Genomic DNA, 57,671 nt, shown 5'->3' on the forward strand with positions numbered 1-57,671 from the left:
TCATGATACGACTGATGGGCTTGCAGAAGCACGCAGCTATATTGCTGATAACAATCTTCCTATTCAGTTGATTAACGGCATCGAGATCTCAACCGTTTGGCAAAACAAAGATATCCATATTGTTGGGTTAAACGTCGATCCTGAATCACCAGAATTGAAAGCGTTAATTGAACAACAGAAGCAACACCGTGTCGGACGTGCAGAGATGATTGCTCAGCGCCTTGAGAAAGCGACCCGAGAAGGGGTTCTCGATGAGGTTAAGTTGATTGCTGGTGATGCGCCGATTACTCGCGCTCACTTTGCTAAGTGGCTAGTTGATAACGGTTATGCGAAAACCATGCAGCAGGTATTTAAAAAGTTTCTAACTCGCAATAACCCAGGCTACGTGCCGCCAACTTGGTGCTCTATGAGCGATGCTGTCACGGCAATTCATGCAGCCGGCGGACAGGCTGTATTAGCACACCCTGCGCGATATGGCCTTACAGCAAAGTGGGTTAAGCGTTTGTTAGCCGCATTTGTTGAAGCAAAAGGTGACGCTATGGAAGTGGCTCAACCTCAACAAGCACAACAAGAAAGACGCACACTTGCGGATTATGCTATACAATACAAACTATTAGCCTCCCAAGGCAGCGACTTCCATTATCCATCCCCGTGGATGGAACTTGGACGTAATCTCTGGCTACCTTCTGGGGTCGAAGAAGTATGGAAAGATTGGGAGTTTCAAACGGTTCCACCATCTGATACCGATGACAGTATTTAGGTGAACCAGCTCCTTCTGATGATAGAGTCGAGAGATTCGATAACGAGGATCAACAATGAGCCAGTTTTTTTATGTACATCCAGATAACCCACAAGCACGCTTAATTACCCAGGCGGTTGCGATTATTCGCAATGGCGGTGTGGTGGTTTATCCAACAGATTCCGGCTATGCGCTGGGCTGTCAGCTTGAAAATAAACAAGCACTTGAACGTATCTGTAAGATCCGTCGAATCGATGACAAACACAATTTCACGTTGTTATGCCGTGATCTTTCTGAATTGTCTCTGTACGCACGAGTAGATAACGTCGCATTCCGCCTGCTTAAGGCGCATACGCCCGGTGCTTACACGTTTATTTTTAAAGCAACCAAAGAAGTGCCAAAGCGTCTGATGAACGCCAAGCGTAAAACGATTGGGATTCGTGTCCCAGACAACAAGATTGCACTCGACTTGTTGGAAGCGATGGGCGAGCCATTGATGTCGACGTCACTGATTCTTCCGGGGAACGAGACAACTGAATCGGACCCTGAAGAAATTCGTGACAGCCTAGAGCATGCGGTTGATGTCATTTTGAATGGCGGTTACTTAGGTGAGCAACCAACCACAGTTATTGACTTCAGCGACGATGACGCCGTTGTTTTACGTCGTGGTGCCGGCGATCCAGCACCGTTTGAATAATAGCGTTACTGATTAACAGTCTGTAACGAAACAGCAAACTTGCTTGAGTAAATAACAAGTGCTTTTTGGCAGGTTATTTGCGATAATACGCGACCGCGATTTGGTCGCGAAAAAATTCATTCGACGTCTGTGAAGACGACAATTAGGTAGAAAAGAGTAAATGAGCGAAAAATTACAGAAGGTTTTAGCGCGAGCTGGTCACGGTTCTCGTCGTGAACTAGAAGGTTTAATCAAATCTGGTCGTGTAAGTGTTAACGGTCAAGTTGCGAAACTGGGCGAGCGTCTTGAAGACGAGAACTCAGTGATTCGTATCGATGGTCACACTATTACTGGTAAAGCTTCTGAAGAAGTAGTTTGTCGTGTGCTGGCTTACTACAAGCCAGAAGGTGAGCTGTGTACTCGTCACGATCCTGAAGGTCGCCGTACTGTTTTCGATCGTCTACCTAAGATCCGTGGTTCTCGTTGGATTTCAGTTGGTCGTCTTGATGCAAACACATCGGGTCTTTTGCTTTTCACTACTGATGGTGAACTTGCAAACCGCCTAATGCACCCAAGCCGTCAGGTTGAACGTGAATACCTAGTACGTGTATTTGGTGAAGTGAACGAGCAGAAGGTTAAGAACCTTGTGCGCGGCGTTGAACTAGAAGATGGCATGGCTCGTTTCGAAGATGTGGTTTACGCTGGTGGTGAAGGTATGAACCATACTTTCTACGTAGCGATTAACGAAGGTCGTAACCGCGAGGTTCGTCGTCTTTGGGAATCACAAGAAACGACAGTAAGCCGTCTAAAACGTGTACGTTACGGTGATATCTACCTTGATAAGAAACTGCCTCGCGGCGGTTGGAAAGAGCTAGACCTTGAAGAAGTTAACTACCTACGTCAGTTGGTTGAGCTAAATCCAGAGAAAGAAACATTGTTGGATCTTGATCCTTCAAATACTTCTCGTAAGCGTGAGCGTTCTCGTAGCCAAAAAATTCGTCGTGCTGTTAAGCGTCACGAAGAGCGTGCAAATGCACCAAAAGGCCGTAGTAACCAGACTAAGCGTAAGAAGCCTGCAACTCGCGGTACTACAACTCCAGAATCAGGTCGTAGCACTCCAACAGCAAGCAAAGGCAAGCCTCAGACTAACAAGAGCAAGCCTAAATTGAACAATGGACGTCCGGCTAAACCAGCTAAGCCAAGAACACGTCAGTAATTACGCAAGTAGTTACTTCAGTTTTTAAGCTTAAAGCTTTATTAGTTGAAAATACTGAATACTAAAAAACCTGCTCATTGAGCAGGTTTTTTTACGTCTAGAAGAAATAAAAGATGCGGGATGCGAGTAATCGAGTAGAGAAAAGCGCAGAAGTAATCGACAGCAATTGTGCTTTGCGCCTTGCGCTTTTCTTGCGTGAAGCTACAAATCTCTTCGTATCTCGTTCTATTTACTTGTGATTCGAGAAGTTATCGCCTTTCGCCAATCGGTCGTAGAGCACAACATTCACAGAGGCCGCTAGATTCATGCAGCCGTTAGTTGGAACGTAAATCGTGTCACGACAGAAATCGGTGATCTCTTTCTTTAGCGTGCCGTCTTCTGGACCAAAAATGTAAAACGCGCGTGGTGGGTGCTTGTAATCAGGCAGAGGCTTAGCACCTTCAATCAGATCAACAGCAACAGGCACGCAGCCTACTGGAATAATATCTTTTAGCTCTTCAACACCAATTAAAGGCAACGCTAGGTGCTTTTCTTTGGTATCTGTGTGGAATTTTCGCGCATGGTCGTAACGTGTGCCGGTGTAAAACACAGAGTTGGCGCCGTAGCAGCCAGCCGCTCGCATAACTGAGCCTACGTTTTCAGGTGTCTTTGGGTTAACTAGGCCAATGCAGGCGTAGCCTTTTGATTGTGTGTCTGTTTTTGCTTTGGTCATAATCAGTGAATCTAAAGTTGATGATGAAAGTGAGTAATCACGATGGGAGATAGCGTGATAAAAATAGCCGAGCAATCGGCTCGGCTAACTTTTAACTCGCTTACATGAATACTTGTTTACTCATGCAGATGAGCGTCGACAGTGGTATTAGTCGCGTTTCCACAGCATGTGACAGAACTTATGTTCTGGGTCTCGGCTGATTAGCATGCGAGCAAATACATCGTCTAGAACGTCATCAGCTTCATTCACAAGACCAATGCGCACTTCAGCGTAGATTTCTTTGTCGACTTCAAAGCCAACATGTTCAACCCAATCATCGCCAGTTTCAACAAGTTCTGCAGCGCCACGATCTTCAAACTGCGCTGTGAATAGAATCACGTCTGCAGGTTCAAGATTGTCAGGTGCCATCTCTAGAAAGATGTCATATGCAGTATCAATTGCATCGTCGTAAGACATAAGGTCGTTAGCTTCGGTCATAATAAGTATCTTAGCTTGCGCGGTTCATGTATTTACGTTCAGCGGTGTTCACTACAACTTTGTCGCCAGTCGCGATGTATTCAGGAACTTGAACAGTAAGGCCGGTAGATAAACGAGCTGGTTTAGTACGAGCTGAAGCAGACGCGCCTTTGATTGAAGGGTCAGTTTCTTCGATTACTAGTTCAACTGAAGAAGGAAGCTCAAGAGTAGCTGCGTTACCATCGATAAGAATAGCGTACATACCTTGCGTTTCTTCATTGATGAACAGCAGTTCGTCTTCGATCATTTCACCGTTGAAGATGAATTGTGTGTAATCTTCGTTATCCATGAAGATGTACTCGTTGCCATCAACGTAAGAGAACATCACTGCACGCTTAGTCACGTCGATAGTTTCAACGATTTCGTCAGCCTTGTGACGAACTTCTGTTTTAACGCCAGTTGCTACATCGTGACCTCGGAAGCGGTAAATCTTTTGACCACCACGGCCACCTGGTGTTGTTACTTCGATATCTTTTACGAGTATTGTTTTACCATCAACATTGATCGCAAAACCTTTTTTAATCTCACTTGCTCTAGGCATTTTGTGTTTGTCCTTATTGGGTCTATCCGGTGATTATATCTCGTAGACGCTATAAATAGGAATAGCTTGAATCATAAAGTCACCTAAGCGATCATAGAGAGACAGTTAAATCATTATTTTATTTACCGAAACGACCTATGCAGCTACCTGTTATTGACCCAACACAGCCTTTTCAACCTGAATTCCAACCTGTGGTTAACGATCTGATTACCTTTCTAAAAGGTGGGTTAGGTTCTAATCTACACAGTGTCTATATTTATGGCAGTGTAGCGCGTAAGCAAGCCGTCGTCGGTCGGTCGAACCTTGATGTTGTTGTGGTTACTCATCGTCCTTTCCCAGACCAACGAACCACGTTGTTAAACACCATTAAGTGGCGTTTTCAAAAGAGCTTCCCTCAGGTCACACAAGTGGCGATCAAAACCACCTTGGTGAGCGAGATCGTTGATTTCGACAACATATTCACATGGGGCTTTATGCTGAAACATTTAGCTGTGTGCGTGCATGGTGAAGACTTATCGGATTGTTATGGTGATTTTGAAACAAGTTGGGAAATCGCTAAGCACTGGAATATGGATGCGGAAAACTGGTTAGCGGTGTATCGCAATAAGATCGCCCGAGCAACAACGCCAGAACAACAAGTGGCCGCGCAAGTGGTCATTGCTAAAAAGCTACTGCGAGCGAGTTATTCTTTGGTGATGTATCGTGACAAATATTGGTTCGATGACCCAATAGAGTGTGGTCAACAGTTCTTGAAGTATCACCCAGATAAAGACGTCGAAATCCACAGGTTAGGCATTTTACTTTCTGGTAAACCGATTCCTAAACGTTCGGTAATAGGGATTCTTGATGGTTTTGGGGAATGGCTGGTTAAGCAATATCAAAAAACTGAGTTTCGTATCGGATAGAGATTAGTAACCTCCCAATGAATACTAAAAAGCAGAGTGGGCTGAGTAACACAGCACTTCTCTGCTTTTTTGCTTCAATGACCACTTTGGAAGAGGATTCAATCTAGAACAGACCTAGCTGCTGCCCGCTAACTCTTTCAAAATCCAGTCCTATAAACGGCAAAATTGCTTCTGCAACCGGTTTGATTTGTTTGTCGATATAGTGCTGATAATCGATGCCACTTTTTAAATACTCTTTGGGCTCAGGACCACTCATAGTAATCAAATACTCAATACGTCCTTTGTTTTGGTATTGAAGAGGGCGACCAAGCTGAGCATTGATCTCGTCTGCTAATCTTGCTGCGCGAACCTGTGGTGGAATGTTCTTTTGGTATTCGTGTAATTTGCGGCGTAAGCGCTTTTGGTACACCAGTAAATCATCGTGTTTACCAGCAGAGGTTTCATCGACAAATTGTCTGATATAGTCCGTTGGGTCTTGATCGTTAAATACCATTTCATACAAAGTTTGTTGGAATTGCTGCGCGAGAGGTGTCCAATCGGTTCGCGCACTTTCAAGCCCTTTGAAGATGATCTTCTCTTGGTCGCCTTGATTGATCAAGCCTGCATAACGTTTCTTCGACCCTGTCTCAGAGCCTCTAATGGTCGGCATAAGAAACTTGCGATAGTGAGTCTCGTATTCTAATTCGAGTATAGAAGTCAGGTTGTAGGTTTCTTTTAAGTGATTCGTCCACCAATCGTTGATGTAAGCCGCTAATTCATGGCCAATCTCGTCGGCTTGCTGTTGGTCATAACTGCCATTCAGAGACACGAAGGTTGAATCGGTGTCACCGTAGATAACTTGATAGCCTTTGTCTTCAATCAGAACTTTGGTTTGTTTCATGATTTCATGACCACGCATGGTAATGGATGACGCCAGGCGAGTATCGAAGAAGCGACAACCTGAAGACCCCAACACTCCATAAAATGAATTCATGATGATCTTAATTGCTTGAGAAAATGCTTTTTCGTTGTTCTTCTTAGCCACATCACGTGCTGCCCATAGGTTCTCAATCATTTCTGGCAGAAAGTGTTTAGAACGGTGGAACTGACCACCTCTAAAACCTTCGACCGCTTGGTTTTCTCCTGGGCCTAGTTCCAGCTTTAACCCTTCAATCAGCCCCATAGGGTCAATCAAGAAAGAGCGGATGATTGATGGATACAGGCTTTTAAAGTCGAGAACTAAAACTGAGTCGTACAGGTTGGGAATCGAATCCATCACATAACCGCCGGGACTCGCAATCCAGTTCTCCGGCTCTAAGTTAGGCGCGACATACCCCGCTCTGTGTATCTGAGGCATGTACAAATTGGTAAATGCTGCCACTGAGCCACCAACACGATCCAGCTCTACACCGGTTAATCGAGAACGCTCAATCGCGAAGTCGAGTAGGTGAGTGTGTTCAAAGATGCGGTTTACGAGCACACAGTCTTGAAGGTTGTACTTGGCGAGTGAAGGTTTATCGAATTTAAACATCCGATTGATCTCATCCATGCGATCGTGAACGTTATGGATGTCTTTGCCTTCACCAAGTAGCTCTTGGGATACAGATTCAAGAGACCAAGAGCGAAAGTGATAGGTTGCCGTTTTTAGCATATCGATGCCATCTAGGACAACGCGCCCGGGAATGGTAATAAAGCCTTGCTGGTTTTGTGCAGAACTGCGAAAGAAGCTTGGTTGGTTGTCTCTACCAATAGTGAGTTTTACCTCATTCCATTCCGCTCGTTTGTGCAGAAGCCTAAAATCGAAGTCGATGACATTCCAACCAATGATGATGTCAGGATCAAACTCCGAGAACCAAGCTATCATCGCTTCAAGCAGCACTTTTTCGTTGACAACCCATTGGATGTTGGTGTCTGCTTCTTGTGGTTCGCCGACCATGATGACTCGGCTGTCCATCGGGCTGTCTAAGCCAATGGAATAAAGCACGCCTTTTTCTGAGCATTCAATATCAAGTGACACTACTGACAAGTTAGGTAAGTAATCGCCTGATCTACACTTTGCATTAGAAACTCTACGATGTTTGTTCTTTTGGATGGCAGCCCCAGTAAACTCGATACTTCCTTTGATAAAGCGTTCCATCAAATATCGGTCAGCCAATCGAACATCACTTTCAAAAGTCTGGATTTCGTCGTTGTGAAAGGCTTGCGCTAAACCGAAGCTACTTCTCGATAAAGAGGTATAACACGCGGCCAGAGGCGTTTGCTCAAAAGTGGCCAATTCTAGTAGTTTAAATTGGCAGTCAATAGCTTCTTTAGTCGCAATCGCCTGACATGCTTGCACGTCAGATTGAGCGACAAAGAACACAGGTTTTTCATTTTGAATCGTCAGCAAAGTAGGGCCTTGGGGAGTACTTAGCCATAAATCGATTTGAGTACGCCCTGAAAAGTCTCTTGCTTGTCTTGTGAGTACGAATCCTTGCTGAATATCCAATGTAGTAACCTATTGAAATGGGGAGTCGAATACTACCATTTAGCTATCCTTTACGCACAATAGACGGCAGAAATAGTCACTAAATTCTAGTTAATCGTTGTAAATAACGGGACTCTATAAGCAAATAACCGAAATTGTCGCGAATGGTGATTTAATGTTATTGAAAATATCTTTGTCTTGTGTAATTTTATTGGGTGTTGTCTTAACTAGTTGATTTTAACCAAAAGCTTATTGTTTTAGTTGGCTTATTTATAAATAAGTACTTGCTAAAGTTCGTGTTTCAGCACATATTCAACAGAGCTTTTTTTTACTAATTAAGTTAAGATGTACTTGATGCTGCGATCCACTGTTCCTTTGTTTAATTGTTTCAAACAGATGAAACGACACAGTGGTTGCAGAGCCAATTAATAGTGTGGAGATACAAGTTTGATAAATGTTTTCCTTGTAGATGATCACGAGCTGGTTCGCACAGGGATACGACGTATTATTGAAGACGTCCGTGGAATGAACGTAGCAGGGGAAGCTGAAAGCGGTGAAGATGCTGCAAAATGGTGTCGTACTAACAATACTGACGTTATTTTGATGGATATGAATATGCCTGGTATTGGTGGCTTAGAGGCAACCAAGAAGATCTTGCGTTTCAACCCTGATATTAAAATCATCGTTTTAACTGTTCATACGGAAAATCCGTTTCCAACTAAAGTGATGCAAGCTGGAGCTGCAGGTTACCTTACTAAAGGTGCAGGTCCGGATGAAATGGTAAATGCTATTCGAATGGTCAACAGTGGCCAACGATACATTTCACCAGAAATTGCGCAGCAGATGGCTTTGAGCCAATTCTCGCCTGCGTCTGAAAATCCATTCGCAGACTTATCTGAACGTGAACTTCAAATCATGATGATGATTACCAAAGGTCAGAAAGTGACGGATATTTCGGAACAACTCAATCTAAGTCCTAAAACAGTTAACAGCTACCGCTACCGTTTGTTCAGCAAACTGGATATCAGTGGTGATGTAGAGTTGACGCATTTAGCGATTAGACATGGAATGTTAGACACTGAGACCCTTTAACACTGAGATCGTATAGTGACCAACTTGTTTGACTCAGTCTCATTCCTTAAGACAGTAACAGAGCAGCCTGGCGTTTATCGAATGTATAACGCCGAGGCTGTCGTTATTTACGTCGGTAAAGCTAAGAACCTCAAAAAACGCCTTTCCAGCTATTTCCGTAAAAAAGTAGACAGTGAAAAAACACGTGCTCTAGTCAGTAATATCGACAAAATCGATGTCACTGTGACTCATACGGAAACAGAAGCTCTTATTCTTGAGCACAACTACATCAAGCAGTATTTACCGAAATACAACGTACTTCTGCGTGATGATAAGTCGTACCCTTATATTTTTATTAGTGGCCATAAGCATCCTCGTTTGTCGATGCATCGCGGTGCTAAGAAGAAAAAAGGTGAATACTTTGGTCCTTATCCTGATTCTGGCGCTGTGCGTGAGACGTTACACTTAATACAAAAAATTTTTCCTGCTCGCCAGTGTGAAGATACGGTTTATGCCAACAGAACGCGCCCGTGTTTGATGTATCAAATTGGCCGCTGTGCTGCGCCATGTGTCAGTTCAATTATCTCTGATGAAGAATACAGCGAGCTTATCGACTACGTTCGTCTATTCCTTCAGGGGAAAGACAAGCTCGTCCTTGAAACGCTTATCGACAAAATGGACAAGGCTAGCCAAGAGCTTCGCTTTGAGCAAGCGGCCGCTTTCCGCGACCAAATCCAAGCGATTAGACGGGTGCAAGAGCAACAGTACGTATCTGATGATTCAATGGAAGATATGGACGTTTTGGGCTTTGCTCAAGAGAATGGCGTGGCTTGTATTCATATCTTGATGATCCGTCAAGGTAAGGTATTAGGCAGTAGAAGCCATTTTCCTAAAATTCCCAACAATACGGTGCGAGAAGAAGTTTTTTCGAGCTTTTTAAGTCAATATTATCTCGCACATAACGAAGCGAGAACCATACCAACTCGCCTCATTCTCAACGCCGATTTGATGGAAGATGTCACACCGATTCAAGAAGCTTTGTGTGAAGTTGCGGGTCGGAAGATCCACTTCAATACCAATCCTTTAGGGACTCGAGGTCGTTACCTTAAATTGTCGAATACCAATGCTTTAACGGCAATTACCACCAAGATTAATCATAAGATGACCATCAACCAACGCTTCAAAGAGCTTCAAGAAGTGTTGTCGATGGATGCTATCAAGCGCATGGAATGTTTTGATATCAGTCATACTATGGGTGAAAGTACGATAGCTTCTTGTGTAGTGTTCAATCAGGAAGGCCCCGTTAAACCGGAATACCGCCGCTACAATATTACTGGTATTACTGGAGGCGATGACTACGCCGCGATGGCTCAGGCACTTGAAAAGCGCTATTCAAAGCAACTTGATGTCGACAAGATCCCAGATATCATCTTCATTGATGGTGGTAAGGGCCAACTGAATCGTGCTCATGAGATTATTTCTCAATATTGGGACGATTGGCCGTTTCGACCAAGAATGATGGGTATAGCGAAAGGGGTAACACGTAAACCTGGTTTGGAAACCTTAGTGACCCTTGAAGGTGAAGAGTTCAATTTACCAAGTGATGCGCCAGCACTACACCTTATCCAACATATTCGTGATGAAAGCCATAATCATGCGATTGCAGGGCATAGAGCGAAACGTGGTAAAACGCGAAGAACGAGTGCTTTGGAAGGAATTGAAGGTGTGGGGCCTAAACGTCGTCAAGCTTTGCTGAAATATATGGGTGGCTTACAAGAACTTAAGCGTGCAACTGTCGAAGAAATAGCCAAAGTACCGGGCATTAGTCATTCTTTGGCAGAAAACATTTATCAAGCATTGAAACAATAGTAAAAATCCCGCACCATTAAAGCGCAATTAATAAGAGCCCAATAATATGCGTTTGAATATACCTAACATTTTGTCCTTACTGAGACTATTTTTGATCCCAGTATTCGTTGTCGTTTTTTACCTACCTTATCAATGGGCTCCTTTTGCTGCAGCGATGGTTTTTTGGGTAGCGGGTTTTACAGATTGGCTAGATGGCATGCTAGCTCGTAAACTTGGACAAACTTCTCGTTTCGGCGCATTCATTGATCCTGTAGCCGACAAAGTACTGGTTGCTACGGCTCTTATCTTGATTACTGAGCATTTCCACTCGATTTGGATAACTATTCCAGCAGTGACTATGATAGCTCGTGAAATTATCATTTCGGCACTTCGTGAATGGATGGCTGAAATCGGTAAACGCGCAAGTGTTGCGGTATCTTGGGTTGGAAAAGTAAAAACCGTTTCTCAAATGTTCGCCCTTTGGGTGCTTATCTGGCGCTATGATGATTGGATGGTATGGGTGGGTTACATTGCACTTTATGTGGCAACTGTTCTTACTTACTGGTCAATGGCACAATACTTGATGGCTGCCAAAGACGATTTGTTGGATGAAAAACACCATTGATGAAGAAGCGAGCTGAGGCTCGCTTTTTTGATCTTTAACCTAAGTTTAAGTGATCAATAGTGGATATCTAATGTGATATAGATCTCCTTTGAAGAGCCTGTTCACAGCGTGCTTTGCACATAAAGTCAGCTATTTAGGCTGTTTCGTATGAAATCTATTCAAACGAATTAAAAATACAAAAATAATATTGACTCAATCGTCTGAATCCGTAGAATGCATCCCGTACCCAAGAGGATGGCAATAAGCGATTCGGTTGGAGTTACTAAGGCGCCTTGGCAGAGTGGCTATGCAGCGGATTGCAAATCCGTGGACCTCGGTTCGACTCCGGGAGGCGCCTCCATTCTCTCTTTCTTACTAGAAAGAACATGAATGAAAATGCGATACTAGCTCAGTTGGTAGAGCGCAACCTTGCCAAGGTTGAGGTCATCGGTTCGAACCCGATGTATCGCTCCAAAATTTGTAATGTTGATTGGCGTCAGCATTAAGATGGTGTTTTACTTTTCAGTAATCGGCATCGCAATAAAGAATTGCGTGCCCTGGTGGTGGAATTGGTAGACACAAGGGATTTAAAATCCCTCGGCGTTCGCGCTGTGCCGGTTCAAGTCCGGCCCGGGGCACCATCTATTAAAGTCTACGTCTTAACGGATGTAGCAAATGCGATACTAGCTCAGTTGGTAGAGCGCAACCTTGCCAAGGTTGAGGTCATCGGTTCGAACCCGATGTATCGCTCCAAATTAAAAAGCCCGAACAGAAATGTTCGGGCTTTTTGGTTTCTGGCGTTTAGCTTTACGTTTAAGAACTCTTGTTGTTCGAACTCAAAATTCATACCTATTTCTAACTCTACCTCAAAATTTCGCAATCAAGTTTGTTTAGACAAGTTAGTTTTAAAAAGCGAGATTCTCTATGAACTCGTTCCTCGCTCTAGGGAGTGACGCCCAGACCTCAAAGCCTCTCTAGCAGCTTTAAAGTCACCGTACTAGCATTTGTATATTCTCGTCATCCTCCTCGGGCATGAGGAACCAATGAATCGGGAATCTCTTTCTTAAACGATAGTGTTGACGATATTTACATCAATTCCTCAATCACCGTTGTTATTTATCAAGCTATTATTAAAAACTATTGATCGTTCATTTCACTTTATGTTACTTTCCCGCGCAATCTCGGAATGACCGATGTTCAAAAAGAGCAGCGATCGCTTCTGGGGGATACGCGTAATGACCATTCTTGCTGATTGGGACATTACGTAGGGTAGGTATTGGCTAGTCCTTTAGCTGATAGACGGGATACTTATGGCGCAATTCGTCATGTTAATGGGAAACCCAACATTGAACTCATTTAAAACTACATTGCTAATCAGCTCTGCATTTCCAAAGGGACCAGCTCCTCATAGCTGCCCGATCCTGCAAAAATGCCCAATTCTTCAAAACAGTAGTATTACTGAACCTTGAGCTCGCGCTAACCAATTTTTGCTGTCCTAAGACGGCCTAATTTCGCATTTGTCATTTGACTTATGCGAGCGTACAGCTATATCTCATTTCTAGACAATACGCGTGTTTCACTATGAATTCTCTCTAAATCAATAGAGGGACAGAGTGTAATTGCGTCTGATGGAGGTGAGTATGAACACATTCAAGGGGACTTTTATGACTACAGCCTTTGAAGTCGATATCAACAGTATCGCAAACTCATTTTCAACTATGGTTCCTATCTTAGAAGGAACGCACGATCTAACACCCGACGCTATTTTGCTTGAGCAAGAACAGCATGAATCGGATGTTCGCTCTTACCCAAGACGCTTGCCAATTGCAATTAAAAGAGCATGTGGCGTTTTAGTTGAAGATACTCGTGGCCAACTATTTCTCGATTGCTTAGCCGGTGCAGGTACACTTTCTTTGGGTTACAACCACCCTGAAATTAACCAAGCACTTAAAGACCAACTTGACTCAGGTTTGCCATACCAGACTCTTGATATCACGACTCAAGCGAAAGAGACGTTTATCAAGCGAGTTAAAGCTTTTCTTCCTCAAGACTTTTCAGATAACTCGGTTCTTCAATTCTGTGGTCCATCAGGCGCTGATGCTGTAGAAGCGGCTATCAAGCTAGCGAAGCAAACCACAGGTCGTAACACCATGTTTGCTTTCCGTGGTGCTTACCATGGCATGACAAACGGCACCATGGGCATGATGGGCAACCTCGGCACTAAAGAGCGTCGTAGCGGCTTGATGTCTGATGTGCACTTTATGCCTTTCCCATACAACCTGCGCTGTCCGTTTGGTATTGGTGGTGAAGCAGGTGCTAACGCGAGCATTCGTTACATCGAACGTATGTTGAATGATGATGAATCCGGCATCATGAAACCAGCTGCGATGATCGTTGAGCCTGTACAAGGTGAGGGTGGTGTGATCCCTGCTCCAGCATCTTGGTTACAAGGTCTACGTCGTATCTGTGATGAACACGGCATCTTACTGATCTTTGATGAAATTCAGTGTGGTGTGGGTAAAACGGGTCATCGCTTTGCGTTTGAAGAGTCAGGTATTAATCCTGATATCTTATGTTTGTCTAAAGCGATTGGCGGCGGACTGCCGATGTCGTTGCTTGTATTCGATAAGAGTATCGATACTTGGAAAGCTGGTGAACACACCGGCACATTCCGTGGAAATCAGTTAGCAATGGTGTCTGGCGCTAAGGCGTTGGAAATCATCGAGCGAGATGGTTTAGTCGAGCACGCAAACATCGCAGGCCAATACTTACGTCATGGGCTTGAGAAGATTCAATCGCGTGTGAACTGTATTGCTGAAGTTCGTGGTAAAGGCCTGATGCTTGGCGCTGAGATCAAGCAACCAAACGGCGAACTCAACAAATTTGGCGAGCCGCAATCAGACGGCCAATTAACCCTAGCTATTCAACGAGCAGCATTAGAGCGCGGCTTGATGGTTGAAAAGGGTGGTCGTGATGGTTCGGTAATTCGTTTCCTTCCACCTATGATTATCTCTTTTGAGCAGATCGACTTTGCATTGCGCGTCATGGAAGAAGCGATCATCGCAGCGGGTGGTGGTTTACGACAAGACCAAACACAAAGCGAAGAATCAAATCAGGAATGGAACAAGCATTTCATCCAGACGGGTTTAGGCGGTAGCGACGAATTTGCTAGCGTGATGAACCAAACTACTCAAGCGATGAAAGCCGTTTTTGAACAGGTTGAAAGCCCTTATTCGGGTTTAGATCCAAAAGTGCTAGAAGCCGCCATCAATGCTGTCGATCTCGATAACAACCAATACGCTTTGGTTGATGTTGTAGATAGCACTGCAGACCTTGTCGCTGCAAACTCTATCTTTGTGCAACACCCAGACTGTATTGCACACCTTCACACTCCACCTCTTATGGCTTCGGTAGCCGCTGAATCGATTATCGCGGCGTTGAATCAATCGATGGATTCATGGGACCAAGCATCGGCTGCGACTTATGTTGAGCAGCGCGTCGTGGATTGGATGTGTGACAAATACCAACTTGGTGCACAAGCTGACGGTGTTTTCACCAGCGGCGGTACGCAAAGTAACTTAATGGGCTTGTTGCTAGCAAGAGACTGGGTTGCCGATAAGCACAATGGTCATTCTATCCAAAAGCTTGGCTTGCCAGAATACGCGAGCAAACTGCGTATCCTATGTTCAAAGAAATCTCACTTCACGGTTCAAAAATCCGCATCATTAATGGGATTAGGTGAAGCTGCAGTGTGTTGTGTCGATACTAATGCAAACGGCACCATCAAAGCTGACTTGCTAGATGCAGAAGTCAAAGCACTGAAAACACAAGGTCTGATTCCTTTTGCTGTGGTTGGTACGGCGGGTACAACCGACCATGGTGCTATCGATGACCTAGAAGCGATTTCAGACATCGCAAGCCAACAAGATCTTTGGTTCCATGTCGACAGTGCTTACGGTGGCGCGCTTATCTTAAGTAGCCATAAAGCTCGCCTGAAAGGCATCGAAAAAGCGGATTCTGTCAGCGTTGATTTCCACAAGTTGTTCTTCCAAACAATCAGCTGTGGTGCAGTGCTGCTGAAAGACAAAGCGAACTTTAAGTACCTACTGCATCACGCAGATTACTTGAATCGTGAACACGATGAGCTGCCAAATCTAGTCGATAAGTCTATTGCGACGACGAAACGCTTCGATGCATTGAAAGTCTTCATGACGATGCAAAGCGTTGGGCCAAAGCAGTTGGGTGATATGTACGATCATCTTTTAGAGCAGACGCTTCAAGTTGCCGATCTGATTCAGAAGCATGACGATTTTGAACTGCTTGCTGAGCCGTCACTGTCTACTGTGCTGTTCCGTTCGGTGCCTAGCAATGGGCAATCAGTAAACAGCGCTATTGATTTAGATAAACTGAATCAAACGCTAAGACTGGAAGCACTGACTCGTGGCGTTGCAGTACTTGGCGAAACGGTCGTTGATGGTAAAAGCGCGTTGAAATTCACTATCTTGAATCCGTGCTTAACGACATCAGATTTCAAATCTCTAATTAACAAAATTCAAACTTTAGCTATTGAGCTAGCAGAACAACAAGGGTAATTAATACTATGGCTATTCTACAAATTGGTGCAGGCGGCGTTGGTTGGGTTGTTGCACATAAAGCAGCACAAAATAACGAAGTACTGGGTGATATCACAATCGCTTCGCGCACAATCGCGAAATGTGAAAAAATCATCGAATCGATCAAAGGTAAGAACAACCTTAAGGATTCAACTAAGAAACTAGAAGCACGTTCAGTAGACGCTGACGATGTTGATGCGCTTGTTGCTTTGATTAAAGAAGTTAAGCCGGATCTAGTGATCAACGCAGGTCCTCCTTGGGTAAACATGGCGATCATGGAAGCGTGTTACCAATCGAAAGTCTCTTACCTAGATACATCGGTAGCCGTTGACCTATGTTCTGAAGGCCAACAAGTACCACAAGCTTACGATTGGCAATGGGGTTATCGTGAGAAGTTCGCAGAAGCAGGTATCACAGGTATTCTTGGTGCTGGTTTCGATCCGGGCGTGGTATCAATCTTTGCTGCGTACGCGGTTAAGCACTTGTTCGATGAAATTGATTCAATCGACGTAATGGACGTAAATGCTGGCGACCACGGTAAGAAGTTTGCGACAAACTTTGACCCAGAAACCAACATGCTTGAGATCCAAGGCGATTCTTTCTACTGGGAAAATGAAGAGTGGAAACAAGTCCCTTGTCACTCTCGTATGCTTGAATTTGAATTCCCTAACTGTGGTTCTCATAAAGTGTACTCAATGGCGCATGATGAAGTTCGTTCAATGAAAGAGTTCATCCCAGCTAAGCGTATCGAATTCTGGATGGGCTTTGGTGATGCATACTTGAACTACTTCAACTGTATGCGTGATATCGGTCTTCTTAGCCCAGATCCGCTAACACTGCACGATGGCACTGTGGTTCAGCCTCTGCATGTTCTTAAAGCACTACTACCAGACCCAACATCTTTGGCTCCGGGTTACACAGGCTTAACGTGTATCGGTACTTGGGTTCAAGGTAAGAAAGACGGTAAAGAGCGCAGCGTATTCATTTACAATAACGCAGACCACGAAGTGGCTTACGAAGACGTAGAGCACCAAGCGATCTCTTACACAACCGGTGTGCCAGCGATTACGGCTGCACTTCAGTTCTTCCGTGGCGAATGGGCTGATAAAGGCGTGTTCAACATGGAACAGCTAAACCCAGACCCGTTCCTAGCAACCATGCCGGAAATCGGCCTAGATTGGCACGTTCAAGAGCTAGAGCCTACAGCCGGTCTACCTCTGATCCATACTTTGAAGTAATTCTGGCTCTTTGCCCTCGTTGCGTTGTCCATCGTGCTCATTTACATTCGTAAACTCCGCGCGATGTCCTAGCGACAAGGGCAAAGTTCTGCGAATTCGATTCAAAGTCTTCGGAATGACAAGAACGTATAATTACAAGCCGATGCATTAGCGTCGGCTTTGTTCGATTATCATGTGCCTTCGTGAACTCGAGGGCCGCAAGGTATTAACATGCAAAACAACGAACTAAAAACGCCTTATTTCATGATCAACGAAGACAAGTTGATTGCGAATTTAGAGATAGCTAAGCAGCTGAAAGAGATTTCAGGTGTGAAGTTGGTATTGGCACTGAAGTGTTTCTCGACATGGGGTGTGTTTGACATCATCAAACCTTACCTCGATGGCACGACAAGCTCTGGCCCATACGAAGTGAAACTTGGTCACGAAACCTTTGGTGGTGAGACGCATGCTTACAGTGTGGGTTACAGCGAAGATGACGTGAGAGAAGTTGCGGATATTTGCGACAAGATGATTTTCAACTCACAAAGCCAATTCGAAGCTTACCGCCATATTGTTGAAGGTAAAGCGTCGCTGGGTTTACGTCTAAATCCGGGCGTAAGTTACGCAGGACAAGACTTAGCAAATCCGGCGCGTCAATTCTCTCGTTTAGGTGTTCAGGCTGATCACATTAAGCCTGAGATCTTCGACGAGATTAATGGCGCGATGTTCCACATGAACTGCGAGAACAAAGACGTCGATGCATTTATCGGCCTGCTTGATTCAATCTCAGAGCAGTTTGGCGATCACCTAGATAAGTTGGATTGGGTGAGCATGGGCGGAGGTGTGTTCTTCACATGGCCGGGTTATGACATCGAGAAGTTGGGCCTTGCACTAAAAGCCTTTTCTGAAAAGCACGGCGTGCAGATGTACCTTGAACCGGGTGAAGCGATCATTACTAAAACGACGGATCTGGTCGTGACAGTAGTTGATATCGTAGAGAACGTGAAGAAAACGGCAATTGTCGACTCGGCAACCGAAGCGCATCGCCTTGATACGCTTATCTACAATGAACCGGCATCGGTATTGGAAGCTTCAGAAAATGGTAGCCATGACTATGTAATTGGTTCGTGTTCATGTCTTGCGGGCGATCAGTTCTGTGAAGCAAGCTTTGATGAGCCACTTAAGATTGGTCAAAAGCTGCACCTGCTAGACAGCGCGGGTTACACCATGGTGAAACTGAACTGGTTCAATGGCCTAAAAATGCCGTCAATCTACTGCGAGCGTAGCGGTGGCGAAGTTCAAAAGTTGAATGAGTTTGGCTATGAAGACTTTAAACGTTCATTGTCACAATGGTCGGTTAAGTAACCAAACATTGCATTAGAACGATAAAAAGAGCGGCCGATGAGCTGCTCTTTTTTGTTTTTAGATAAATGTTACCAGTGAAAAGATAGAAGTTAAGCGCTATCTGTTAGCTCTCAATCATCACTCGAGTATCTTCACTGAGTGTTTCGAGTTCATTCACTACGTCATCAATCAAAACTTCTATTGGTAGCTTAACGGCGATCTTGGAAGTGAACAAACTTGAGCTAACACCACCGCCGCCAGCGATGAAGACTCGGTGGCAATCCATATCGAGAATGCTGATCCCTTGTCTATCCAATACATGTGTTACTTCGTTGACGATACCTGCTCGGTCGTTCGAGTCGAGTCGTAGGTGATGTATTGTATCTTGTGCGTTATGAGTATGGTCTGAATCAACAAACTGCACGATCAAGTCAGTATTGGCGCTGAAAGCTTCTTTGACAATTGATTCGTTGATGGCTGGAAGTTGAACCTTGAGTACGCCTGCGACTTGGTCTTCAATAAAGTTCACTTTACTGATGAGCCATTTCCCGTCGTTTTCGTGAGTAACCGCAGCAAGTTGTTTGATTGTTGCTGGTGATGCCTTTCCAATAAAGTTTACGATAAATGTACTGTTCATATCAGCCCCCAAAGTCTCAATTAATCGTTACTAATTAAATGTTTGATATCATGCGATAAAGTTCTTTAATTTCAGTGTAGAAGTTTACATCGAACAATGTTTGACCTACGTCAATTTTTGAAACTAAGCTGTGATACAAAAAAAGAGAATGAAGAGTAGGGCACAAAAAAAGCGGCTAGAGAGCCGCTTTTTGAAAGAGTTGTCGCTGTTATTTGTGATTCAGAAGCTTAGCAAGCAACGAGTAAACGGCTTAGCAAGTCACGTGGAGGCTGGTTTAGAACGTGACTTTAAAGTTCATACCAACAAATTGAGAATCGTATGGTGCGCCTGCGTCGTAGGCAAATCGCGCTGCGTCTTGGTTATCCCACCAAGGGTTAGTATTCAGGTTCACTTCTGCGTCACCGCCCCATGCATCACTTACCCAGTAATGGATATGGCCAACAGGGTTTAGGAAGAATAGAGACACATCCCCCATGGTTTGAGAGCCCATCACTTCGCCACCTGAAGCAACGATGTCTTGTTCTGCTTCTAGCATCATTTCACCGACAACGGCACCGAAGAATGGCGTGATGAAGAGATCTTGCCAGGAAGGTACTTCCGCGAATGCTTCTACGCCGTATTCCCAGAAAAATGTCGACATGGTCCAAGAGTATAGGAAAGACTCAAATTCATCGTAACCCGCGTGGCGAGCCGCGGTGTAGTAAACCCCACCGAAATACGGGTGCATCACGTAATTTAAGAAGTGCTCATCACGGTCCCATACTGGGCCATCAGAAACGTTATCTTTCCACTTTTTACCTAGCGAACTGATATCACGTTGGTCATCATCCCACTTAGTGATACTTTCAGGGAGAAGAGTCATTAGACCTACTGTCGCGACACTTAAGCCAAGAATAGTGTAGGTTTGACCCATTAGGTAATCCCAATCTTTCTCCTGGCTCACCAACAAATGTTTTGGTTGTTGGATTGAGAAGTCGTACTCGTCACTTGGTTCGCTCAGTGCGTAATTGGTACTAGGCTTGTAGGTGTACAAGTTGTCATTAAAACAGTAATCTTGAGCACATTCATCCGAGTAAGAAAGGTTGATTGGCTGGTCGAAGTCGTATTGGCTTGCAACCGAGTTAACTGACATTAGCATTGAAAATGCAGCAGTAACCTTTGCTAGTAACGGTGATTTGGCCACAAGGGTCTCCATGAGAAAGTTTGGAATTGATCAGGGTCACAATTATCTATTAAATGCCTGATTTAGGGAACTAATAATTTATCGCTTTTCCTAAGAAAACCTTAGGTTTAACATGATTAATATTAGTGAAAAGGCGAATTGTTCCAAATTCAACCATAGACCAGTTTGTAAATAATGCAGTGTCTTTTTATGACAACAAGGGATAGAAATATGACGAAAATCGCAATGTTAAGCACAGGTGAAGAAGTTCTTCATGGAGACATTGTAGATACAAACGCAGCTTGGATGTCTGCTGAGTTTTATCAGCATGGTTTTGCTCTTGCTAAGCGCTCAACCGTGGGTGATCAAATGAATGCTCTTGTTGAAGAACTGCTGATGCTGAGCTTTAACTATGATGTGGTTATCGTTAATGGTGGCCTAGGGCCGACAACCGATGACATGAGTGCTGCAGCGGCAGCTACTGCTTCCGAGCAGAAACTCGTCATGTTCCCTGAATGGCTTGCTCGTATGGAAGAGATGTTCTCTGGACGTGGTATGCCAATGCCTGACAGTAACCTTAAACAAGCCTTGTTGCCAGCAAGCTCCGAGATTGTCGATAACCCAGTTGGTACTGCGTGTGGTTTCAAACTTAAAATCAACGATGCGACTTTCTATTTCACGCCGGGTGTCCCGAGTGAATTCAAACGCATGGTGACGTTTGAGATTCTTCCTGATTTATCGCGTACATACCCTCAAGTGGTTGCTTCTGAATGCAGCAGGCTGTTTACGTTTGGTTTATCTGAGTCCGGTATCTCTGATGTGTTAGACCAACTGAAGCTTCCTGAAGGCTATGAGCTAGGTTACCGCTCTTACCTGCCATTTATTGAGGTGAAGCTGTTTGGGCCAAAATCTGGTTTAGAAACTCGTGTTAAGTTAATGCAGATGGTTTACAAACTATTAGAAAGTAACGTAGTCAGTGTTGACGAGCCGATGATTGACCATATTGGCCACATCATGGCGGAAAAAAAGAAGACGCTATCTGTGTCTGAAGTGTCGACCAAAGGCGCACTGTCAGCGTGGCTGCAATTGAATGAGCAGGTTGAAGATTGCTTTGGACATTCGTGGGTGATGGCTGAGCCAAAAGAGAGCGAACTTGAAAAGAGCGATCCGTTAGCCGCAACCTTTGCTCTGGCTGGAGCAACAAGAGAGAAATGCGGAACTGAATTGGCTTTGGTGACTGGTAAGCTGGAAGGCAATACATTCAGCGTTGCATTGTCGACTGAAGCAGGCGAATGGGGTCAGGTGCTTGAATTTTATCGCCAGTACTCGCGTGAAGATCAACGCAACGTGATTAAGACCGTTGCCGCCGATATGTTGAGAAGGCATCTAGATAACAAACCGATGTTCGGCACATACTCTTCAGTTAAGCGATTGAAAGACATGTTTATTCCGGCGACTATTATTAAGTAAGCATTTAGGCGAACTCACGGAGCCTGTACTGGAAATGCTAGGAAAAACGAAATAAAAAGGCCCAACATCTAAATAGGTGTTGGGCCTTTAGTTTATCTAGCCTTCTAGATAACCAAACCAGCAGCGATGTTTACACGTAACTCATGTCTGTAAGAACTCGATTACAAACCGCTTGTCATGTGTAGGCTGTAGAACAAACCACGGCCGATTAACTCAGAAGCTAAGAACAGTACCAATGCTAGGCTTAGGTTTACTGGATTCACTTTTGCTTTGTTCAGCATAGGTAGAATCCAAATCAGTAAGCTTGCCATCAGTAATGCAACTTGAAGAATCACATAGCTGCCTAAACCGTCAACCAACTCAGATGCTTTTGCTGCTGAAGTTTGGATGTCACCGATTAGGTTCAGTTTGCCTACTGTCACAAGTAAGCTTATCGCAACAGTAATTACAGCCAACATGGTGATGTTACGGTCAACCGTAAAGTGGCTGTCGTTTGCGAACACAAGAACGAACTGAGATAGCAACAAACCACCCACAACCATCGTCATGATGAAGCTCAGTGGTGTATAGATGTTGTCCCACGTGGGTACGGTGTTGATCATGTATACGTTGATCATCGCATACATGAAGATAACACCCAGTACCATCGCGCCAACCATCAGTGCTTTCTGGATAGCTACGCCACCTTTCTTAACCACAGACAATAGCCATTGCAGGCCACCGACAGCGAAGAATGCCGCACCGAAGAACACTTCGTTAGACAACCAAGCCGAACCGAGCTGATTAAAAGCGTTAAACGCGCGCAGTGGAGAGCCAAGGTGCGTTGTCGAGAACATGAAGCCAAGACCCATTAGTGCCCATAGAATGAACATTGGAACCTTGTAGCTGTTCAGCTTCTCTTCGTCATGACCCAGTACCAGTGCACGTGCGCCAATCAATAAGTAACCACCCACTGCTGTTTGAGCCAGCACCGTAAAGAAGATTAAAGACCACTCATGAAAAATCATCTTAAACCTCCTTCGGGTTTGCTAGGTGACCACTGGTATCGCCAGTAGGCTTCGCGTTTTTGTTCAGTTTAATCACGATGTTTGGCAGCGTTTCATTTGAAGATGGCAGTGGTGCTACATCTGCACCAGAACCGTACTTCTCGCGAAGTGTGTTGATTTCACCAAACTCCAATGCACGAAGTGGGCAAGACTCAACACAGATAGGTTGCTTGCCTTCAGAAACACGTTGGTAACAACCATCGCATTTGGTCATGTGACCTTTCTTCGCATTGTATTGCGGTGCGCCGTAAGGGCATGCATTACTGCAGTGCTGACAACCAATACAAACACTCTCATCAACCACAACCAAACCGTCTTCATCACGCTTGTGCATCGCGCCCGAAGGGCATACTTTCACACACGCAGGGTTAGTACAGTGGTTACAAGCGATAGATAGGTAGTAAGAAAAGACATCTTTCTGAACCCAGGTATCGCCATCTTGAGTGAAGCCACCACCTGCGTATTCGTACACGCGACGGTAGTTCGTTTTGATGTCTAGATCGTTATAATCTTTACAAGCAAGCTGACAGGTTTTACAACCCGTGCATTTACTTGAATCAATGTAAAAGCCGTATTGTTTCATTCCAACCTACCTTATGCTTTCTTTAGCGCTTTGATTTGAACTAGGTTTGTATGCTGAGGGTTACCCTTAGCAAGTGGGCTCGGGCGCTGAGTAGTCAGCACGTTGATAGAGCCTGCATGGTCGATCTTCTGACCATCCGGTGCGTACCATGCACCTTCGCCTAGTGCGACAACTCGAGGAAGAATCCTTGGTGTCACTTTCGCTGGAATGTGTACTTCGCCACGGTCGTTGAAAATACTCACCATGTCGCCGTTTTCGATACCACGCTCTTTTGCATCGATTGGGTTGATCCATAACTCTTGCGGTGCTGCTGCTTTGATTTCTGCAACGTTGCCGTAAGTCGAGTGAGTACGAGCCTTGTAGTGGAAACCGGTTAGCTGAAGTGGGTACTTCTCTGCTAGTGGATCGTTATGACCTTCAAACGAATCCGCGTAAATCGGAAGTGGGTGAATCACTTCGTCTTCTTTCAGCTTCCAAGTCTTTGCGATATCAGCCAGTTGCTCTGAGTAGATCTCAATTTTGCCACTTGGTGTGGTCAGTGGGTTCGCTTCAGGATCTTTACGGAAATCTTCGTAAGCGATGTAGTGGTGGTCGTAGCTACGTTTGTAGATACCCAGCTCTTTCATCTCTTCGAAGGTTGGCAGTGTTGGATCGTTCTTACGAGTTTCTGCGTAGAGGTGCTCAATCCATTGCTCTTGAGTACGGCCTTCTGTGAACTCTTTTTCTACGCCCATGCGTTTAGCAAGTTGCGTACACATCTCGTAGATAGATTTTGCTTCGAACTGAGGCTCAATCGCTTTCTGTGCGTAGATGAAGTAAGGCATATTCGATGCTTTACCATCCATACACCAGTCGTCTTGCTCTGATGTCGTTAAGTCAGGCAGGATGATGTCGGCGTATTTCGCAGAAGAAGTCATATGGTTATCAACTACAACGATCATTTCACAAGCACTTTCATCTTGAAGAATCGCGTGTGTCTTGTTGATGTCTGAGTGTTGGTTGATGATGCAGTTACCTGCGTAGTTCCAGATCATCTTGATTGGGTTCTTAAGGCGCTCAGCACCGCGAACACCATCAGTGATGTCTGTCATCTCGTGGTGACGGTGAATTGCGTCAGTCCACATGAACATTGAAATTGACGTTTCAACTGGGTTTGGCACAGTAGGGAAGCGAACAAACGGAATGTTGATGTCACTTTCACGAGCGCCTGTTGAACCGCCTGATACACCCACAGAACCGGTGAGTAGCGATAGCATCGCGATTGCACGACAAGCTAGTTCACCGTTCGCAGTACGTTGCAGGCCCCAACCTTGGTGGATGGCACATGGTTTCGCTGTGCCCATTTCACGGCCTAGTTTAACGATAGTATCAACCGGAATGCCTGTGATTTTAGAAGCCCACTCTGGTGTCTTCTCTACGCCATCTTCACCTAAACCTAAGATATAAGATTTGTAGTCACTGTTTTTAGGTGCTGATACAGGAAGGGTCTTCTCATCATAACCGACACAGTATATGTCTAGGAACGGTTGGTCTACGAGGTCTTCAGTGATCATCACGTGTGCAAGACCGGCTACCAATGCAGCATCCGTAGAAGGACGAATTGGGATCCACTGATCTTCACGGCCACCGGCAGTATCGGTGTAGCGTGGATCGATGATGATCGTTCTTGCGTTTGATTTGTTTTTGCTTTCTACGTAGTGGTGGATCAGACCGCCGCCAGACATGCGAGTCTCAGCAGGATTGTTACCAAATTGGATGTTAAGCTTAGTGTTCTCTAAGTCAGAGAAAGAGTTGTTGTTTGCCCAACCACCGTAGGTGTAGCTCAAGCCTTTCGCGATTTGCGCTGTTGAGTAGTCACCGTAATGGTTTAGGTAACCACCACTTAGGTTCATTAGACGCGCAATCAGCGTTTGTGCTGGTGGCCAAGACTTAGTTACCGTACCACCAAGCGTACCTGTGCCGTAGTTTAGGTAGATAGTGTCGTTACCGTAATCTTTGATAAGGCGTTGCATAGTGCCAGCGACTTCATCAAAAGCCTCTTCCCAGCTAATACGCTTAAACTTACCTTCACCACGTTTACCCACACGTTTCATTGGGTATTTCAGGCGATCTGGGTTGTAAACACGGCGGCGCATAGAGCGACCACGTAGACATGCACGCACTTGGTGATGACCGTATTCGTCAGTACCCGTGTTATCTGTTTCTACGTATTTGATTTCACCGTTTTGTACATGCATACGTAGTGGACAGCGAGAGCCGCAGTTTACTGTACATGCACTCCATACGATTTTCTCATCCACATTCTCAGCAACCGCAGCCGCTACTGGTTTGGATTTGAAAGGTAAAGCGATACCGCCCGCAAGTGCGGCTGCACTACCTACTGCAGAAGAAGCTTTCATGAAGCCTCTTCGAGTAAGGTTCATTACCCCAGATTCTTTCTTATTCGTCATTCTAAGATGCCTTTTGCTATTGATGGTTAGTACTTTATAGGTAGTTTGTTCTTTATTTTTTTATTTTGGATTGTTGATTGATTGGCATCAAATAAGAGCGAAATTTAAATCTTATGAATCGAATGTATAAAATAGATCAAAGAATTAAAGCGTCTTATTTATATAATTATCTTTAAACCTATAACGGTATAAATAATAATGATTATCGATACGCATAAATTATTGGGTTCGCTATTTTATCAAGCGACAAGTAAAGAACAGTTGGTCACCATTGTTGAAGCTTTGGTTGAGAGCGAAGTGCTCTCTGAAGAATGCTTGCAGGCATTGAGAAGTGAAGATGAAGATGCGCTCGCAGCAGAGTTCAGCCGCTTGTTCGAAGGTGTGGGAGACATGCCAGCTCCGCCTTGGGGGTCTGTGTACCTAGATAAAGACCGTGTGGTGTTTGGTGCATCGACTGTGGAATATCGACAGTTTCTAGAATTAAACCAAATTGAATTGGATACAGGTTTAAGAGAGCCAGAAGATCAATTTGGTTTAATGTTATTCGCTCATGCGTATTTGTTAGAAAATAATAATATTAATTCATCTCGTGAATTGCTTGAGTGTCACTTATTACCTTGGTCTTCTACTTATTTAGATAAATTAAATACAGCATCAGATTTATCATTTTATAAGAAGCTATCAAGTGATGTAATAAATTGGCTTAATCAATTAACATCTGAATATAATTTAAACGTTGCCACTAAAAAGTTATATATCGACTAATGTCTGAGCAAATAAATTCGAATAGGCGTGGTTTCTTAACTCGACTCTCTAAGCCAGTTAAAGCTGCTGCAAGTTATGAAGAGAAATCACAGCGCTTACATGCTAGACCACCTAGGGCTGTCGATGAGGTGCTGTTTGAGCGTCTTTGCGACAGTTGTGGACTGTGTGAGCAAGCGTGTCCGAATAGCGTGATTGAGACGCTAGAGGGTAGTGCGCTGTTGAATTTGGATTACAACAGTTGTTCTATGTGTAACAAATGCACTGAAGTGTGCCTAACTGGCGCACTTCATCCAACGGTCACGCCTTATATCGACCTCAAGCCGAGCTTTGCTGATAGCTGCAATAATTACATGCAAATGGACTGTTCAGCATGCCAAACTGCGTGTTCAGCAGGTGTGATACACATTGAAGTAGGAGAGTTGCCTACAGTGGACAAAGATAAGTGTAACGGCTGTGGAGAGTGCCGAAGCGCTTGTTATATTGGCTCTGTGACTCTTAACCTGACTCAGCAATAAACGTTTGGTTTTGTATGACACAAGCGAACATGAAGATTTTGGTTGAGTGATAGACGAGTTGTTTCAGATACCTAAAGACATAAACAGAAAAGGGTCCGCACTCCTAAAGGAAGCGGACCCTTTTTAATTCTTATTGACGATATTCGAACAAAGCGACCTAAAGCCAGTTGGCTTATGCGCGTTTTTGCTTGTTTCTGTGAATAACGTTACTCAGCGATAGCTCAGTCTTTGCTTTACAGATACAAGGTAATATTTCATTACCTTGCGTGTAAGCCATAGCAAAACCAACGTACTCGACTTCCCCAGAATCCAACGTGCAACGACAAGCGCCACAATGCCCATCTCGGCAGTTGTATTCTGGCTCTAACCCAGCTTGTTCCATTGTTTCCAATAGAGTGTTTGAAGGGTTAGATTCAATCGAAGTCAGCTTGTTGATTTTGATTGTTGGCATTACAGCTCGAATCCTTCAAAGTCGTCAGCTTTTACTTCGTTGTCGATCTGACCAACTAGGTAAGAACTGATTTCAGCTTCTTGTGGAGCAACTTGTACGTTATCTGAAGATAACCATGCGTTGATCCATGGGATTGGGTTCGACGTTGCTTCTGGGTAAGCAGTACCTAAACCAACCGCTTGCATACGGATGTTAGTGATGTACTCAACGTATTGGCAAAGAATGTCTTTGTTCAGACCAATCATAGAGCCATCTTTGAATAGGTATTCTGCCCACTCTTTTTCTTGCTCTGCTGCTTCTTTGAATAGGTCGAAACACTCTTGCTTACACTCTTCAGCGATTTGCATGAATTCGAAGTCATCTTGGCCATTACGCAGTAAGTTAATCATGTGCTGTGTACCAGTAAGGTGAAGAGCTTCATCACGAGCGATTAGCTTGATGATCTTCGCGTTACCTTCCATTAGCTCACGTTCAGCGAATGCGAATGAACATGCAAAACTCACGTAGAAACGAATCGCTTCTAGTGCGTTTACAGACATTAGACATACGTAAAGCTTCTTCTTCAGGTCGTGAAGTGAAATCTTAACGTCTTCGCCGTTAATGTTGTGGTTGCCTTCGCCGTAGCGGTGGTAGTCAGCCGTCAGCTTGATTAAATCATCGTAGTAAAACGCGATGTCTTTCGCACGCTTCAGGATCTCTTCGTTTTCAACGATGTCGTCGAATACTACACCTGGATCATTGACGATGTTACGGATGATATGTGTGTAAGAACGAGAGTGAATCGTTTCAGAGAAAGACCAAGTCTCAATCCAAGTTTCAACTTCTGGTAGAGATACCAGTGGAAGTAGGGCAACGTTAGGGCTGCGGCCTTGGATAGAATCTAGAAGCGTTTGGTACTTCAAGTTAGAGATGAAAATGTGCTTTTCATGCTCAGGAAGCTTGTTGTAGTCGATACGGTCGCTAGATACGTCTACTTCTTCTGGACGCCAGAAGAAAGAAAGCTGCTTCTCGATCAACTTTTCGAAGATTTCGAATTTTTGTTGGTCGTAACGTGCAACGTTTACCGACTGACCCAAGAACATTGGTTCTTTTAGTTGGTCATTTTTTTGCTGAGAAAAAGTACTGTAAGCCATAAATGCCTCAAATCCTTTAAAGACCCGTAATAAAACGGGCCCTGTTAATGCTTTAAACCCAGAGAAGATAACTCTTCTCTGGGGTCTTAATGTTTATTGCGGTTTAGATCTTACAACCGCCGCCTTCACAATCTTCTTCCGGCACTTGAACTGCATCGCCTTGGTCGTCTTTAGCACCATCACGAGTGTTATGGTAGTAAAGCGTCTTAACACCGTACTTGTACGCTGTAAGTAGGTCTTGAAGCAGCTTCTTCATTGGTACTTTACCGCTGTCGTAAACACTTGGATCATAGTTAGTGTTTGCAGAGATAGCTTGGTCAACGAATTTTTGCATGATACCCACTAGGTGCAGGTAACCATCGTTCGAACCAATGTTCCAAAGTAGCTCGTAGTTCTCTTTAAGATTTAAGAAGTCAGGAACCACTTGCTTAAGGATGCCGTCTTTCGATGCTTTCACTGATACGTAACCACGTGGTGGCTCGATACCGTTAGTTGCGTTCGAGATTTGAGACGAAGTCTCAGAAGGCATAAGCGCTGTTAGCGTAGAGTTACGCAGACCGTGCTCCATGATCTCTTCGCGTAGCGTGTCCCAATCGTAGTGCAGTGGCTCTTCACATACTAAGTCGATATCTTTCTTGTAAGTATCGATTGGCAGTAGGCCTTTCGCGTAGTTGGTCTCGTGGAAAGATGGGCAACGGCCTTGTTCTTTCGCCAGTTCAACAGACGCTTTTAACAAGTGGTATTGAATTGCTTCAAAAGTACGGTGAGTCAGACTGTTTGCGCTGCCATCAGAGTACTTCACGCCGTTTTTCGCTAGGTAGTATGCGTAGTTGATGACACCCACACCTAGAGTACGACGGTTCATTGTCGACTTGCGTGCTGCTGGAAGTGGGTAGTCTTGGTAATCAAGCAATGCATCAAGTGCACGAACAACCAGTTCAGAAAGCTCAGCAAGGTCGTCTAGCTCGTTGATTGCGCCTAGGTTAAACGCTGAAAGCGTACATAGTGCAATTTCACCTTCGTCATCTTCTACGTTAGAAAGTGGCTTAGTTGGTAGCGCGATTTCTAGACATAGGTTCGACTGACGAACAGGAGCCACTTCAGAATCAAACGGGCTGTGTGTATTACAGTGGTCAACGTTCTGAATGTAGATACGACCAGTAGAAGCTCGCTCTTGCATTAGCAGAGAGAACAGCTCAACGGCTTTAACCGTTTCACGCTTCACTGAAGGATCGTTTTCGTACTTAACATATAGTTCTTCAAAACGGTCTTGGTTTTCGAAGAACGCATCGTAAAGGCCAGGTACGTCAGAAGGTGAGAACAGGCTGATGTTGCCACCTTGAACAAGACGAGAGTACATGAGTTTGTTCAGCTGTACGCCGTAGTCCATGTGACGAACACGGTTCTCTTCAACGCCGCGGTTGTTTTTCAGTACTAATAGAGACTGAACTTCACCATGCCATAGTGGGTAGAATACCGTTGCCGCACCGCCACGAACACCACCTTGTGAACAACATTTTACTGCTGTTTGGAAGTATTTGTAGAAAGGGATACAGCCAGTGTGGAACGCTTCACCATTACGGATTTCAGAACCCAGCGCACGGATACGACCTGCGTTGATACCAATACCAGCACGTTGAGATACGTAACGAACAATTGAGCTTGCTGTTGCGTTGATTGAATCAAGGCTGTCACCACATTCGATCAGTACACAAGAGCTGAATTGACGAGTAGGCGTACGTACACCAGACATGATCGGTGTAGGTAGAGAAATCTTAAACGTAGACGATGCGTCGTAAAAACGTTTGATGTAGTCAAGACGAGTCGATTTAGGGTATTTAGCGAATAGACACGCAGCCACTAGGATGTAAAGAAACTGAGCACTCTCGTAGATTTCTTTTGTTACACGGTTTTGCACGAAGTATTTACCTTCAAGCTGCTTAACTGCCGCGTAAGAGAAGTCTAAGTCACGCTTATGGTCGATGTACTGGTCTAGCTCTTCAAACTCAGCTTTCGTGTAATCTTGCATTAGGTGGCTGTCATATTTACCCATATCGACCAGTTTTGAAACGTGGTCATAAAGCGCAGGTGGCTCGTATTCGCCATACGCTTTTTTACGTAGGTGGAATACTGACAGACGTGCTGCTAGATATTGGTAATCAGGAGTCTCTTCAGAGATTAAATCCGCTGCTGACTTGATGATAGTTTCATGAATGTCAGTCGTGGTGATGCCGTCGTAAAACTGAATGTGAGCTTTCAATTCTACTTGTGATACAGAAACATTGTGCAAGCCTTCAGCTGCCCATGTGATCACGCGGTGGATCTTCTCTAGATCGATGGTTTCTTTGCGCCCGTTACGCTTGGTAACAGTAAGTTGTTGGTTCATTCTGCTTAATTTCCCTAACAAAACTGAACAAGGCCGTGTTTTTGTGTATTTCTGTGTAATTTTTGTAAATTACGTGTCGGCTTTGTGATCTTGGTCTACCCATATATTGTAGTTCAAACACAACATATAGGGGTCATTTGTTTGTTGGGTTACAAGATAGTGCTACAACCGAATTTTTTCAAGGTAAAGAAATTGGGTTGCTTGTGGATAAGTGGTGGATTGAAAAAAAACTGTAAGTGACCACTAACTGATGAAGATAGATGAGACTTGATTGTATAAAAGTCGGCTTTTAATGATGCTTTATTTTTGCACGCCTATAAAAAAAAATCCCTTGATCTTTGAGCAAAATGGGCGATGGATTTTAGGCGATTAAATTTAAATCTAGGTGGTCAAAATGGAAGCTAGCGCACGAAATTTAGACTGAAAAAAGTCGCAAACTTATGTTAATTGCAACCTTTTTCATTAGTCTTTTTTAGAAAAAATTTTACGGTAGGATAGCTGATATTTTTTAAGCGAAATTTTGCGTATGCACGATGTAATTGACTTCAACACTGCGACCTAATCGGTAAGTGTCTGTCAGTGGATTATAGTGCAGCCCAATGATACCGAGTTCTTGTAGAGATGTATTATCAATCATCTTGATAAGTTCAGCTGGGCGAATGAACTTGTCATGCTCGTGAGTGCCTTCAGGAACTATCTTTAGTAGCTTCTCTGCACCAACAATCGCAAACAAGTAAGATTTAAAATTGCGGTTCAACGTAGAGAAGAAAACGTGGCCATCCGGTTTGACCAATTTTGAACATGCGGTGATCACTGATTGTGGATCAGGCACGTGCTCTAGCATTTCCATGCAAGTGACCACGTCGTAAGTTTGTGGATTCTCTTCTGCGTGGTCTTCAATGGTACTTTGGATGTAATCGAGCTTGGTGCCAGTTTCTAGTGCGTGCAAGCGTGCCACTTCAAGTGGTTCTTTGCCCATGTCTAGCCCTGTCACTACAGCACCTTCGATTGCCATACTTTCCGCTAAAATGCCACCACCGCAACCAACATCGAGCACTTTCTTACCAAACAAACCTTCAGTTTTTTCTAGCACGTAGTTTAGGCGTAGTGGGTTGATTTGATGTAGAGGCTTAAATTCGCCTTCTAGATCCCACCAGCGTGACGCCATGTCTTCAAATTTCTTGATTTCTGCTGGGTCTACATTCTGTGATTTAGTCATAATCGGCATTTCCAAGTTAAATACGGCATCCATGAAATTGCAGGCATTATAACTTGCCTTTTCGCCTTGACCAGAAGATCTACAATTTTGCGAACTTATTGGGTGTAAAGTGACCATGTTTCAGCGAGATATGATGCGGAGGTGCAATTTCTCATCAATTGATTGGCTACAAGGGTCACAAGATGGTAAAAGGAGAGGGAAAGTGATGCCTCCGTAGGTAAATTTGTGTTATATTTTTCGGTCTTATACGTATTCAAAAATACGATCTGACTATAGAGGGAAAATGGCTCTATGAGCGATCTAGCGAAAGAGATCACGCCCGTAAATATTGAAGATGAGCTTAGAGGTTCATACCTAGACTACGCGATGTCCGTCATCGTTGGTCGTGCCCTTCCAGATGTGCGTGATGGCCTAAAACCTGTACACCGCCGCGTTTTGTTCGCGATGAATGTACTGGGTAATGATTGGAACAAACCATATAAAAAGTCTGCTCGTGTAGTAGGTGATGTAATCGGTAAATACCACCCGCATGGTGATAGTGCTGTATACGATACTATTGTTCGTATGGCTCAACCGTTCTCACTGCGTTACATGCTAGTTGATGGCCAAGGTAACTTTGGTTCTATCGATGGCGACTCCGCGGCTGCAATGCGTTATACCGAAGTTCGTATGGCGAAAATTGCTCACGAGCTCCTGGCTGACCTTGATAAGGAAACTGTGGACTACGTACCGAACTACGATGGTACAGAACAAATTCCAGCAGTACTTCCTACAAAAATTCCTAACCTATTGGTAAACGGTGCTTCTGGTATCGCAGTAGGTATGGCTACCAACATCCCACCACATAACCTTGGTGAAGTTGTTGATGGCTGTTTAGCATTTATCAATAATGAAGATATTACTATTGATGAGCTAATGGACTATATCCCTGGTCCTGACTTCCCGACAGCAGCACTTATCAGTGGTCGTAAAGGCATCGTAGATGCTTATAAAACTGGCCGCGGTAAAGTTTACATGCGTTCAAAAGCGAATATTGAAGTAGAGAAAAATGGTAAAGAAACCATTATCGTTACTGAGATTCCTTACCAAGTAAACAAAGCTCGCCTGATCGAGAAGATTGCTGAACTGGTTAAAGATAAGAAAGTTGAAGGCATCAGTGCTCTACGTGACGAATCTGATAAAGATGGTATGCGTATTGTTATTGAATGTAAGCGTGACGCTGTCGGTGAAGTTGTATTGAACAACCTTTACTCACAAACTCAACTGCAAACAACTTTCGGTATCAACATGGTTGCGCTGAACAATGGTCAACCACAGTTGTTCAACATCAAAGACATGCTTAAGTGCTTCGTAGACCACCGTCGCGAAGTTGTGACTCGTCGTACTATCTTTGAACTGAAGAAAGCGCGCGACCGTGCACACATCCTTGAAGCATTGTCTCTAGCACTTGCTAACATTGACGAAATCATCGAGCTCATCCGTAACGCTCCAACGCCTGCTGAAGCAAAAGCTGGTTTAGTAGCTCGCGGTTGGGAACTTGGTAACGTTGCAGCAATGCTTGAACGTGCAGGTACTGATGCGGCTCGTCCTGATTGGTTGGAAGACCAATACGGCATCCGCGATGGCCAATACTTCCTAACGGAAACACAAGCACAAGCTATTCTAGAGCTTCGTCTTCATCGCTTAACTGGCCTTGAACATGAGAAGATTCTAGACGAGTACAAAGCGCTTCTAGAAGAAATCGCTGAGCTAATGCACATTCTTGCAAGCACTGAGCGTTTGATGGAAGTTATCCGTGAAGAACTTGAAGCGGTACGTGAAATCTATGGCGACGCTCGTCGTACAGAAATCACAGCAGCGGTTCATGACATCGACATGGAAGAGCTGATTGCTCAAGAAGACGTTGTAGTAACGCTTTCTAACGCAGGTTACGTTAAGTACCAAATTCTAAGCGACTACGAAGCTCAGCGTCGTGGTGGTAAAGGTAAGAGTGCAACTAAGATGAAAGATGAGGATTACATTGAGCGTCTGCTTGTTGCTAATACTCACGATAACATCTTATGTTTCTCTACTCGTGGTAAGACGTACCGCCTGAAAGTTTACCAACTGCCTCAAGCAAGCCGCACCGCTCGTGGTAAGCCTATCGTTAACATTCTTCCTCTAGAAGAAGGTGAGCGTATTACGGCTATCCTACCTGTCTCTGAGTTCTCTAACGAGAAATTCATCTTCATGGCAACAGGCGACGGTACAGTTAAGAAGACATCACTGGATCAATTCGCAAACGTACGTGCTAACGGCCTAATCGCAGTTAACCTACGTGACGATGATTCACTGATTGGCGTTGATATTACTGATGGTAATAGCGACATCATGCTGTTCTCTAAATCGGGCAAAGTTGTTCGCTTTAACGAGGACAAAGTACGTCCAATGGGTCGTACTGCATCTGGTGTTCGTGGTATGAAGCTTCCAGAAGACGATCAAGTGGTTTCACTGATTGTTCCTTCAAATGAAGGCGATATCCTAACTGTGACTCAAAACGGTTACGGTAAGCGTACTGAGTTGGCTGAATACCCAACGAAAGGCCGTGCAACGCAAGGTGTAGTATCTATCAAAGTCTCTGATCGTAATGGCCCAGTAGTTGGTGCTGTTCAGGTTGAAGAAGGCGATGAAATGATGATGATCACCGACGCAGGTACACTAGTACGTACTCGCGTGGCGGAAGTCAGCCAAGTTGGTCGTAACACTCAAGGTGTAACACTGATCCGTACTGCTGAAGATGAGAATGTTGTAGGTCTACAACGTATCGACGAAGTAGAAGAAGCTGAGATTGTTGAAGGCGAAGAAACTGAAGAAGCAAATGCTGACGCAGTAAACGCAGAAACAGTTAATGCAGAAGGAAAGGTCGTTTCTGAATCAAATGAAGAGCAAGCATCCGATGCTTCTGACTCTGAGAGTGATAGCGAGCAAGATACTGAGTAATCTCGATTACACTAAGTAATTAAGAGTACCAATGAAAAAACCGAGCCTAAGTGCTCGGTTTTTTATTACCTGTCATTTCATTTTTCTTATCACTTCGTTTAGGTCTTAGAGCAGACCTTAACCTGTCGCTTTTATGCAAAAGTTTGAGCACTAAATCTCGAACGCTAAACTTTGATCAATAACGAGGCAGAACGAAAGCGATAGAGTAGGAGATAAAGCTAAATAAAAGGATGTGGAATGGATATCTGGTTGTTGGTTGCTTTACTATTAATGAGTCTGTTTTTTATCGCGTTTGTTATTGCCGCGAGCAAAAATGGCCGTCATTTAAAAGGCAATGCGATGATTTCGCTTATCGCTGTGGTTTTGAGTGTGCTTGTCTGGTTTCAGCTTAAACAAGAGTTACCTCAATTTCCTTTAGATGATAGCGATAGCTACACGGCAACAGATTTCCAAGATGAGCTTCAGCAGAGCCTTGAGCAAGACCCAAATCAATCCGATTTGTGGTTTAAGCTTGGTGGTGTGTACATGCAAAAAGGGGAGTTTGATGCGGCATTCACTTGCTACGATTATGCGATTCGATTAGATCCTCAAGCACCTTCTGGTATTTATGCTGCTAAAGCTACTGCACTTTATTACCTTAGCTCCCAGGCGATGAGTGATGAGGTCAAGAGGCTATTAAATCAGTCGATGCAGCTTGATCCAAACGATCGTACCGCCTTAATGTTGATTGCGACCGATCACTTCATTAGTATGCGCTATCAACAAGCGATCGATGCGTGGACTCAAATCCTCGATTCCAATCAAAAGGGCATTGATCGTGTTTCGATTATTCATTCGATCAACCAAGCCAAAGAGATGATCCGCTAGGCTTGGTCAATAAGCTTGTTGTTCCTGAATAAATTTTGAAACTATTTACCTTTGAAGTAATTCGACTCTAAAGTGATTAATTTCTAAAATCATTATTTTCCGTATCTATTGGCTTTCGATCATTTCAGTTAAACCACCTGCGTTATGGATTTGAGTAAATCCTTGATCACGCAAGAACTGATACGCTTGCCCTGAGCGATTACCACTGCGGCAATACAAAACGATCGGTTGGTCTTTCTCAATATTAGCAAAGTGAGTCGCTACTTCTGAAAGAGGGTAGTTGATGGCGTTGTCTAGATGCCCTTGTTCGAACTCTGCAGGTGTTCTTACATCAATGACTAATGCACCTTTCTCTATCAACTCCCACCCTGTCTCTGCGCGCTCTGATGCGTTAACGCCTGAACTGAGTAGTGTAATGCATAATGCTAAAAGCGAAAATAAGGTCTTCATTTTTGACTCCTTGAATTAGCAAACGGTCATTGGAAAGTACGTATTGATTTGAATGCTTCAAACCCAACACTGAATATTTAAAACAAAAAACCAGCCACACAACAATAGTGTGACTGGTTTTTACCTAACGGTCTATTTGAAGAAACTAGTATTCGTAGTTGGCTTCACGCTTTTCAGCTTGCTCTTCCCATTTAGGAACAACCGTGTCTAAGAAGTGCTGTTTCTCTGCGTTCATCTTATCCATGTCCATTCCAAGCGCTTTTTGAGCCGCTTCTTTGGTCGAGATATCTGGAATTTCGATTGGATCGGTGATGCCTTTCTTCGCCAGTAGACGAACAATTTTAGTTCGAGCATCCGCTGCGCGATCAACGGCAGTACCTAGTACTTCTAGAGCGATTTCAGGTGCGTGCATATGAATACCGTGAGACGCAATAGCGTAGTCCCAACGCCATTGAGCGTGACGGATATCCAGTAGGATAGGCTCCATCTCTTGCTCTGTCGCACCGGCTTCCCATGCCGCACCTGCTTCAAAGTGAGCGGCTACGATTTGCTTCTCAGCAGTCAGCTTCATGTTCAGAACTTGTGCTTTACGGCTTGAAACGATGTTACGCATGGTTTCTTTCGATTGAGTGTGACAGTTTGCACACGTATCTTCGAAGCGGTCGAATGGGTTACCCACTTTATGGTCGGTATAAACAGTGCCATCTTCTTTGGTCACTTTCGGCATATGACAGTCTGCACAGACGACTTTATTTTTGCCGTGGATACCTTCACGCCATGTTTCGAAACCAGGGTGCTGTGCTTTCAACATGGGTGCTTTCGATACTTTATGAGTCCAATCTTTAAAGTTGATCGCATCATAGTAACGTTCCATATCGCCGACGGTTGTACCTTGGTCCCAAGGGAATTTCACGCCTTTGGTTGGCCCGGTGAAGTAGTATTCCACATGACATTGGGCACAAACTGAAGCTTGTTGGTCTAAACGGCTTTGCTCATCAAACTTTTTACCAATTGCTTCAAATGCACGTTCAACATAAGGACGAGTGACCTTCAGTGCTGGCTCACCATTTTTGAAGCCTTCGCTTTGGGTATCGTGACAGTCTGAACATCCAATAGGGTTAATGATCTCGTTACCAAGACGCGCCCATTTACCCTCGAAGTAACCATCTTCGCCACGCTCTTCGATAACACGCGCTACATCCGGGCTCTTACAGCTCCAACACGCCATTGGCATAGGGCCAGAATTTTCGTCCGTCGGTCCGCCAGTACGAAGTGTTTGTCGTACATCGTCAATCGCATAAAAGTGACCACGAGCCTTGTTGTAATCTTTTGCAAAGCCGTAGCCAGCCCACATGATAACCATGTTCGGATCTTCTTTTAGTGCGTCTTCAATGGTTTCGCTTTCTGACGTCTGTCTCCATGAATGATATTGATCTGGGTGATTTTGCTCGAACTGGTCGTTACGAGGATCGCCAATTTCTTTTTGTTCAGGCGCAGCAAAACTGGTCGCGCTTGCTAGTGATGCGCTAACCATTAATAGTGCTGTGACCGAATTACGTATCCAATGCTTTTTCACAGTGATATCTCCAATATACTGATTTTTATACCAAGCGTTGTGAGTTTGCTATTCAAATTAAGAACTGGAGAATTCCTGTTTATATTAATTCATAACTGAACACATTTTGTTACGTGTTGGATATAGATTGTCCCAGATCAATTTATGACAGTGACCTTAATCACGCTGAAGTTTATATAACCCTAAAGTGGTATTTAAAGTTAGATTGATTAGAATTTAACTGAGAATTATTATCATATATAACAAACAATTACCTAAATTGACCATGATGCAAATAGGGTGATTGCGTTCACAAATTAACCTGTCGAAATTTCATGTTACCTAATTAGAGGTATATTCTAACAATAGAAAGCGTTGTGGCTTATCCAAAATAAGAATTGATATCATTTAAGCGGTAATAATATCGTTTAAGGGTACTTTTGTTTAACCGGAATATTATTTAGTTGAGAGTTAAATAATGCCGGTATAAGGAAAGGATAAAATGGGCAATATTAAATTGGCCATAGTCATAATGCTTAAATCCCTTCTAGCATTCTGCCTCTATGGTTATTCCATTCATGCTGTTGCTGAGCCTGCTGTTACGCCAGTAGGAGAATCAACAAGACATGAAGTCGAATTAATCCGCGACAAAGACTACAAGTGTGTTCAATGCCATAAAGATTCAAAAGAAACGGTATTGGGTTCACATGGTGAAAGTGCACACGCTTTGCTTGGCCGCGAAGTAAATTGTACCGACTGTCATAGTTCTATTAGCCCCGATCACCGTGAAGGTGCACCTAAAGTGGTGAAGTATCGTGAGGCTCAATCACAACCTGGAACCGAGAAGGTTTTCTTAGACCCTAAATTAATCCTAGATGCCAATAGCCAATGTATCGATTGTCACCAACCTGATGATCTCCGCGAAGCGAGTTGGACTCACGATGTTCACGCGCAAAACTTAACGTGTTCAAACTGCCATGATGTTCATGCGACTGAAGCAAAGGTGTTGGGCTTAGATAAGAAGCAAACCATCAAGCTGTGTGTGGATTGCCATTCAGACTTCAACCAGAAGAAAGAAGAGGAGTAATCTATGAGTTGCTCAAGAAGAAACTTTTTAGCAGGCGCGGGTGCCGTTATTTTTACCACAGGTGTAGCGGGAACTGCGGCGGTAACAAGTCGCAAGACGCTAGCTAATGTTCAAGAAGATGGCACTAAACGTTATGGAATGATTCATGACGAAACCGCTTGTATTGGTTGTACCGCCTGTACCGAAGCATGTCGTGAAGTAAACAAAGTACCTGAAGGTGTATCGCGCTTAGAAATTATTAAGAGTGAGCCCCAAGGCGAATATCCCAATGTTGATTACCGTTTTACTCGTAACTCTTGCCAGCATTGTGATAACGCACCTTGTGTGATGGTTTGCCCAACAGGCGCGGCCTACAAAGATGAAAAAACGGGCATTGTCGATGTGCATCAAGAGAAGTGCGTCGGTTGTGGTTATTGTCTATTGGCTTGCCCATACCAAGTGCGCTTTTTCCATCCAGAAAACAAGTCCGCAGATAAGTGTAACTTCTGTCGAGACACTAATTTAGCACAAGGGAAGTTGCCGGCTTGTGTCGAATCTTGCCCAACCAAAGCGCTGACATTCGGTGATTTGAATGACCCTAAGAGTGAGATAAACCGAGTACTTCAATCCGAGGTGGTTTACAGAGATAAAGCCTATCTAGGCACTCAACCAAAACTCTATAAAGTGCCACACCAAAAAGGGGAGATTTGATTATGAGTGCATGGGACGCAGCTTTTCAGTCTGGTACGGTGGTATGGGACTGGATTATAGCAATCTATCTATTTCTCGCGGGGATGTCGGCGGGTGCCGTAATGATCTCCATTTACCTAAAACGTAAGGTCATTGAAGGCGATCCTGCTCATAATGGTGTGCTAAAGGCCACGGCTTTTCTTGCGCCATTTGGGATCATTTCAGGTCTGCTTATCTTGGTTTTCCACCTGACAAAACCGTTATCCTTTTGGAAGATCATGATCTTCTATAACCCAACGTCAGTGATGTCGATGGGTGTGATCTTATTCCAAGTGTATATGGTGATCCTATTCCTTTGGATCGGCATTATATTCCGAGATCAAATTGTCGTGTTCTTGAATGACCAAGCATGGTTAAAAGGACGACTCGATTTTGTCGGTAACTGGATTGGCAAATTAGAGGTGGTTGAGAATGCTTTGGAAATATTCCTAGCGGTTCTCGCATTGATGCTTGCTGCTTATACGGGCTTTTTGCTGTCAGCTTTAAATACCTTCCCACTATTGAATAACCCAGTACTGCCGATCTTGTTCTTGTTCTCGAGTTTATCTTCGGGTGCGGCGGCGTGTATTTTATTTGGTGTGTTGGTCTTTAAAGAATCACCTCATAGCCCGAGTATTTCATGGATCCACGGATTCGAACGCCCGGTCGTGATGTTTGAGTTGTTTGTTCTTATTACTTTCTTTACTGGGCTGATCTTCGCTGGTGGTCAAAGTGAGCAAGCAGTCTGGAACGCAATCGGCAGTGGATTCTGGGCGAACTGGTTCTGGTACGGCGTCATCGGTGTTGGCATGGTTTTACCATTGTTGTTGAATGCAGTGACACCAACTTCAATTCGCCATAGCTCGGTGTATATTTTCTCCGTGACTTCGCTAAGTCTAATGGGCGTATTAATGCTGCGAACTTTTGTTCTTTACGCAGGGCAATTAACGCTCGCTTAAGTTTGTTAGTGAGTGGATGTTGGACAATTGACATCTGCTCACTAGATACCGTTTCGTTGAGCAACAGAAGCTAGTTGAGTAACAGGAGCTAGTTGGTCAATAAAAGCGAATAACGGTTTAACTTGGCTCTGCTCCGGTAGAGTCTTATTGAGGTGATATGGTCGGTTCTTTGGGGCTGTTTAGTTTAGTGTTGGTTGCTGTGCTCAGTAGCCTTATTGGCGTGCATTCGTTTTATCAAATGCTAAATAAACGGGCGCAAAATCTAGGCTTAATCCGCAGTTTCTCTCTTTCAAGTGCATTTTTTTCTCTCACTTCTGTCGCATTGCTTGGCTATGCCTTTGTCAGTGATGACTTCTCTATTCTCTATGTCGCTGAACATTCAAATACCCAATTACCCTCATTTTTTAAGCTTGCGGCCGTATGGGCAGGACATGAAGGTTCCTTGTTGTTTTGGGTACTGACGATCAGCATCTGGTCTGGCGTGATCGCCTTACAAAAACACTATTCGAATGAATACCAAAGCCGAGTGCTGTGGGTGATGAACCTACTGCTCGCGATATTTGCTTGGTTCACGTTATTCGCATCAAATCCGTTTGAAATGAATTCGATCTTGCCGCTAGAAGGGCGTGACCTTAACCCAATGTTGCAAGATGTCGGTCTGATTTTTCACCCGCCATTGCTTTACCTTGGCTATGTCGGCTTTTCTGTGGTGCTGGCATTTGCAGTTGCTGCTTTGCTGGTTGATCCAATAGAATTTGATTGGGTTGTCCATTGCCGAAGTTGGTGTCTTGTTGCGTGGATCTTTTTAACTGCAGGGATCATTCTTGGCTCTTGGTGGGCGTATTACGAATTAGGCTGGGGCGGCTGGTGGTTCTGGGATCCGGTTGAGAATGCCAGCTTGCTGCCATGGCTTACTTCGACAGCTTTACTGCATAGTCTAGGCGTTGCCAAGGGTAAGCAACAGCTTCTTAAGTGGTCTCTTAGCCTTGCTTTCATTACATTTTGCTTGAGTATCTTAGGCACGTTTATTGTTCGTTCTGGCGTACTTACATCGGTACACGCTTTTGCAGTTGACCCAACCAAAGGTATCGCACTACTACTTATATTAGTGCTGGTGCTGGTGAGTTCATTTTCTCTGCTTATCATCAGAGAGGAGTCTTTTGAATCAAGTCCGATTACGAGTTTCGCCAGTAAGAGCTTTTTGAGTTTAGTCGCCGTGCTCATTTTTGTTTTGGCAACGACAGTTGTGGTGTTTGGTACGTTTTATCCAATGATCTTTGAACTGCTTGGGTTAGGGAACATATCGGTAGGTGCGCCTTACTTTAACCTACTGATTGCGCCTTTGGCTTTGCTCGCACTTGGTGTGATTGGTTTAGCCCCATTGTTGAGCGTTAAACCTCAAGCAACCAAAGGTGTTATTTTATTGTTAGCTGTGTTGTCGTTGGCATTGGGTTACGTTTGTTATTCATGGCAAGTGGAACAAGTCCAACGACAAGTGATGGTTTTGATGACATGGTCACTCGCATTTTGGGTTTTACTTACTCATGTTTATGGCTTAGCGGTAACGCGCAGTTCCAAGTTCCAACGCAAAGTCTGGGTGATGACATTTGCTCATGTTGGTATTGCGGTCTTGGCTATAGGCGCTGCAATGAACAGTTACCACTCGTTTGAGCGCAGCTATAAACTAAGCCCAGGTACACAAGTAGAGTTCATGGGTTGGACGCTTTCTCATCGGGATACTGAGCTTTATGTCGCCTCAAATTTTACCGCAGAGAAGGCGATACTTAAGCTAGAAACTGGCGAGCAAAGTTTTTCCATTACACCTGAAAGAAGACATTACCAAGTTCGAGTGATGAACATGAGCGAGCCCGCAATGAAATGGTTCTGGCATGGCGATGTGTATATCACCATGGGCGAGAAAATAGACTCAGCAGCCTATGCATTTCGTGTTCAATACAAGGCGTATGCGCGCTGGATCTGGTTTGGCGGGTTGTTCTCCATTATCGGCGCTTTACTCTCATTGACTCATCGTAAAAAGAAAACTGATAAGGCTGCACAGTATGCATACCAGCGTTCGTAACAAGCTAATTACTCTCATTGTCTTGGCATTAGTAGTGGTGTTGGGATTTGTCTTTGCGCTTGACAGTAAGCAACAAACGACCAGCGTTTCAGAGCAAAAAAGGGCATTTCCAGAATTCATATCTACTGCGTTAGTGAATAGTGAAAGCGTCAGTGGTCAGCAGGAAATTACGCTCGCTGATGTCACACAGCATCCTTACCAACTGGTCAATGTATGGGCTTCATGGTGCGGTATTTGTAAAACGGAACATGCTTTTCTGACCGAGTTGCGAAAGAAAGGCATTCCAATTGTTGGGCTAAATTATCGGGATAATTCAGGGACAGCGATCAATGTGTTATTGAGCGACGGCAATCCGTACTCAGTAGTGATCAGTGATCCTCAAGGTAAACTGGCGCTAGAGTTGGGCGTAATTGGAACCCCTGAAACGTATCTAGTCGATGCCAATGGCCAGATCATTAAAAAGCTATTGGGCGTGATTAATGAAACGGTATGGAAAGATGAACTTGCGATGTATTTTGATGGTGTGAATGGATGATGAAGTCTCTAATACAAACGTTGTTTATGCTGTCAGCTCTTGTAGTGATTAGCCTTCCTGCCATGGCTGAAGATCTGTTTACTGCCAGTAATAAAGATACGAGTATTCAAGTTGAACTGTTTGAGTTTGAAAACCCAGAACAACAGCAACGTGCTATCAGCTTGGCGAAAACGTTACGCTGTCCACAATGTCAAAACCAAAATCTGATTGAATCCAACTCACCGATAGCAAAAGACTTACGCCTTATTGTGTTCAATATGGTGAAAGCAGGGCATAGTAATAATGAAATTACTCAATATATGACGGAAAGGTTTGGTGAATTTGTGCTTTATAAACCAGCAATGAACACCTCTAACTTATTGCTCTGGTTGATGCCAAGTGTTCTTTTTTTTCTATTTATATATTTATCAATAAAAAGCGTTAGAAAGAGCTCATAAAAATTATGTATTACTGTTTACGAATTGACCTGTATTTTGTAACATTAAAGGATTATAAAGGCTAAGCACTGTTATATAAGGATGTATCTGTGGACAACGTAATCTCAAATTTAAAGAAAGAGTTCTATACTCATGTCCGATCTGACAAATGGGCAAAAAAATACAGTGCTAAATCGAGCATTTCTACGCTTACGCAGGAAGAACTGACTGAACTTGAGAATGCTTGGGTGCAACTTGTCATCTGGAAGCAAACCCAAGTAAGTTGATCGTGCTTTAAAAAGTATCGCCTTAGCCGCACCAGATAAATTTATAACCCCATGTTGGTCATCCCAATGTGGGGTTTTTTGTTGCTTGAAAAATAATTGTTATAATATAACAATTTGTGCGTGGTCGACCTTGAAAAAAATTGTTAACAGCCTCATAGTGTCTATCATTAGATAGTTCGCTACAAAATATTGCCTAGACATATAGCGTAGTGTTGTTAAATACATAGAATTTTCAAGTGAGTATAGCTATGGCGGAAGTACGTGCCAGAATAGATTTCAAAGTAGGGGTAACAAGCAGCATTGATGCTGAACTTCTGTCTTTTCATGGGTTGAAAACAGATAAAGAGCATGTTGCTGTGATATTTAAGTCAGCAGATAAGACACAAGACATACCTCTTGTTCGTATGCACTCTGAGTGTCTTACTGGTGATGTATTCCATTCTTCTCGCTGTGACTGTGGCGAGCAGCTAGACGAAACTATAAGAATTATGGGCGAAACGGGCGGAGTGATTCTTTATCTTCGTCAAGAAGGCCGCGGTATTGGTTTGTACAACAAAATCGATGCATACCGCCTTCAAAGTGAAGGTATGAACACCTACGAAGCCAACAACCACTTAGGTTTTGGTGATGACTTACGCGATTTTACTGAAGCAGCTGAAATGCTACGTGCTTTAGGTACGACCAAAATCCGCTTGGTGACCAATAACCCTAAGAAAATCAATGAATTGAAATCTTTTGGTATTGAAATTGAAGAAGTAGTGAACACGTCTGCTCATATCAAATCAGGTAACGAAAGCTATCTGAAGGCGAAAGTCTCACACGGTAAGCACAACCTGGATATCTAATCCATTGACTTGTTGCGCCCAACACAAAAATGTTTAAAGACCTCACTCATGTGAGGTTTTTTTGTATTTATCTTGCAATAAAATTGTAAGTTTGTATTATTCAAATCCGTAGTGTAAATGATAATGGTTTGCACTATTACTACGAATAATAATTTAAAGCTCAACAAGGATGCTTCATGACCATTAAATCTTTAGTGACAAAAGCGGTAACTTCGTCACTCATTTTTGCCTCGGCTTCTACTTTCGCTGCAGTAACTCAAGATCAAGTTGTAGAACACTACGCAGATATTGCTCATGCGGTGTTCGCTGATTCAGTAATTACAGCAAAAGCGTTGAATTCTTCTATTGATACCTTCTTAGCTTCTCCTTCTGCTGGCAATTTCGAACAAGTAAAACAAGCTTGGCTTGAGTCTCGCGTACCTTACCAGCAATCAGAAGTATTCCGATTCGGTAACGCTGTTGTTGATGATTGGGAAGGTCAATTAAACGCATGGCCACTTGATGAAGGTTTGATCGATTACGTATCTTCGGATTACCAATATGAACTTGGTAACGAAGGCGCAAGCGCAAACATCGTTGCGAACAAGACTTTCCAAATTGGTCAGACTACCGTTGATGCAACGAACATCACTCCTGAGCTAATTGCAGACCTTAACGAGATCGGTGGTTCTGAAGCAAACGTAGCGTCTGGTTATCACGCAATTGAATTCCTACTTTGGGGCCAAGATTTGAACGGCACAAACAGCGGTGCAGGTCAGCGTGCTTATACTGATTTTGTTGTTGGTGCTGAATGTACAAACGGCAACTGTGACCGTCGTGGCGCATACCTAAAAGCATCAGCTGAACTCCTTATCCAAGATCTAGAGTGGATGGAAAAGCAGTGGGCTGAAGGCGAGAAAGGCAACTACCGTCAAGAACTTCTTGCTGAATCTAGCGAAAACGGTTTGCGTAAAATGCTATTTGGAATGGGCTCACTATCTCTAGGTGAGCTAGCGGGTGAGCGTATGAAGGTGGCTTTAGAAGCTAACTCTACTGAAGACGAGCACGATTGTTTCTCTGATAACACTCACAACTCTCACTACTACAACGAGCAAGGCATCTACAACGTTTACACGGGCCTATACAAGCGTGAAGACGGTACTCTACTTTCAGGTCCAAGCCTGTTTGACCTAGTAGAGCAAAAAGATGAGCTAGCTGCGAAAGAGATCCAAAAGCAGTTTGACTTAGCACGTGCACAAGTAGGTGAATTAGTAACGTCTGCAGAGAAAAACAACCAGCATTTCGATCAGCTAATCGCTGCCGACAACGCTGCGGGTAACGCATTAGTGAACAAAACAATTGTTGCGCTAGTATCTCAAACCGCTGCAATCGAACGCGCTGCTGGTGTTATTGGCATTGATAGCCTAAACCCAGACACGGCTGATCACGAGTTCTAAGAACCCGAGGTTAATACCAATCGTAGTAAATAACTGGTCAGCCTAGCTAGTTAAAACGCTCGATAACGGCGTTGTAATTTTTGATTGTAGAATAACTACTTATCAGAAAATCACGCCTTGTTCTCAAGCCTTTTTCCTACGCTATTTCTGATCACTTACTGTGATTGGTATAGAACCAATGTAGGGGCTCTCATTGAGCCCTTAATTGTTTGCTACTCAAGAAAGTTATTCCCTAATAAAAACTAAAATCAAAACACAGCAAGGCAATGTATGAAGTCGTATCTATCAGCCTCACTATTAACCGCACTGTTTTTCTTATCTCCATTACACGCCCATGAAACCTACTCTGGTGGTAAAACTACCGTAAAGAAAGAGGGAGCGAATGCTTTTTCTCTTCCTGCTGCCAATTTACCAATGAGTAAACGCTTAGATTTCAGTGTAGGTAATAGCTTCTTTAGAAACCCTTGGGTACCCGCTCCGTCATCGACTGATGCACGCGATGGCCTTGGCCCACTATTTAACACAAACGGCTGTCAAAATTGTCACATCAAAGATGGCCGTGGTCATGCACCTGAAAAAGGTGATGAGAACGCGGTTTCGATGTTGGTTCGCTTGAGTATTCCCGCTGAAACACCAGAGCAAAGACAAGCCTTTATTCGTGATGGTGGTATTCCTGAACCGACCTACGGCGGCCAGCTACAAGATTTCGCTCTTCAAGGGGTAAAACCGGAGGGCAAAGTAAACATTAGCTACAAGGATGTTCCTGTTGAATTCAAAGACGGCACCGTCGTTACCCTACGTAAACCTACTTTAAAGATTACGGATCTTGCCTTCGGCGAGATGCATCCTAAAACTGAATTTTCTGCTCGAGTTGCACCGCCAATGATTGGCCTTGGTCTGCTTGAGAGCATTTCAAAAGAAACGATTCTTGGATTTTCTGAGCAGCAATTAGCTGATAAGCAAGGCGTGTCGGGTAAGGCTAACTACGTTCTGGATGTTCAAACCAACGAAATAACCTTAGGTCGTTTTGGTTGGAAAGCAGGACAGCCAAATCTGATGCAACAAAATGCTGCGGCATTCAATGGTGATTTGGGCTTAACGAGCCGCCTGTTCCCTAATGAGAACTGCACATCAGTACAATCAACTTGTGATGATTTTCCAAATGGGGGGGATCCAGAAGTTAGCGATAACATTCTAGATTTTGTTGAGTTTTACTCACAGCATTTGGCTGTACCTATTCGCCGTAACGTTGGGAACCCTATGGTTGTTCAAGGTAAAAAACTGTTTAAAGATATTGGTTGCCAAAGTTGCCACCAATCTGAAATTCGTACGGGTGAGCGTGAAGGTTTGCCTGCGTTATCTAATCAGTTAATTAGTCCATACACCGATATGCTGCTGCACGATATGGGTGAAGGCTTAGCGGATCATCGCCCTGAGTATTTAGCAAGCGGCCAAGAGTGGCGTACAACACCATTGTGGGGGCTCGGTTATACCAAAGAAGTGAATGGTCACACCTTCTTACTTCATGACGGTCGTGCAAGAAACGTTATGGAAGCGGTGCTTTGGCACGGTGGTGAAGCAGAGATGGCGAAACAGAAGGTTCTGTCTTTGAATGCGACTGAGCGCGAAGCACTACTGGCATTTTTGAACTCGCTATAGGCAGTCTTAAGCTTAGCGCCTCAACGGCGAGTTAGCCAAAAACATACTACCGCTGAACTTGTAGTAATACGAGCTCAGCGGTCGTTTCATATTTATTGAATTCATATAATTAAAAGAAAAACTAGGAAGTAAGGTAACAGCATGACACATAAATTTTTGTTAATGCCTTTGTCGGTATTAATCATGGCAGGCTGCCAATCATCGGGTGAGCAAACGGCTTCATCTGAGGTTAACGGTGTTTCTTATCAAGCAGACATGACCGCTCACATCAGTCGTAGCGTGTACCAACAAGAGTTTGATTCAGCCGTCCTATTCGCTAGGCAAGCCAGTGAACTGGAAGTCTTGATGCAAGGTTACTGTGAAACCAACAATGTTGAGCTGGATGCTTTGAAAAATCAGTGGCAGCTCACGATGAACAGCTGGATGGCACTGCAAGGTCAAGAAAGAGGCCCAATAGCGGCACTGGAAGAGAGCTGGAATGTTCAGTTTTGGCCAGACAAAAAGAACACCACAGGCTTAAAAATGCGTCAGCTGACTCAGCAAGAGAAAGCTTGGTCACAAGACGAAATCGCACAGCAGAGTGTTACTGTTCAAGGACTTGGTGCCTTAGAGTGGTCTCTGTATGATGAGCAATCTCCACTGCTTCAAGACAAAGCTTCAGGTTGTCTATCTTCACAAGCTATCGCACAAAACTTGGCTGTGAAGTCTACCTCTATTGCTGAGGCCTGGCAGGTTAACCCTTGGCTAGCACTGGACGAGATGCGCTGGGAGTCGGAATACATCGCTTTATTGACCAACCAACTTGATTACAGCATGAAAAAGCTGAGTCGCCCAATGGCTAAGATTGGCCACCCGCGACCATATTTCTCTGAGTCGTGGCGCGCACAAACCTCAATGATTCAGCTAAAGGCGAATGTTGCTGCGCTTGAGAAGCTTTACCTCGCAGATGGTAATGGTCTTGATGGTTTATTGAGAGAGAAGGGCTTAAACGATCTTGCTGATCGTGTTGCTGCCCAGTTCACGCTAACGCTAGATACTTGGCCTACAGAATCAAGCCTGTTTACTCTGCTACAGAGCAAAGAAGGTTACCGAGAAGTACTGACTCAATACAATAAACTAGAACGTTTGAAGTACCTGATTCATGAAGAAGTGGCGATAGAGCTTGGCGTGGTAATAGGATTTAATGCTACCGATGGTGACTGATACTACACGAAGAAGTTTACTTAAGGCTGCACTAGGTTGTGCAGCGGTTCCTGTATTTCCATTTGGGTGTACTAGTCTCTCTAATGTCGTGAGTTCATCTAATGAGCCTCAATTAATCGGTTGTGCGCTTAATGGACGAGGCCAATATTCAGCCGTTGTGGCTGATGAATATGGGATGCAATTGAGCCAGCTGCCGATTCCCGATCGTGGTCATGGCGTCGCTATTTGCCCAACTCAATCACATGCGGTGGTTTTTGCTCGTCGTCCTGGTGATTATTTTATGGTGTTTGACTATAAAAAGGGTGAACAAATCAAAATGGTCGTTAAGGGGCGTAATCGTCACTTTTATGGTCATGGCATTTATTCATTAGATGGCAAATTACTGTATGCCACTGAAGGCAAAACTGACAGCAGCCAAGGTGTGATTGGCGTTTACGATGTCGCGCAAGGGTATCGTAAAGTTGAAGAATTTACCGGTTTTGGCATTGGACCTCATGAAGTCATCATCATGCCTGACGGTAACCTCGCAATCGGTGTTGGTGGCGTTCATACTGACGGTAGAACACCGAAAAACCTTGATTCGATGCAACCGAGTTTGAGCTATGTTTCACCTGAAGGCGTGCTACTTGAGCAGGTTGAATTGCTGGACAAGAAGCTGAGCATTCGACACTTAGCGCATGATGGCGCTGAAACCGTACTATGTGGCCAGCAATATCGTGGCGAGCCCGATGAGTATCCTTCACTTTTAACGATGCACACTAAAGGTGGACGATTTGAATCACTGAACGCGGAGCCAGAACAATGGGCAAGGTTCAATCACTACATCGCGAGTATTGCGGCGTCAGATGATTGGATTATTGCGACCTCGCCAAGAGGAAACTGCTACGGTATTTGGTCTAAAGACACTAAAGAACTCGTAGAACTATCTGCTTTATCAGATGCTTCTGGCGCTGTGCTGCTTGATGGTGAGTTTAGATTGAGCTCTGGAGCGGGTAGTGTGGTGAGCCAACGAAAGCCTTATGAAAAATCAATTCAGCAATCATCTATTCAGTGGGATAATCACTGGAGTGCAATTTGATTTATAAAACTCCTTAAAAAATAACATGCTTACTCCAATTTCTTTGCCATACTTATGAGATTGTTGGTGATGGAGTTAAGCATGTTAGCGAAGTACTTCTTTGGATTATTGGTGTTAGTCTCTGTGCATGCGTGGAGCTATACGAGTTCTGACGAGAGCGGATTTATTCCGGCTGATTCAGAACTCTCTTTCATGCTCATTTATCCAGAGCTAACCCAGAGTATTTATCAAGACTCTTCTCTTCCTATTCTTTGGGACTCTCCTGAACTTGTTAAAGCATTTGAGTTCCAATTGTCGCTTCTAGAACAAGCCCAAATGGCACCGCTCTTTGAGCGTCAACTCAAGCAAATTCGTCAATACCAAGCCCAACGCCAATGGAAAGAGTTGGACATATTATTGACCGATACCTTTATTTATTACTTGAGTTACGTAGAAAATGCGCCACTGGTCGGTAAAGAGTGGTACTTCTCAGGCAAGCTACACTCCAAATTACCTGCACCTTCTCCTCATATTTTGATGAGATTAAAGAGCAGCGTCGCCAATGATTATTTATTGGAGATGGTGCTGTCTTACGCGCCGCCTGTTGGGAATTTTGATCAATTCAAGGCGACCTATTCAGTGTTAGAAACTGCATCCGAGCTTAATATCGAGCGATACAGGCAGGAAGGTTTGAAACGTTTAGGTGACGATCTTTCAGATAAAGTAGCGCTTGTAGAACGTATCGCTCTGGTGGGTGTAGACACATCAATGGTGGCTGTTGATCTTCCAGTGTTCGATCGAGATTTGCAAAAAGCGATTAAGTCCTTTCAACACATGCATGGCCTGACAGCTGATGGGATTATAGGGCCTGACACGATCAAATGGATCAACATGAGTTTTGATGATCGATTGAATTCATTAGCGTTGAATGCAGAGCGCGTTCGTTTGTGGCCAAGAGATAGAGATTCTCTCATCGTCGTCAATGTACCTAGTTTTGATATGAAGTACTGGGAAGATGGTGAAGAGGTATTTGAGTCCAAAGTCGTCGTGGGCAGAAAGTCGCGAAAAACACCGCTTTTAGAGATAAATCTAGATTCGGTGATCTTAAACCCAACTTGGAATGTGCCATGGAAAATAATGGTGAAAGACATCTTGCCTAAGGTGAAAGCCGATGAAAGCTACCTTGAAACCCATAACTTCCAAGTGATTGATGGTTGGCGTTCTATGGAAACTGTCGATACCACCGAGATTGATTGGCAAACCATTAATTTCAACTCGTTCCCATATCGCATGCGTCAACAGGCGGGCTCTCGAAATGCATTGGGTTTGTATAAATTCAACACCCCCAATAAACGTGCGATATATCTGCATGATACGCCAAGTAAAGGCCTGTTTAATGATGACTTTCGTGCTTATAGCTCAGGTTGTATAAGAGTCGAACATGCCGAACAATTGGCTGAATTGCTATTTGCGACTAAGGTTAGAAAGGTTCCTAATCAAGGCGGTGACTTAGCACCTAATACCAAGGTTCGACTCAAGAAGAGAATTCCAGTGCATATTATCTATCAAACTGTATTGTTTGAAGAAGAGGGCATTCAGTACCGTGGTGATATTTACCAGTACGATAAAGCGGGTGGTTAACAAACGGCGAAATCAACAATGGTGATCTTGACCGAAAAATGACAACCAAGCTTCTATTGATAAAATTATAATGTGTATCAATAACTAACCGCACAAAGGTTACAAATACTAACGTTTTGGGTGCTTTTCGTACGTTGACGCAGCAATTTTCATTATGTATCGTGCATTTTTCGTTCGATATAATTGGTTTTTTTGCTGTATGTCTCAAAGTTTATTTTCTCGCCGTCAGTTTCTGACTTACGCTGGTGGTACTGCTGTTGTCGCCTCAATCACACCTTCTATCGCTTTTGCTTCATACCCAGATCAGCCTAGAACGATCAGCATGAACAATCTTCACACTGGTGAAAGGTTGGAGACCTGCTATTTTGATGGCACGAACTATGTTGGTGATGAGATGGCTCGCCTAAGCAAATTGTGCCGTGACTTCCGCCGCAATGAGATTCACCCGATGGACAAGAATTTGTTTGACCAGATCACTCAGATTCAAAATGTTCTAGGTATTCAAAAAGAAGTTCAAATTATCTCTGGTTACCGTTCGCCGGCGACCAATGAAGCACTGCGAGCAAACTCGAATGGTGTCGCAAAAAAGAGTTATCACATGTTGGGTAAAGCGATCGATTTCCGTATTGATGGCGTTAACCTAAAAGAATTAAGAGACGTAGCCAAAAGCCTGAACGCGGGTGGTGTCGGTTATTATGCGCGTAGCAACTTTATCCATATTGACACAGGTCCTGTACGCAGTTGGTAACGTTAAGCTGAATTTGCGAGCGAATGCTAGGTACTTGTCAAAGTAGACATCCAATGTCATAGTTTGCCCAAATTTCAGTTTGCCCTCTAAGGTTTGTATATGTCTCTTAAGTATCAAGTTGTTCCTGTTACCTCTTTCTCTCAAAACTGCTCAATTGTGTGGTGTGATGAGACAATGGAAGGCATCGTTGTCGATCCGGGTGGTGATGTTCAGCAACTGGCTGCTATCATCGAAGAGTTAGGTGTTAAAGTGGTGAACTTGGTATTGACTCACGGTCACCTAGACCATGTAGGTGGAACAGTACCACTTGCTGAAATCTTGAACGTGAAAATTGTTGGTCCACATAAGGCGGACAACTTTTGGCTTCAAGGTTTAGAGAACCAAAGTCAAATGTTTGGTTTCCCACTGTGCAAAGCTTTTGAACCAAACACATGGTTAGAAGAGGGTGACAAAGTCACTTTTGGTAACCAAGTGATTGATGTGATCCATACTCCGGGTCATACACCGGGTCACGTCGTGCTATTCAGTGAGCAAGCTCGTTTAGCGTTTGTGGGTGATGTGTTGTTCAATGGCGCAATTGGCCGAACTGACTTCCCTCAAGGCGATTTCAATACGCTGATTGCTTCAATCAAGACTAAGCTTTGGCCATTAGGCAGTGATGTGACATTTGTACCGGGTCATGGTCCTGAGTCTACATTTGGTCGTGAGCGCGCATCAAACCCATTCGTAGCCGATGAAATGCCACTATATTAATTAAGTCTGTGATTAGCACGCCGATCATTCGTGTTGCGGTTGATTGAAATGAAGCTTAGCTTTTGTTTGAACGCTAAGCTTTTTTAATTCAATGCGTGTTCGTTTATTCTAAACGTCTTCGCTTTAATCAGAAAAGCGCTCAGCAGCAGCCAAGTAACGTCGAGCTAATCCAATGAACTCTTCCCCACTCATATTCAAATCTTGAGTTGATATGAAAATATCATAACCGTGGAAACCCCTTTGGTACTTCATCCTATTGGCAAGCATCGCCTGTAATCCAGAATAGTCCTTAATCACCGTTTCTTTATTATTTCTATCATCAGATGTATCCAAGTTGCCCTGCTTTTGACTATCGTTGAAACAAACGTCGTCTGAATTTTGCGACTCTTTATGTCTGCTCTGTCCAACACAACCGTTCTCAGTACGACGTGCATGGTAATGCGATGAGTCGAGAACCATATCTTCAAAGTTTGACTCTTTACCCGCTTGCTTGGCGCCCAGATACAAAAGTGCTCGCTGGCTCAGTAATAACTCGCAAGTGATTTTAGGGCAAATTGAATCGAGGTAGGGCGAGTAATCTTTAATTTTAATACCGACCCAAGGTAAAGGTTGGTGCCAGCCTTCTTGTTCATAAGTACAAAGGCCAATTTTTTGGATGTTGCGCCATTTTAAAACCCAACCCCCCTTGTAGAAATGCTGCTGAAAGTGAGTGGGGGTGAGCGTGAACATGACTCTGCTGCGCAACATTAAATAATAGCCCGTACCCAAAAGCGCAATAATGCAAAATGCCCCCACGATCAGTAGCTTTGGGTTGTCGCTGTATAACGCAGTGATCAAGCAAACGAACCCCAAAATGACGGCGATAATTCGATACGAGCGTGTGAATGAAGGCAAAGAGAAGTTTGTAAGGTGACGAGTGTCCATAGGCAACACCAAGTTTTCATATTTTTGTCTGGATGGATAACCAGTGTATATGACCCTGAATTGATAAGTCGATGTTTAAATAATAGACGCTAATAGACAATATCGGTATTTTTCGTCGACTTTCGGCGCTTCACTCTACAAATAGCTCCTGTTTTTTGGTATAAATCGCGCTTCAAATTTTCACCACTGCGAAAAGAGCAGTGAACTGGAGAAATATTCAATGAGACTTGCTCATAAGCGTAAGGTGCAGGCTAAACTGCAGAAACGCACTAAAGCGGCTGTAGTTAAAGCAGTGGCAACGCCGAAAAAAGCGAAGCCTGTCGCAGAGAAAGTTGTAGCAGAAAAAACTGTAGCAGCAAAACCAGCGGTAGAGAAAGCAGTAGCAGCAACGAAAGAAGTTGCAGTAGCACTGACTCCTAAGCAACAACAAGTTCTAGACATCGTTGTTAGCAATGCTGAAGGCATTAACCCTAAAGGTATCGGCCTAGCAGCTGGTCAAGAAGACGCGAAAGCAGCTTCATGGGCAACAGGCGCATTGAAAAAACTTCTTGAAGAAAACCTAGTAGCGAAAGAGCAGCTAGCAGGTAACAAGGTTATCTACAAAGCTATCTAATCCTGTGGGATTACATTCGCTTCGTTAAGTTTTTAAGCCTCGATTTTCGAGGCTTTTTTTGTATCTAGCAAATAATACCAACCCCAGTTTTGCCACTTCATTTCCAATCTATTGTCCTGCGAAAGCGATTCCCTTGCCTGGCACTCTTGCTCCTAATCAGCAAGCCCCAAAGTAGGGCGTCCATAGTGATAGATCGCTAGTTGATATCACCAGAATGTAGCAAGGAATAGAGTCTCATCACGAAATGGGAATCAATTGTTAATTTCGATTCACTATAACTACTTAGGTATTTATCAATACCTGTTTCTATAGTGAATAACCTAACTCCTTTAAAGTAGGTGATATTGAATTATCTCCTACGTAGTTATACGTAATCCTTTGGTCTAATACGTACATTTAAACCAACCGTTCGTGCGTGCTCTCCCTGATATCTTGTTGCTTCATCACGGTGCACTCTTATGTTGAATCATAAAAAATGCTCAATGAAAGAGTGTTAACCCAACAAAGGACGTGAACATGAGTCTCATCTCTAACTCCCTCACACGAGTTTTTAAAAACGTTGCGGTAACTGCAGCGGCTTGTTTAGCTTTAGTCGCTACTGGTGCAACAGCTGCTGATAAGGTTTACCGTTTAAAGCTTGCCGAAACGTGGGGACCAAACTTCCCTGTTTTTGGTGATGCTACTAAGAATATGGCTGCTATGGCTGAGAAAATGTCGAATGGTCGACTGCAAATCCGCATCGATTCAGCCAATAAACATAAAGCTCCGCTTGGCGTATTTGACATGGTTAAGTCTGGTCAATACGACATGGGTCACTCAGGCTCTTATTACTGGAAAGGTAAAGTTCCAAACACACTTTACTTCACTTCTATGCCTTTCGGTATGACGCCAGCAGAACAGTACGCATGGTTCTATCACGGTGGTGGTATGGAGTTGATGGAGCAGGTTTACTCTCCACACAACTTGATGTCGTTCCCAGGTGGTAACACTGATATTCAGATGGGCGGTTGGTTTCAAAAAGAAATCAATAGTGTTGAAGACCTACAAGGCTTGAAAATGAGAATCCCAGGCTTCGCTGGTGAGATTCTTGCTGAGCTAGGCGCAAAACCAACAAACATTGCACCGGGTGAGCTTTACACGTCTCTAGAGCGACGCACAATTGATGCACTAGAGTGGGTGGGTCCATCACTTGATTTACGTATGGGTTTCCACAAAATTGCGCCTTATTACTACACAGGTTGGCATGAGCCAGGTTCAGAGCTTCAATTCCTAGTGAACAAGCGCACATGGAACAAGTTGCCTGAAGATCTACAAGAAATCCTTAGAGTTGCAATGCGTACTGCTGCTTATGACATGTACACACAAGCAACGCATGAAAGTGGCAAGAACTGGGTTTCAATGAAGACAGAATTCCCAGACGTACAAGTTAAAGATTTCCCACCAGAGGTTATGGCTGCATTGAAAGAAGCAAATGATCGCCTATTAGCTAAGCATGCTGAGAAAGATGAATTAGCAAAAGAGATCCAAGCTTCACAAGCAAGCTACCTAGAACAAGTTCGTTCATGGACGGATATTTCACACAGAGCTTATTTAAATAGCCAAGCGAAATAGTCGACATTTGTTGAACTAAAGATAAATGAACCCAAAGCTTTTTTTACTAGGTAACTGAGAGTGAGTAAGCGGCGGGTTCATTCAAATCATAATAATTAAGCAGGATAAATCCTGTATACGATCCCAAGAACCCTTTCTATGTCGTGAATCTGGTTAGCGCTACTCGTTTTAGCTGCACTAACTCAATACGCGATGTCTTTTCAAATTCCATGGAGTCGGGAATGCGAAGTCTAATTTATATTGAACGCCTGTTTAATCGTATCGGTGATGCACTGGGATGGCTTTCCAGTATGTTGTTTATTTTACTTATCGCTAACGTCGTGTATGACGTTGTCATGAGATATGCCTTCAACGATGTCTCAATCGCCTTTCAAGAGATGGAATGGCACCTTTTCTCAGCCGTATTTCTGTTAGGTGTTCCTTATGCCATCAAAGCGGGTGGGCATGTTCGAGTTGATGTGTTTTACGAGCAGCTGAGTTTTAAAGCTCAAGCCATTATTGATTTGCTTGGCACGGTTGTCTTCCTGCTTCCGTTTTGTTTGTTGGTGGCTTGGTTTGGTATCGATGTTGCTAAAGAGAGTTATGAGTTGGGTGAGACCTCAGGCGATCCCGGTGGTTTGCCTTATCGTTGGATCATCAAAGCTATGATCCCGCTGTCATTCTTCTTAATGGCGCTCAGTGGCGTGGGTTTGATCCTGCATTCACTGAACAAGATTTTTAATCCGCACCTTATCCACGCAAATAATATTCATACAAAGAATTAGTAGAGGCTGACATGATTGGAATAGTAATGTTTTTTGTCGCCTTGTTTGCACTTTTACTTGGCTTCCCAGTAGCGTTTACCTTTGGCGGTATCGCATTAATCTTTGGTGTTTGGGCTGAGGGCATTGAGATGTTTGCCTTCATGCCATATCGAATTCAATCGATCATGGAAAATACGGTGCTGATGGCCGTTCCATTGTTTGTTTTCATGGGGCTTGTTCTACAGAAGAC

General features: G+C 43.9%; 49 protein-coding genes and 4 tRNA genes (1 of these 53 only partly in view). 37 read left to right on the forward strand and 16 right to left on the reverse strand.

Annotation, left to right across the window (positions count from 1 at the left end; translation table 11 throughout):
• From rnm to rluB, 3 genes are all read left to right on the forward strand, one after another.
• On the forward strand, positions 1–760 hold a 760-nt coding region (gene rnm / locus IQO02_RS11595; protein ID WP_228006042.1), incomplete at its 5' end, for an RNase RNM.
• A gap of 55 nt (positions 761–815) precedes the next feature.
• Positions 816–1,436: an L-threonylcarbamoyladenylate synthase gene (locus IQO02_RS11600; protein WP_009848751.1), complete on the forward strand. Its 621-nt coding sequence runs from the start codon at positions 816–818 to the stop codon at positions 1,434–1,436.
• Between the two features lie 160 nt (positions 1,437–1,596).
• Positions 1,597–2,631 (forward strand): 23S rRNA pseudouridine(2605) synthase RluB, encoded by a 1,035-nt coding sequence (rluB, locus tag IQO02_RS11605; RefSeq protein ID WP_016768368.1) that lies wholly within the window; start codon positions 1,597–1,599, stop codon positions 2,629–2,631.
• Positions 2,632–2,860: 229 nt separating this feature from the next.
• Here rluB and IQO02_RS11610 read toward each other — a convergent pair whose 3' ends face one another.
• The 3 genes from IQO02_RS11610 to yeiP form a co-directional block, all read right to left on the reverse strand.
• A complete protein-coding gene (locus IQO02_RS11610; RefSeq protein ID WP_010438051.1) occupies positions 2,861–3,343 on the reverse strand; it encodes an RNA methyltransferase in 483 nt (160 codons plus the stop codon).
• 147 nt (positions 3,344–3,490) lie between these two features.
• On the reverse strand, positions 3,491–3,820 hold the full coding sequence (locus tag IQO02_RS11615; RefSeq protein ID WP_004741258.1) for an HI1450 family dsDNA-mimic protein: 330 nt from the start codon (positions 3,818–3,820) through the stop codon (positions 3,491–3,493).
• A gap of 10 nt (positions 3,821–3,830) precedes the next feature.
• Positions 3,831–4,400 carry an elongation factor P-like protein YeiP gene (gene yeiP, locus IQO02_RS11620; protein ID WP_010438058.1) on the reverse strand — a complete coding sequence of 190 codons (570 nt, stop codon included), beginning with the start codon at positions 4,398–4,400 and terminating at the stop codon, positions 3,831–3,833.
• Positions 4,401–4,537: 137 nt separating this feature from the next.
• Between yeiP and IQO02_RS11625 the strand changes: the two genes are divergently transcribed.
• Positions 4,538–5,305, forward strand: a complete 768-nt coding sequence (locus IQO02_RS11625; protein ID WP_016768367.1) for a hypothetical protein — start codon at positions 4,538–4,540, stop codon at positions 5,303–5,305.
• A 103-nt stretch (positions 5,306–5,408) separates the two neighbouring features.
• Here the strand turns inward: IQO02_RS11625 and IQO02_RS11630 are convergent, their stop codons facing one another.
• Positions 5,409–7,772 (reverse strand): DNA polymerase II, encoded by a 2,364-nt coding sequence (locus IQO02_RS11630; RefSeq protein WP_016789267.1) that lies wholly within the window; start codon positions 7,770–7,772, stop codon positions 5,409–5,411.
• A gap of 426 nt (positions 7,773–8,198) precedes the next feature.
• On the opposite strand from IQO02_RS11630, the gene uvrY reads away from it, so the two are divergent.
• From uvrY to nspC, 10 genes are all read left to right on the forward strand, one after another.
• Positions 8,199–8,843, forward strand: coding sequence for a UvrY/SirA/GacA family response regulator transcription factor (gene uvrY, locus IQO02_RS11635; protein WP_010438064.1), 645 nt, complete (start codon positions 8,199–8,201; stop codon positions 8,841–8,843).
• A 15-nt stretch (positions 8,844–8,858) separates the two neighbouring features.
• A complete protein-coding gene (gene uvrC / locus IQO02_RS11640; protein ID WP_010438066.1) occupies positions 8,859–10,691 on the forward strand; it encodes an excinuclease ABC subunit UvrC in 1,833 nt (610 codons plus the stop codon).
• A gap of 46 nt (positions 10,692–10,737) precedes the next feature.
• A complete protein-coding gene (gene pgsA / locus IQO02_RS11645) occupies positions 10,738–11,295 on the forward strand; it encodes a CDP-diacylglycerol--glycerol-3-phosphate 3-phosphatidyltransferase (protein ID WP_010438068.1) in 558 nt (185 codons plus the stop codon).
• A gap of 266 nt (positions 11,296–11,561) precedes the next feature.
• Positions 11,562–11,635: transfer RNA gene (locus IQO02_RS11650), tRNA-Cys, on the forward strand.
• A 37-nt stretch (positions 11,636–11,672) separates the two neighbouring features.
• A tRNA-Gly gene (locus IQO02_RS11655) sits at positions 11,673–11,748 on the forward strand.
• Positions 11,749–11,828: 80 nt separating this feature from the next.
• Positions 11,829–11,915: transfer RNA gene (locus tag IQO02_RS11660), tRNA-Leu, on the forward strand.
• Positions 11,916–11,951: 36 nt separating this feature from the next.
• Positions 11,952–12,027: transfer RNA gene (locus tag IQO02_RS11665), tRNA-Gly, on the forward strand.
• Between the two features lie 887 nt (positions 12,028–12,914).
• The gene (locus IQO02_RS11670; RefSeq protein ID WP_193838545.1) at positions 12,915–15,866 is read left to right on the forward strand and encodes a pyridoxal phosphate-dependent class III aminotransferase; all 2,952 of its coding nucleotides are present in this window, start codon (positions 12,915–12,917) and stop codon (positions 15,864–15,866) included.
• Between the two features lie 8 nt (positions 15,867–15,874).
• On the forward strand, positions 15,875–17,125 hold the full coding sequence (locus tag IQO02_RS11675) for a carboxynorspermidine synthase (RefSeq protein ID WP_004733354.1): 1,251 nt from the start codon (positions 15,875–15,877) through the stop codon (positions 17,123–17,125).
• A 210-nt stretch (positions 17,126–17,335) separates the two neighbouring features.
• On the forward strand, positions 17,336–18,469 hold the full coding sequence (nspC, locus tag IQO02_RS11680; protein ID WP_010438084.1) for a carboxynorspermidine decarboxylase: 1,134 nt from the start codon (positions 17,336–17,338) through the stop codon (positions 18,467–18,469).
• Positions 18,470–18,572: 103 nt separating this feature from the next.
• Here nspC and IQO02_RS11685 read toward each other — a convergent pair whose 3' ends face one another.
• The gene (locus IQO02_RS11685) at positions 18,573–19,085 is read right to left on the reverse strand and encodes a glycine cleavage system protein R (RefSeq protein ID WP_010438087.1); all 513 of its coding nucleotides are present in this window, start codon (positions 19,083–19,085) and stop codon (positions 18,573–18,575) included.
• A gap of 274 nt (positions 19,086–19,359) precedes the next feature.
• Complete coding sequence (locus tag IQO02_RS11690) at positions 19,360–20,268, reverse strand: DUF3943 domain-containing protein (protein ID WP_010438089.1); 909 nt, start codon at positions 20,266–20,268, stop codon at positions 19,360–19,362.
• Between the two features lie 210 nt (positions 20,269–20,478).
• On the opposite strand from IQO02_RS11690, the gene IQO02_RS11695 reads away from it, so the two are divergent.
• On the forward strand, positions 20,479–21,717 hold the full coding sequence (locus tag IQO02_RS11695; protein WP_016789264.1) for a CinA family nicotinamide mononucleotide deamidase-related protein: 1,239 nt from the start codon (positions 20,479–20,481) through the stop codon (positions 21,715–21,717).
• A 161-nt stretch (positions 21,718–21,878) separates the two neighbouring features.
• On the opposite strand, the gene IQO02_RS11700 is transcribed toward IQO02_RS11695, so the two are convergent.
• The 3 genes from IQO02_RS11700 to IQO02_RS11710 are packed head-to-tail and all read right to left on the reverse strand — an operon-like array spanning position 21,879 to position 25,796.
• Complete coding sequence (locus IQO02_RS11700; protein WP_016769296.1) at positions 21,879–22,724, reverse strand: dimethyl sulfoxide reductase anchor subunit family protein; 846 nt, start codon at positions 22,722–22,724, stop codon at positions 21,879–21,881.
• A 1-nt stretch (position 22,725) separates the two neighbouring features.
• Positions 22,726–23,346: a DMSO/selenate family reductase complex B subunit gene (locus IQO02_RS11705; protein ID WP_016789263.1), complete on the reverse strand. Its 621-nt coding sequence runs from the start codon at positions 23,344–23,346 to the stop codon at positions 22,726–22,728.
• 11 nt (positions 23,347–23,357) lie between these two features.
• Entirely contained in the window at positions 23,358–25,796 is a 2,439-nt protein-coding gene (locus tag IQO02_RS11710; RefSeq protein ID WP_102282742.1) for a DmsA/YnfE/YnfF family dimethyl sulfoxide reductase, read from the reverse strand.
• 198 nt (positions 25,797–25,994) lie between these two features.
• On the opposite strand from IQO02_RS11710, the gene IQO02_RS11715 reads away from it, so the two are divergent.
• Positions 25,995–26,561: a molecular chaperone TorD family protein gene (locus IQO02_RS11715; RefSeq protein WP_102282743.1), complete on the forward strand. Its 567-nt coding sequence runs from the start codon at positions 25,995–25,997 to the stop codon at positions 26,559–26,561.
• Entirely contained in the window at positions 26,561–27,076 is a 516-nt protein-coding gene (gene napF, locus IQO02_RS11720) for a ferredoxin-type protein NapF (protein ID WP_010438113.1), read from the forward strand. The genes IQO02_RS11715 and napF overlap by 1 nt, the downstream gene beginning before the upstream one ends.
• Positions 27,077–27,248: 172 nt before the next feature.
• Here napF and yfaE read toward each other — a convergent pair whose 3' ends face one another.
• The 4 genes from yfaE to ubiG all read right to left on the reverse strand — a co-directional run bounded on the left by yfaE (position 27,249) and on the right by ubiG (position 32,298).
• The gene (gene yfaE / locus IQO02_RS11725) at positions 27,249–27,527 is read right to left on the reverse strand and encodes a class I ribonucleotide reductase maintenance protein YfaE (protein ID WP_010438115.1); all 279 of its coding nucleotides are present in this window, start codon (positions 27,525–27,527) and stop codon (positions 27,249–27,251) included.
• Complete coding sequence (gene nrdB / locus IQO02_RS11730) at positions 27,527–28,660, reverse strand: class Ia ribonucleoside-diphosphate reductase subunit beta (protein ID WP_004733365.1); 1,134 nt, start codon at positions 28,658–28,660, stop codon at positions 27,527–27,529. The genes yfaE and nrdB overlap by 1 nt, the downstream gene beginning before the upstream one ends.
• 103 nt (positions 28,661–28,763) lie before the next feature.
• A complete protein-coding gene (gene nrdA, locus IQO02_RS11735) occupies positions 28,764–31,046 on the reverse strand; it encodes a class 1a ribonucleoside-diphosphate reductase subunit alpha (RefSeq protein WP_016769293.1) in 2,283 nt (760 codons plus the stop codon).
• 508 nt (positions 31,047–31,554) lie between these two features.
• Complete coding sequence (gene ubiG, locus IQO02_RS11740; RefSeq protein ID WP_016799780.1) at positions 31,555–32,298, reverse strand: bifunctional 2-polyprenyl-6-hydroxyphenol methylase/3-demethylubiquinol 3-O-methyltransferase UbiG; 744 nt, start codon at positions 32,296–32,298, stop codon at positions 31,555–31,557.
• A gap of 258 nt (positions 32,299–32,556) precedes the next feature.
• Between ubiG and gyrA the strand changes: the two genes are divergently transcribed.
• Both gyrA and IQO02_RS11750 read left to right on the forward strand, forming a co-directional pair.
• Positions 32,557–35,244 (forward strand): DNA gyrase subunit A, encoded by a 2,688-nt coding sequence (gene gyrA, locus IQO02_RS11745; RefSeq protein WP_010438123.1) that lies wholly within the window; start codon positions 32,557–32,559, stop codon positions 35,242–35,244.
• A gap of 237 nt (positions 35,245–35,481) precedes the next feature.
• On the forward strand, positions 35,482–36,111 hold the full coding sequence (locus IQO02_RS11750) for a tetratricopeptide repeat protein (protein WP_102282744.1): 630 nt from the start codon (positions 35,482–35,484) through the stop codon (positions 36,109–36,111).
• Positions 36,112–36,216: 105 nt separating this feature from the next.
• Here the strand turns inward: IQO02_RS11750 and IQO02_RS11755 are convergent, their stop codons facing one another.
• Together IQO02_RS11755 and nrfA are read right to left on the reverse strand one after the other, a co-directional pair.
• Positions 36,217–36,561 carry a rhodanese-like domain-containing protein gene (locus IQO02_RS11755; RefSeq protein ID WP_010438127.1) on the reverse strand — a complete coding sequence of 115 codons (345 nt, stop codon included), beginning with the start codon at positions 36,559–36,561 and terminating at the stop codon, positions 36,217–36,219.
• 145 nt (positions 36,562–36,706) lie between these two features.
• Entirely contained in the window at positions 36,707–38,137 is a 1,431-nt protein-coding gene (gene nrfA, locus IQO02_RS11760; protein WP_010438130.1) for an ammonia-forming nitrite reductase cytochrome c552 subunit, read from the reverse strand.
• A gap of 481 nt (positions 38,138–38,618) precedes the next feature.
• On the opposite strand from nrfA, the gene nrfB reads away from it, so the two are divergent.
• The 14 genes from nrfB (at position 38,619) to IQO02_RS11830 (ending at position 53,530) form a co-directional block, all read left to right on the forward strand.
• The gene (gene nrfB, locus IQO02_RS11765) at positions 38,619–39,203 is read left to right on the forward strand and encodes a cytochrome c nitrite reductase pentaheme subunit (protein WP_010438133.1); all 585 of its coding nucleotides are present in this window, start codon (positions 38,619–38,621) and stop codon (positions 39,201–39,203) included.
• A gap of 3 nt (positions 39,204–39,206) precedes the next feature.
• Positions 39,207–39,893, forward strand: coding sequence for a cytochrome c nitrite reductase Fe-S protein (gene nrfC, locus IQO02_RS11770; protein WP_010438136.1), 687 nt, complete (start codon positions 39,207–39,209; stop codon positions 39,891–39,893).
• A 2-nt stretch (positions 39,894–39,895) separates the two neighbouring features.
• Positions 39,896–40,870 carry a cytochrome c nitrite reductase subunit NrfD gene (gene nrfD / locus IQO02_RS11775; protein ID WP_010438140.1) on the forward strand — a complete coding sequence of 325 codons (975 nt, stop codon included), beginning with the start codon at positions 39,896–39,898 and terminating at the stop codon, positions 40,868–40,870.
• A 157-nt stretch (positions 40,871–41,027) separates the two neighbouring features.
• Entirely contained in the window at positions 41,028–42,950 is a 1,923-nt protein-coding gene (locus tag IQO02_RS11780) for a heme lyase CcmF/NrfE family subunit (RefSeq protein ID WP_016792547.1), read from the forward strand.
• Entirely contained in the window at positions 42,931–43,485 is a 555-nt protein-coding gene (locus IQO02_RS11785; RefSeq protein ID WP_016783883.1) for a DsbE family thiol:disulfide interchange protein, read from the forward strand. Before IQO02_RS11780 ends, IQO02_RS11785 begins: the two co-directional genes overlap by 20 nt.
• On the forward strand, positions 43,482–43,922 hold the full coding sequence (nrfF, locus tag IQO02_RS11790) for a heme lyase NrfEFG subunit NrfF (protein ID WP_016783884.1): 441 nt from the start codon (positions 43,482–43,484) through the stop codon (positions 43,920–43,922). The genes IQO02_RS11785 and nrfF overlap by 4 nt, the downstream gene beginning before the upstream one ends.
• A gap of 514 nt (positions 43,923–44,436) precedes the next feature.
• Positions 44,437–45,033, forward strand: a complete 597-nt coding sequence (locus tag IQO02_RS11795; protein WP_009848836.1) for a GTP cyclohydrolase II — start codon at positions 44,437–44,439, stop codon at positions 45,031–45,033.
• A gap of 176 nt (positions 45,034–45,209) precedes the next feature.
• Entirely contained in the window at positions 45,210–46,469 is a 1,260-nt protein-coding gene (locus IQO02_RS11800; RefSeq protein WP_193838546.1) for an imelysin family protein, read from the forward strand.
• Positions 46,470–46,739: 270 nt separating this feature from the next.
• On the forward strand, positions 46,740–48,128 hold the full coding sequence (locus tag IQO02_RS11805) for a di-heme oxidoredictase family protein (protein ID WP_016788536.1): 1,389 nt from the start codon (positions 46,740–46,742) through the stop codon (positions 48,126–48,128).
• A 141-nt stretch (positions 48,129–48,269) separates the two neighbouring features.
• Positions 48,270–49,331: an imelysin family protein gene (locus tag IQO02_RS11810; RefSeq protein ID WP_010438154.1), complete on the forward strand. Its 1,062-nt coding sequence runs from the start codon at positions 48,270–48,272 to the stop codon at positions 49,329–49,331.
• Positions 49,321–50,409 (forward strand): DUF1513 domain-containing protein, encoded by a 1,089-nt coding sequence (locus IQO02_RS11815; protein ID WP_016792545.1) that lies wholly within the window; start codon positions 49,321–49,323, stop codon positions 50,407–50,409. Before IQO02_RS11810 ends, IQO02_RS11815 begins: the two co-directional genes overlap by 11 nt.
• Before the next feature lie 81 nt (positions 50,410–50,490).
• Positions 50,491–52,029 (forward strand): L,D-transpeptidase family protein, encoded by a 1,539-nt coding sequence (locus tag IQO02_RS11820; protein WP_016783886.1) that lies wholly within the window; start codon positions 50,491–50,493, stop codon positions 52,027–52,029.
• A gap of 199 nt (positions 52,030–52,228) precedes the next feature.
• On the forward strand, positions 52,229–52,777 hold the full coding sequence (locus IQO02_RS11825; protein WP_010438161.1) for a YcbK family protein: 549 nt from the start codon (positions 52,229–52,231) through the stop codon (positions 52,775–52,777).
• 99 nt (positions 52,778–52,876) lie between these two features.
• Positions 52,877–53,530, forward strand: a complete 654-nt coding sequence (locus IQO02_RS11830) for an MBL fold metallo-hydrolase (protein WP_016794683.1) — start codon at positions 52,877–52,879, stop codon at positions 53,528–53,530.
• A 123-nt stretch (positions 53,531–53,653) separates the two neighbouring features.
• Here IQO02_RS11830 and IQO02_RS11835 read toward each other — a convergent pair whose 3' ends face one another.
• The gene (locus tag IQO02_RS11835) at positions 53,654–54,454 is read right to left on the reverse strand and encodes a DUF2982 domain-containing protein (protein ID WP_010438164.1); all 801 of its coding nucleotides are present in this window, start codon (positions 54,452–54,454) and stop codon (positions 53,654–53,656) included.
• Between the two features lie 220 nt (positions 54,455–54,674).
• Here IQO02_RS11835 and IQO02_RS11840 point away from each other — a divergent pair, with 220 nt between their 5' ends.
• The 4 genes from IQO02_RS11840 to IQO02_RS11855 all read left to right on the forward strand — a co-directional run.
• Positions 54,675–55,067, forward strand: coding sequence for a hypothetical protein (locus IQO02_RS11840; RefSeq protein WP_004733388.1), 393 nt, complete (start codon positions 54,675–54,677; stop codon positions 55,065–55,067).
• 516 nt (positions 55,068–55,583) lie between these two features.
• Entirely contained in the window at positions 55,584–56,678 is a 1,095-nt protein-coding gene (locus tag IQO02_RS11845; protein ID WP_010438168.1) for a TRAP transporter substrate-binding protein, read from the forward strand.
• Between the two features lie 221 nt (positions 56,679–56,899).
• The gene (locus IQO02_RS11850; protein WP_010438170.1) at positions 56,900–57,442 is read left to right on the forward strand and encodes a TRAP transporter small permease subunit; all 543 of its coding nucleotides are present in this window, start codon (positions 56,900–56,902) and stop codon (positions 57,440–57,442) included.
• An 11-nt stretch (positions 57,443–57,453) separates the two neighbouring features.
• Positions 57,454–57,671: the start of a TRAP transporter large permease gene (locus tag IQO02_RS11855; protein ID WP_010438172.1), read on the forward strand. Its footprint extends 1,066 nt past the window's final position; the window shows 218 of its 1,284 coding nt (coding positions 1–218); its start codon is at positions 57,454–57,456; the stop codon falls past the right edge of the window.

It is taken from the genome of Vibrio sp. OPT24 (assembly GCF_015163545.1).
Classification (GTDB): domain Bacteria; phylum Pseudomonadota; class Gammaproteobacteria; order Enterobacterales; family Vibrionaceae; genus Vibrio; species Vibrio cyclitrophicus.

Coding starts and splice junctions, on each gene's coding strand:
- IQO02_RS11600 (WP_009848751.1), top strand. CDS start 816: ATGAGCCAGTTTTTTTATGTACATCCAGATAACCCACAAGCACGCTTA.
- rluB (WP_016768368.1), top strand. CDS start 1,597: ATGAGCGAAAAATTACAGAAGGTTTTAGCGCGAGCTGGTCACGGTTCT.
- IQO02_RS11610 (WP_010438051.1), bottom strand. CDS start 3,343: ATGACCAAAGCAAAAACAGACACACAATCAAAAGGCTACGCCTGCATT.
- IQO02_RS11615 (WP_004741258.1), bottom strand. CDS start 3,820: ATGACCGAAGCTAACGACCTTATGTCTTACGACGATGCAATTGATACT.
- yeiP (WP_010438058.1), bottom strand. CDS start 4,400: ATGCCTAGAGCAAGTGAGATTAAAAAAGGTTTTGCGATCAATGTTGAT.
- IQO02_RS11625 (WP_016768367.1), top strand. CDS start 4,538: ATGCAGCTACCTGTTATTGACCCAACACAGCCTTTTCAACCTGAATTC.
- pgsA (WP_010438068.1), top strand. CDS start 10,738: ATGCGTTTGAATATACCTAACATTTTGTCCTTACTGAGACTATTTTTG.
- IQO02_RS11670 (WP_193838545.1), top strand. CDS start 12,915: ATGAACACATTCAAGGGGACTTTTATGACTACAGCCTTTGAAGTCGAT.
- IQO02_RS11675 (WP_004733354.1), top strand. CDS start 15,875: ATGGCTATTCTACAAATTGGTGCAGGCGGCGTTGGTTGGGTTGTTGCA.
- nspC (WP_010438084.1), top strand. CDS start 17,336: ATGCAAAACAACGAACTAAAAACGCCTTATTTCATGATCAACGAAGAC.
- IQO02_RS11685 (WP_010438087.1), bottom strand. CDS start 19,085: ATGAACAGTACATTTATCGTAAACTTTATTGGAAAGGCATCACCAGCA.
- IQO02_RS11695 (WP_016789264.1), top strand. CDS start 20,479: ATGACGAAAATCGCAATGTTAAGCACAGGTGAAGAAGTTCTTCATGGA.
- IQO02_RS11700 (WP_016769296.1), bottom strand. CDS start 22,724: ATGATTTTTCATGAGTGGTCTTTAATCTTCTTTACGGTGCTGGCTCAA.
- IQO02_RS11705 (WP_016789263.1), bottom strand. CDS start 23,346: ATGAAACAATACGGCTTTTACATTGATTCAAGTAAATGCACGGGTTGT.
- IQO02_RS11710 (WP_102282742.1), bottom strand. CDS start 25,796: ATGACGAATAAGAAAGAATCTGGGGTAATGAACCTTACTCGAAGAGGC.
- IQO02_RS11715 (WP_102282743.1), top strand. CDS start 25,995: ATGATTATCGATACGCATAAATTATTGGGTTCGCTATTTTATCAAGCG.
- napF (WP_010438113.1), top strand. CDS start 26,561: ATGTCTGAGCAAATAAATTCGAATAGGCGTGGTTTCTTAACTCGACTC.
- yfaE (WP_010438115.1), bottom strand. CDS start 27,527: ATGCCAACAATCAAAATCAACAAGCTGACTTCGATTGAATCTAACCCT.
- nrdB (WP_004733365.1), bottom strand. CDS start 28,660: ATGGCTTACAGTACTTTTTCTCAGCAAAAAAATGACCAACTAAAAGAA.
- nrdA (WP_016769293.1), bottom strand. CDS start 31,046: ATGAACCAACAACTTACTGTTACCAAGCGTAACGGGCGCAAAGAAACC.
- ubiG (WP_016799780.1), bottom strand. CDS start 32,298: ATGGATGCCGTATTTAACTTGGAAATGCCGATTATGACTAAATCACAG.
- gyrA (WP_010438123.1), top strand. CDS start 32,557: ATGAGCGATCTAGCGAAAGAGATCACGCCCGTAAATATTGAAGATGAG.
- IQO02_RS11750 (WP_102282744.1), top strand. CDS start 35,482: ATGGATATCTGGTTGTTGGTTGCTTTACTATTAATGAGTCTGTTTTTT.
- IQO02_RS11755 (WP_010438127.1), bottom strand. CDS start 36,561: ATGAAGACCTTATTTTCGCTTTTAGCATTATGCATTACACTACTCAGT.
- nrfB (WP_010438133.1), top strand. CDS start 38,619: ATGGGCAATATTAAATTGGCCATAGTCATAATGCTTAAATCCCTTCTA.
- nrfC (WP_010438136.1), top strand. CDS start 39,207: ATGAGTTGCTCAAGAAGAAACTTTTTAGCAGGCGCGGGTGCCGTTATT.
- nrfD (WP_010438140.1), top strand. CDS start 39,896: ATGAGTGCATGGGACGCAGCTTTTCAGTCTGGTACGGTGGTATGGGAC.
- IQO02_RS11780 (WP_016792547.1), top strand. CDS start 41,028: ATGGTCGGTTCTTTGGGGCTGTTTAGTTTAGTGTTGGTTGCTGTGCTC.
- IQO02_RS11785 (WP_016783883.1), top strand. CDS start 42,931: ATGCATACCAGCGTTCGTAACAAGCTAATTACTCTCATTGTCTTGGCA.
- nrfF (WP_016783884.1), top strand. CDS start 43,482: ATGATGAAGTCTCTAATACAAACGTTGTTTATGCTGTCAGCTCTTGTA.
- IQO02_RS11795 (WP_009848836.1), top strand. CDS start 44,437: ATGGCGGAAGTACGTGCCAGAATAGATTTCAAAGTAGGGGTAACAAGC.
- IQO02_RS11800 (WP_193838546.1), top strand. CDS start 45,210: ATGACCATTAAATCTTTAGTGACAAAAGCGGTAACTTCGTCACTCATT.
- IQO02_RS11805 (WP_016788536.1), top strand. CDS start 46,740: ATGAAGTCGTATCTATCAGCCTCACTATTAACCGCACTGTTTTTCTTA.
- IQO02_RS11810 (WP_010438154.1), top strand. CDS start 48,270: ATGACACATAAATTTTTGTTAATGCCTTTGTCGGTATTAATCATGGCA.
- IQO02_RS11815 (WP_016792545.1), top strand. CDS start 49,321: ATGGTGACTGATACTACACGAAGAAGTTTACTTAAGGCTGCACTAGGT.
- IQO02_RS11820 (WP_016783886.1), top strand. CDS start 50,491: ATGTTAGCGAAGTACTTCTTTGGATTATTGGTGTTAGTCTCTGTGCAT.
- IQO02_RS11825 (WP_010438161.1), top strand. CDS start 52,229: ATGTCTCAAAGTTTATTTTCTCGCCGTCAGTTTCTGACTTACGCTGGT.
- IQO02_RS11830 (WP_016794683.1), top strand. CDS start 52,877: ATGTCTCTTAAGTATCAAGTTGTTCCTGTTACCTCTTTCTCTCAAAAC.
- IQO02_RS11835 (WP_010438164.1), bottom strand. CDS start 54,454: ATGGACACTCGTCACCTTACAAACTTCTCTTTGCCTTCATTCACACGC.
- IQO02_RS11840 (WP_004733388.1), top strand. CDS start 54,675: ATGAGACTTGCTCATAAGCGTAAGGTGCAGGCTAAACTGCAGAAACGC.
- IQO02_RS11845 (WP_010438168.1), top strand. CDS start 55,584: ATGAGTCTCATCTCTAACTCCCTCACACGAGTTTTTAAAAACGTTGCG.
- IQO02_RS11850 (WP_010438170.1), top strand. CDS start 56,900: ATGCGAAGTCTAATTTATATTGAACGCCTGTTTAATCGTATCGGTGAT.